Here is a 57,671-nt window from a genome sequence, read left to right as displayed (position 1 = left end):
GGCAGAATTACGGCACCGGGCTGATCGGATCCTGATACGGGGAGCCATGACAAGGTGATACCAAAGACCAGGATCAGCATGATGCCCAGCCAGAAACTTGGCATGGCCTGCCCCAGAACGGAGAAGAACGAGGCGATGTAATCGGGAATGCGACTACGCCAGTAAGCGGCGATGATACCGGCGGGCAGCGAAATGATGACGGCGAAGAACAGTGCCATACCCGCCAGTCGGGCGGTAGCTGGCAGACGTTCCAGTACGACGTCCAATGCGGACAGGTTATTATAGCGAATCGACGTACCGAAGTCGCCGGTCAGGAGGCCCGCCATGTAATGATAGTATTGGACGTAAAGGGGCAGGTCGAGACCCATTGTATGACGCATGTTCTCAATCTGCTCAGGGGTGGCGTCCTCACCCAGCATGAGCGAGACCGGGTCACCGGACACGCGCAGCAGGAAGAAGACCAGCAGGGTGACGCCGAAGAGAACTGGTACCATCTGCAGAAGTCGCCGGATGATATAGTTGATCATGGGGCAGGTCTCCTCCTCTTTAATCTGCGCGTGTTGGTCGTTCTGTTTCAGATCTCGTATTCAGTTCATTTGGGCTTGGCCGCAAACATCCACAGCTGCTCGTCCGGTGACGGCTTCCAATCGATGTTCTTGTTGATACCGATCAGATTTTCCACCTGGAACAGCTGGATGATCGTGTTCGACTTCACGTTAAGGTCGAAGGCCTCTTTGAGAATCTTGTTGCGCTCTTCCGGGTTAACGGTAATCGTCGACTTCTGGACAAGCTCATCGAATTTCGGGTCACACCAGCCGGTGATAAGGCTGTATTCCTGGCCGCAGCGCGACCGCTGGATGGCGTGGTAGCCGTCCTGAAGGGAGTTTGCATGACCGATCAGGGCAATACCTTCCACATCATGTGCGTTCCAGACCCGGTCTTGGAAGGAACTCCATTCTGTCGTCTCGATTTCCGTCTCAATACCGACTGCGTTCAGCATGACAGCAACGATCTCTAGGGTTTCAACGTCGAGCGGATAGCGGCCTGCCGGTCCCTGCAGCTTGATAAGCGCTGGATGGTCAGGCCCGTAGCCCGCTTCCTTCAGCAGTTCAACAGCACGCTCCGGGTTGTACTCGAAGGTATTGTAGTACTTCATCGGGACAGCGCTGAGGCCCGGTGTCACGGCTGCACGGACCGGTGTTCCGAGGCCCCCCATGACCGTGTCGACGAGGGTTCGGTTGTCAATGGCTAGGTCAATGGCTTCGCGCACCCTCGGATCGTGCATCGGGGAGCCTTCCTTCGCATTGAGGAAGAGATGCATGACGCGGAAGGTCGGCCAGGGAACAGCATTGGCAACACCTGAAGCATCGACGCGCTCGCGGTCCTGACTCGGAATGTTGGTTGCGATATCGACGCCGCCGCTGATCAGTTCGCCGACACGGGTTGACGATTCGGGGATGGTGCGGTGGATCAGGTGATCCCATACCGGGCGACCGCGCCAATGCTTGTCGAAGGCTTCCATGATGATGCGATCATCACGGCGCCATTCGGTAACTTTGAACGGGCCGGTACCGATCGGCGCCTTGGAAAAACCATCCCAGCCGACGCGCTCGACATAAGCCTTCGGCACGATACCGGAACCAATTCGGCTTAAACGGTTTAGCAGAATCGGGTCCGGACCGTTGGTGCGGACGATGACCGTATGCGGGTCCACCGCTTCAACGCCGGTGATCGTGTCGTAAAAGGAGTGCTGCAGGACACTCTCATCGAGAGCAGGGCGCTCGATCGAGAATTTGACGTCCTCGGCCGTGAACGGCGTACCGTCATGGAACACCACGCCTTCGCGAAGATGGAACTTTATCGCGTCTTCTCCAACCTGCTCCCAACTGGTAGCGAGCGACGGCTGCAATTCGCCGGATTGATCGCGCATCACCAGATAGTCGAAGATGTTGATGAAGACAGCTTCGACGGCCGAGGTTGAGTGGGCATGAATATCAAAGCCCGGCACGTCGATTCCCTGCGCAATGACCAGGTCACGGGCCTGGGATATTGTGCTGGTTGCCATCAGCATTGCAAGTGCAATGCCGGGTAGCAGTGATTTTGTCTTACGTGGTAGCATGGTATTACCTCCCCTTTGATATACCTGCCTGTCGCTCAATCGCGATCTCAGACGTTGGTTTGCGCCCACTCGCGCAGGATTTGCGCGACATGTTTCGTGCACAGATGCTGGTCTTCCACCGCAATGTTTTCATTCGGCGCGTGCGCGCGGCTGTCCGCATGGCCAACGCCAAGAGCAGCAATCGGCATGTCCGAATACTTGGTGAAGATGAAGCGCGGACCGGTGCCGGGAGAGCTCGGCAGGACGACCAGTTCGCGGCCGTAGACCTTCCTGGCAGCCGATACGATGGTATTGACGAAAGGATCGTCCGGCGAGGTGTATGCTGGCCATGCACCTGCCTTCTCGCTCGCGACTTCGATGTCGGAAAAACCGCGATTAACCAGATGCTGCTCGATCATTTCCTTGACCTTGTCATGGTCCTGGTTCTTGACCAGACGGCATTCAAGGCGCGCCATTGCGGTGGCTGGATTGACGGTTTTATGACCGGGGCCGGTATAGCCGCCTTCGATGCCCTGAAGGTTTAGCGACGGCGTGTAGAATAGCGCCTTGTTGACGGAAAAATCGTCATTTCCGGGAATCAGGCGTTCGAGGCCGAGCTTGCGGGCCTGTTTCTCGCCATTTGCTGGCGTGTTGTGGCAAATTTCGGCTTCGGCTTCGGTCAACTCGCCCAGTTCTTCCATCATGCCGTCAATGGTGATGTTGCCGTTGACGTCGCGCATGGTGGAAAGGGCAGAAACCAGACGCCAGATCGCGTTCGGGTAGATGTTGGCCTTGCCGGAATGGGAGTCCGACGTTGCCGTGCGGGCGCGCATCTCGAAGGAAAACATGCCCTTGTTGCCGAGTGTGGTCGTTGGGGCACCGGTATCATCGCGGCGCGCATTCTCCCAGATGCAGGCATCTGCGCGCAGAAGCTCGTGGTGACGCTCAACTGCGACCGGAAGGCTTTCCGAACCGGATTCTTCTTCACCTTCGAAGATAAACTTGACGGTTACCGGCAGGGTGCCGCGTTCCTTGAGGATTGCTTCAACCGCATGAATGCGGGACAAGAGGCAACCTTTGTTATCGTCAGTGCCACGGGCGAAGAGAATTCCATCGCGGATTTCGGGTTCGAAGGGATCGGATGCCCAAGCGTCCAGCGGCTCAACCGGCTGAACGTCATAATGGTTGTAGAAAAGAATGGTCTTGTCGCTATCGCCCTTGATTTCGCCATAAACAATCGGGAAGCCGGGACTGTCGAGCAACTGGGTCTTGGCGCCGAGGCTCTGCAGACGTTTTACCAACCAGTCTGCTGCGTCCTGCATCGGTTTCATATCGCCGCGGGCAGAAACCGTTGGCATGCGGAGGAGCTCAATGAGTTCACGGATATTATTTTCTCGCACGTCTTCTCGGTCAAGATAATCGTTCATCTTCATCTTCTCCCTCAAACGAAGCTTCAGCCGTTCGGCCACCGTCAACACCCGGTAATGATAGATTGTTGACAATTCACATATAGCAATCTGAAGATAAGGGCATGTGGTATGTATGATGTCAATTTTTTTGCAATAACGTAGATTAATGACGTTTTCGCATTTGTGACGCAGTCCGAAAGATGACGGTTATCCTCTGTCCACCAGACGGTAGGAAAATCCATAAAAGGACATAATAAATAAAACCGCCCCTTAGAAATGACGGATTTTTGGCGACAAGGCATTGTTAGGAGATTTGCTCGCGCGATGTGGCATAGCCCCTCGCGACCGGCTCAATCGTCGGTTCGGGCCGACGTCATGTGAAATATGCGCTCCCTGAATGCGAATTCCACACTTTGCTTCAATTCGAGTGCTGCAGGAGAAAGCATCCGCTCCTTATGCAGAAGCATCGAAAGCTTCGATGTCAGGCGGGGGGCGACCAGCGGACGGGATTCGATGCGCGGGCTCAAATGGGAGCTGATCGAGAGGTCGCTCTGGATCGCGATGGCCTGGCCATTTTCCACCAGGTCGAATACAGAGCCGATGGTGTTGACCGTCACCATGTGGCGCAGCCGGAAGCCCTGCCGGGAGGCTGCAGCATCGAAGAGGCTGCGTAAGATCGACGTGGAGGGTAGGGAGACCATGGGTTCATCCTGCATGTCCGAGAGGCTGACTTCCGTCATCGCAGCGAAGCGGTGACTCCGCGGAAACACGACGCGGTAGCTGATGCCGCACAGTTCCTCAATCTGGATATCTTCGCTGGCTTCCATGAACGAGCCGAGTGCGAAATCGACGGTACCATGGCGGACCTGTTGGATGACCGCGCTGCGCAAGGCTTCGCGGATTTCCAGCCTCACATGTGGATAGTGAGTGCGAAACGGCGCGATGATGCCTGACAACATGCGATTTGCGATGGCGAGCGGGCAGGCCATGATGACGCGTCCGGTATGTTCTGCGCGCATTGACACGAGGTCAGCGACCGATATGTCGATCTCTGCCAGAACCCGGTCGATTGTGGGCAGGAAGGTCAGACCTTCTTGAGTCAGGAGCACATGGCGGGTGGAGCGGTGAAAAAGGCGAACGCCGAGACTTTCCTCGACGCTGCGAACCAGCCGCGAGATACCGGGCTGTGACATACGCAATTCAACCGCGGCGGCGAGAAAACTGGAATAGCGGGCAACAGCCTGAATGGCCCGTAATTGTTTTAGAGACAGGTTGTTGATGTTTTCGTTCACGCAATCCTCTGGCTTCTTGGCAGCCCAACATAAGTATGCGCGAAGGGAAGTCAAAGCCTGACAAAGAACCTGATAGAAGGATGGGCAGATGGGTGGAACGGCTCGCTGTCGCAGAGTAGCTGTAACCGCTCCAAACTTTTGTTTTAAGACTTTAGCCCAATGCGGCGCAGACGCTGTCGCCACAGGATACGGTATTGGCCTTGCCCTTCAGGTCAGCCGTGCGGGTTTCGGGACTGCCCAGAACCTTTTCGATGGCTGCGACAATGGCATCGGCGGCATCCTTGTGGCCCAGATGTTCCATCATCATGGCCCCGGCCCAAATCTGGCCGATCGGATTGGCGACGCCTTTGCCGGCAATGTCGGGAGCGGAGCCATGGACCGGCTCAAACAGGGACGGGAAATCACGCTCTGGATTGATGTTGCCGGAGGGCGCTATGCCGATCGTGCCGGTGCAAGCGGGCCCCAGATCCGACAGGATGTCACCGAACAGATTGGAGGCGACGACCACGTCGAACCAGTCGGGATGGAGCACAAATTGCGCCGTCAAAATATCGATATGATATTTGTCTGTGCGGATCTCCGGATAGTTTTTCGACATTTCCACGACGCGCTCATCCCAATAGGGCATGGTAACGGAAATGCCGTTCGACTTGGTTGCCGATGTCAGGTGCTTTTTCTCGCGGCGCGAGGCAAGCTCGAAGGCGAAGCGCAGGATGCGGTCAACGCCGCGGCGGCTCATCACGGTTTCCTGCAGCACGATTTCGTTCTCCGTGCCTTCATACATGCGTCCGCCGATAGACGAATATTCCCCTTCGGTGTTTTCACGCACGATCCAGAAATCGATGTCGCCCGGATTGCGGCCAGCGAGCGGAGACGGAACACCCGGCATCAGACGCACCGGACGCAGGTTTACATATTGATCGAACTCGCGGCGGAATTTCAGGAGCGAGCCCCAGAGCGAGACGTGATCCGGAACGGTGTCCGGCCACCCGACAGCACCGAAATAGATGGCGTCGGAACCTGAAAGACGATCCTTCCAGTCATCCGGCATCATCTGGCCGTGCTTGGCGTAATAATCGCAGGACGCAAAGTCGTGGGTTTCGAATTCCATGCCGATATCAAAGATATCGCAGACTTTGCGCAGTACCTTCACGCCTTCAGGCATTACTTCTTTGCCAATGCCGTCGCCGGCGATGACCGCGATGTGATGTGGATTTCTCTTGCTCACGCCGTTTCCTGCTCCTTCGATTGACCGAGATTTGCCAGCTTTGCAGCAAGTGCAATGGCACTTTCGAATGCACCTGTATCTGCGATGCCGCGACCGACAATATCATGAGCTGTGCCATGAGCCGGTGTGGTGAAAACCACGTCAAGACCTGCCGTGATCGTAACGCCTTTGTTGAAACCTTTCAGTTTGGTCGCGATCTGGCCTTGGTCGTGATACATGGCGAGAACACTATCATACTGGCCGGAAAATGCTTTCAAGTAGACGGTATCGGACGGGAAAGGGCCTTCGCAATTGATGCCTTCCGCGGCCATTTTCTGAACTGCCGGAGCGATGATGTCGATTTCCTCGGTTCCAAACAGGCCCCCTTCACCACCATGCGGATTAAGAGCTGCGACTGCGATACGCGGATTCTCGATGCCCGCTTTGCGCATGGTTGCATCGGTCAGGCGCAAAGATTTGCAGATGTTTTCTTCCGTGATCATGTCCAGCGCATTGCGTAGTGAGGTATGCGAGGTCACGCGGCTCATCCACTGGCCGTCCAGAACGTTCATTTCACGGAACATGCCATTATGTCCGAGGAGGTTTGCGAAAAGCTGGTGTTCGTCAGGGAAGCGCCAGCCACCGTCAAACATGGCTTTCTTATGGAGGGGCGCGAAAGCCACACCCTGAACCCAATTTTCCTTGGCAATATCAACCGCCGCCGACAAGGTTTCGCCGACACGTTTGCCGACCGTCGGGTCAGGTTTTCCAATCTCGAATTCGTTCGGATCAAGATTGTCCAAATCAATTATAGGAATGGATTGGGCGGTGAAATCAGCCTGTGACGGGTGGGTAATGGTGGTGATCGGTACGGTGACGCCAGCTTGCTGCATACCCATTTCCAGAACCCGACGATCCCCGACGAGAATGAAATGAGCATGTTCGCGCATACGGCCATTAGCCAAAATGCGCGCGGTCTGTTCTGGACCAATACCTGTCGGGTCACCCGGCACCAAAGCGAGCACCGGTTTTTTAGTGTTTTCAATTGATGTGGTCATGTTTTCGCTTCCGCAGTGACAACGAACCGGGCGACTTTATGAGAAAAGCGCACTTCTTCCAGTGTGGTGGATTTGAAACCGAATTTCGGATTCGCCACACTATTCTGGATAGGCAGATAATAGTTAAACTTGAAAACTGTCAACAATTTGATATGCTTTTTTTTGTAAATTGTTGACAGGAAAAATAATGAAACAAATTTCAGCACAAGTGGCGGGCGATATGGTGCATGACGGAGCACCGGTTGCACTTTTGGACGTGCGTGAGGCAGGGCAGTTCGGTGAGGGACATGCATTGTTTGCTGTGCCTGCACCTTATTCTCAACTTGAACTTATCATTGGTGATCTTGTTCCACGTCTGGCTGAGCGTATCGTTTTGATGGATGACGATGATGGGGTCGCAGAGCGCGCGGCAAAGCGGCTATCTGATTTGGGTTATACAAATATTCACCGCGTTGAAGGTGGAGTTGGCGCATGGGGTCGTGCGGGATTATGCCTATACAAAGGCGTCAATGTCCCGATGAAGACTTTGGGTGAGTTGGCAGAGCATGTCTGGCATCCACAATTCCTGTCGCCTGAAGGCTTGAAACAATGGAAAGAAGAGGAAAGGGAATTTGGCTTCTTCGATTCCCGTCCTCCGGCTGAATATGCCAAGATGCGAGTGCCGGGTGCTGTTTGCTTGCCCAATGGCGAACTCGCCCACCGGATTACAGCAGTCGATCCGGCTGAACAATTACCGATAGTGATCACTTGCGCAGGACGAACACGTGGTATTATCGGCGCTATCGGCCTGAAGCTCAGTGGTTATGCGGGGCCAATTCTCGCATTGGAAAATGGCACCCAGGGCTGGGCGCTCTCCGGCGAGATGCTGGAGCGTGACAATGCGGTATCTCCCTTCCCTGAATTGACTGCTCATGATCTGCACCAGTCGCGTGAACGGGCGGATAAACTCATGGCGCGCTTTGCTATTCCCGAAATCGATGGCGAGATGGCGGCTGCTATGCTGCGCGACAGCGGGACAAGCACTTATTTTTTTGACACGCGTTCGGCATCTGAGGTGGAAAATGATCCTGTGCCGGGCGCGGCTCATGTGCCTGGTGTCCAACTGGTTCAGTCTGTTGATCAGTGGGTCGGGACGCGGCATGCGCGCCTGATTTTGTGCTGTGATACCGGGTTACGTTCCACTATTACCGCCTTCTGGCTCCGGCAAGTTGGTTTCGATGTACATGTGTTGCGCGTGAATGAAGCATCCAAATCGATACTTGAAGGCATAGCTTTACGCATAAGGCCACCTCTGACCCATCTAGCTGAAATTTCTGCTGACGAGGCTTTAAGACAACAAAAAGCAGGTGCCCTGTTGCTCGATATCCGTGGATCCATGGAGTATCGTAAAGGACATGTGAAAGGGGCTCACTGGGCAATCCGGCCCCGTCTTGCCAGCGCCCTTGCCGGGCATCAAAATAGTGCAATCATTCTTATTGGCGACAGATCAGCTGCCGCATTGGTTGCGCAAGATCTTCGCGATCTTGGCGTTGCTGATCTCTGTCGCGTCGAAGGTGGGCAGGCCGCCCTTGTCGCCGCAGGCGCAACGATGACGGCAAGTCAGGATTCTCCAGAAGATGCCGCATGCATTGATCACCTTTTCTTCGTTCACGACCGCCACGATGGCAATATGGAAGCCTCGCGACGCTACCTTGCTTGGGAAACCGGGCTGATAGAACAGCTTTCCGTACGGGAACGTGCTGAATTCAAGCTCGGTCGTGGTGACGACCTAATCCACAACAGCAAATCGCTGAAAAATTAATGTAGATTGTTGACAGTTGGCGATAGAGCTGCTTTTGATAATCGAGAGGCGGTGCAAAACGAATCCTGCGTCTAGCAGATCACAGGAGGTCAGGCACATGCCATTCGTCGCGTCAAAAGCTTTATTCACTTGGAGAATAAGATGAACATTGAAAACAGGGGCGCCCAAGGGGCAAGTGAAGCAGCTGGCTTGACGGAGGAAATTGCAGCTTTCGTCCATGACACGAAGTTTGACGATGTGTCGACGGTCGCTATTGAAAATGGCAAGAAGTCCATTCTTGACGGTCTTGGCTTGGCTCTTTCCGGTTCTGTCGCCAAATCAGGAGAATTGGTCCGCCAGCATATCGCCGATCTCGGCAATATTCCGGGCGGTGCGACGGTCATTGGATCCAATCTTAAGGTGCCTGCGCGTTTTGCGGCCTTCTCCAATGGTGTGGGTATTCATGCCGATGACTATGATGACACACAACTCGCAGTTGCCAAGGATCGAGTTTATGGTCTTTTGACCCACCCGACTGCACCGGCATTGCCGGCTGCGCTCGCCATGGGCGAAACAGCGAATGCATCCGGTGCCGATGTTATGCTCGCCTATCACCTCGGCGTTGAAGTCGAGTGCAAGATTGCCGAGGCGATCAATCCCCGTCATTATCAGGAAGGCTTTCACGCTACGGCGACTTGCGGCACCTTTGCGGCAGCTTCCGCTGCCGGACGCCTGCTCGGTCTCGATATTGCAACCATGAAACGGGCGCTCTCCATAGCGGGTAGCCAATCGGCTGGGTTGCGCGAAAATTTCGGCACCATGACCAAGCCATTCCATGCCGGTCGTTCTTCGGAAAGTGGCGTGGTTGCTGCACAGTTTGCAAGCTATGGCTGGACAGCTGCCGGCAATCTCCTTGAAGCTCCACGTGGCTTCTTCAAAGCTGCGGGCGGTGGGTATGACGAAGCAGCGATCAAGGGCAAGCTTGGCGCGCCGTGGACTTTTGAGTTCCCTGGCGTTTCCATCAAGCCGCATCCGTCGGGTTCCCTTACCCATCCGGGCATGACTGAAATGCTGCGCCTGATCCGTGAAAACAATATTCAGGCCAAGGATGTCGTCCGTGTTCGTGTAGGCACCAATTCCAACATGCCGAATGCCCTGATCCACCATGATCCGCGCAATGAACTTCAGGCTAAATTCTCAATGGAATTCTGCATGGCAATTCTTCTTCTGGAAGGCCGGGCGGGCTTGAGTGAATTTACCGATGAGACGGTTGAGCGTGCCGATGTCAAGGAAATGATCAAGAAGGTCGATTTCGTTGTCGATGATCGTGCGGAAGCTGCCGGTTATCATCTGATGACGACCTATATCGATATTCATCTGGCCGATGGTCGTACCATTAGCGGCATGGCCGATTTTGGTAAGGGGAGCCCGGCCAATCCAATGAGCTATGACGAAGTTGCACAGAAATTCCATGAATGCGCTGAGTTCGCCAAGTGGGATAAAGTGAAGGCAAATGAAGTTGTTTCAATGGTTTCCGAATTGGAAAAGCTACCGGAAATCAATGGTCTGATGTCCCTGCTGCGCCGCTGAGAGTTGCGTATTTATGTGAAGGAGTAATGAATGAGCGGACATCATACAACCCCGCCTGGAACCCCGGAAGTCACGAAGCGCCTTTCGGAGTGGATCGTAAATCTCAATGGCAATGACATCCCTGCTGAAGTGCGGCGTGAGGGCCTGCGCACCTTCGTTAACTGGGTTGGCTGCGCAATTGGTGGCGCACGCCATGAGACGGTAGATGCTGCCCTGCACGCGGTTATACCATTTAGCGGCGAGAAGACATCAACCGTTTTGGGGCGCCCTGAACGTCTTGATGCGCTTCATGCCGCTTTGCTCAACGGCATCACCTCACATGTGCTTGATTATGATGATACGCATTTAAAGACGATCATCCATCCTGCTGGCCCGGTGGTGTCCGCACTTCTTGCCTTGTCGGAAATCCGACCGATGAGCGGCGAGGATTTCCTGACTGCGCTGATTATAGGCGTGGAAGTGGAATGTCGTATTGGCAATAGTGTTTACCCGCATCATTATGATCGTGGTTGGCACATTACCGGCACGACGGGCGTGTTCGGGGCGGCGGCTGCCGTCGGAAAGGCTATTGGCCTTGATGTGCAGAAAATGCGTTGGGCCATCGGATTGGCGGCATCCCAATCGGCTGGCCTGCGTGAAATGTTCGGCACCATGACCAAGAGCTTTCATCCGGGGCGGGCGGCACAAAATGGCCTGACCGCCGCCTTACTGGCGGAAGCTGGTTTTGATAGTTCAGAACGTGCGCTGGAGGCACCGCGCGGCTTTGCCTGTGTGATGTCTGATAAGCAGGACTGGGATGAAATTCTCGAAGGTCTCGGCCAGCGCTGGGAAGCTGCACTGAATAGTTATAAGCCTTATGCGTGTGGCATCGTCATCCATCCGTCCATTGATGGCTGTCAGCAAATTCGTGCAGAGATTGGTGATCGCGTAAAAGATATTTCCAGGGTGCGCTTAACCACACATCCGCTTGTTTTGGAATTGACTGGCAAGCGAACGCCAAAGACGGGCCTGGAAGGCAAATTCAGTGTGTTCCATGCCGCAGCCGTAGCCCTTATATACGGGGATGGCGCACCAACCGCATTTACTGACGAGATCGTGAATGCGCCAGAGGTAATCGATCTGCGTGACCGTATCGACGCAACCTCAAATCCTGAATGTCATGAAGCATCGGTAACCATCGACGTTACATTTAAGGATGGCTCGGTCTTGCAAAAGCACGTGCACCGCGCCATTGGAAGCCACGACGTTCCCCTCACCGACGAGCAGATCAATCACAAGTTTCGCATTCAGTCGGCACTGGTTGTTGGCGAAGCGCTTACGAATGAGGTTCTGGCTCTGTGCTGGGACACCCCGAAACTGGAAGACGTAGCCGAGATCGCGCGGCGCTCCTACAGTGCAGGACGGAGCTGATATGGTGCGTGCCCTTAAAGTCGGCATTCTTAATGGTGACGATATTGGTCTGGAAATCGTTCCAGCATCTGTGCGTATCGCCTGTGCCGCGGCTGAGATCACGAAGCAGGCGATTGAATGGACTGAACTCCCACTCGGTCGGCTGGCGCTTGATAGCCACGGGACGACAATGCCGAAAGGAACCCTTGAGGCCCTCTCAACACTCGATGGCTGGATTCTTGGGCCGATCGGCCATCGCGAATATCCGAAAGTGCCAGAGGCGATCAACCCTCACCCGATCCTTCGCAAGCATTTTGACTTGTTTGCAAATGTTCGCCCGACACGCTCCTACCCGGATATCGGCTGTTTACATGACAATGTGGATTTGATCATCGTTCGCGAGAACAATGAAGGGTTCCAGCCGGATCGTAACGTCTATATGGGTTCAGGCGAATTTCGCCCCAACCCAGACATGACGATTTCGGTACGGGTCATCTCGATGGAAGGCTCCCGTAAGGTTGCACGCGCTGCCTTTGAGCTTGCGCGTGTGCGCCGCAAGCGTTTGACACTGGCGCATAAGAATACGGTCTTCAAGCTCGGCTGTGGCATGTTCGTTGATGCGTGTTATGAGATTGCACAGGACTACCCCGATGTCATTGTTGATGAGATGATGGTCGATGCAATGGGTATGCGTTTGGTGCGCAATCCCCAAGATGTGGACGTGGTCGTCACGACCAATATGTTCGGCGATATTTTGAGCGACGTCGCTGCGGGCATTGTCGGAGGGCTTGGCATGGCACCTGGCTTGTGCATCGGTCGGGGGTCAATTGCCATGGCCCAGGCAACTCATGGGTCAGCACCAGACATTGCGGGAAAAGGCATCGCAAATCCCTATGCGATGATCGAATCCACACGCATGTTGTTTGATTGGCTGGGCCATAAGCACGAAGCCGCAGCAGCGGTTGAAATGTCTAGCCTGATGCGCCTTGGTCTTGATACAGCCTTAGCTAACCCTGCAACACGCACTCCTGATATCCGTGGTAGCGGCACGCCTGCGGATATGGAACATGCGATTATTGAAGCAATGGGGCAGGCAGCCTGACCGGCTTCACAAGGGATTGTTGTCAGGGGCGGTGACGTTGAGAGGACGTTGCCGCCTTTGTTCGTCTGATAAGCGGTCGCAACCGAATAGTGGGTGGTTCCTGCTTGCTGAAGATAAGCTCTAACTCATGCTTGGGTTCGATTGGCGGACTGCGTTGCCGGTGTATTTCGATGTAGCAGCATGGATTGGCGACTTTGACAATCCAGCAATTTGTGGTGTTCAGGTAATGGCGGCACTTACGTTTCTATGCTGGGAGTGATCTTTTGCGTGCAGATAGCGACTCAAAACCCACATCGCTTGACCTTTTTCTGGCATTTTCTCGCATCAGCTTAACGAGTTTTGGCGGGGGACTCAGTGGCCTTTTCCTGTATGAGTTTGTTGAAAAGCGTCGATTGATGTCGCAGGGAGAGTTTTTTGACGGTCTCGCTCTCGCGCAGGCATTGCCCGGTGTCAATGTCAAGAACCTTGCTATCTGGATTGGCTATAGAGCGCTCGGAACCAAGGGGGCAATGATCGGTTTCGTCGGGACGATTCTTCCACCTGCGATATTTATCATATTGCTCGCAAGCTTGTTTGATGAGTTGATGGTATATCCCTTAACACAGCAAATGTTGACCGGTGCGGGGGCCGCTGCCATCGGCATATCGCTTTCGATGGGAATTGTAGCCGCCAATAATGTGCCCCGCAGACCCATACCTGTCGCATTAATGCTGCTGACATTTATTGCAATAGGGTTGCTCCATTTTTCGTTACTTTGGACGGTACTTGCGGTTGGAGCGGCCGGTTTTGCCCATGCTTACGAGAGTGAATCAAGAAATAGATTATCTTCAGATCCCATTATTCAGCTTATTGTTGTTTTTGTTCCCTTGTCCATAGTGACTATCGGTGGTGGGCAAACCGCACTTGCTGATATTCAGCGGCAAGTCGTTAATGTCCATCATTGGTTTACGCCAGAAGCTTTTGTAGAAGTCTTTACGATCTCCCGTATGACGCCTGGTCCCGGCTCCTTGATCGCCACTCTTATAGGTTGGAAGGTTGCGGGGATGATGGGTGCGATTGTCGCTACTCTGTCCCTTTTTGGGCCAACCTCTTTCCTGATTTACACTGTCGCCCATATTTGCGCCCGCCATCAAAACTCACGCTGGCAGAAAGCACTCTCGATAGGGCTTCGACCTGTTGCGGCGGGAATGATCCTGGCAGCGACTTATCTTTTGATACAGACAATGGCGGGGGGGATTGCGGCATTGGTGCTTTGCTTCTTATCAGCGGGTATCTTGACAACCTTGCGGCTCAATCCAATTTGGATGTTGTTGGTGGGCGCTTTGAGCTTTACGGCACTCCATAATATCTGAGCCGGTCTGCTTGAAGAGTGAACCGCAGCCTGAGCCGCCAGGGTGACAAACAGAGTACCGAACAGCGACCGATCCGCGAAACGTCCACCCGCCCAGTTGCCGACCGCCAACCCAAGGCCGAAGAGAACCATCAACCACGCAACACCGGCATCGGAGAACCCCGCTTCCTCGATCATCATCCGGGCGATGTAGGTGATGGAGGTGAAAAAGGCGGCAGGGCCGAAGATGGTGATGCCCATGGCGAGCAGAACCTGTCGGTCGATGAAGGCGCACAGTTCGGCCTTCAGGGCGATGGCCTTGCCGCCTCTATGCGAGGGACCAGCAGCGCAACGCTAAGAACGGTGAATTGAACAAAACTGTCCGGGGATAGGAAACTTAATTCCAACGCCGGATAACCCCAGCAAAAGCAATGAGGGGATGAGGCGTTATTAGACAGGGCGAGCGGCGCGATGGCAGGCCCTGTCCCAGGGAAGCCGGCCTTGCCCCAACTCGGCGATTCCGGCCCCGCGGTTGGAGGTGATCGTCCACATCTGCAAGACAACGCGACGCAGAGAGAAGTCGGCAGTAAACCCGCCGATTGCCCTCTATAGTGCGATATTGCCGTCGATCACCGAATCCCGTCGGGTGAGAGAGCAAGCCGCCGTTTTTACGCTACAGCGCGATATTCTTGCAGCAACATCATCTCGGCATCGATTTCCCTGGTCTCGTTGCTGGAAACTGCCATTCGTCATGTTTATACGGCACCTGCGTATCCAGCGCAGTTCTGATTGCTCTACTTCACGTTGTAGCGCAGCCAGACGCTGCCATCCGGCAGCTTCTTCGTGTCGATCAGTTCGAAACCGACTGGGTCATTGTCGTTGTATTTCGGATTGCCGTCGAAGAGGGAAGCGGAGTCGGTCGAGCCGTCCGCTACGGGCGTCATGACGATGCTGACCTCGTCCACGAGCCCCTGTTTCAGAAGTGACCAGTTCACGCCACCACCGCCGTTCAGCAGCAACTCGTTCTTGCCGTAGATTTGCTGGATTTTTGAAACTGCCGCCGCGAAGTCCAGTTCCTCTTTACCGGCGATGATGTAGGAGACATTCATCCGGCGCAGGAAGTCCTTATACGCGTTGCTAACGTTGTCCGGGATGATTTCCACTACATGCGCGCGCGTATCGAAATAGGTGATGAAGTTGCGGCTCCACGCCAGTTTTCCGGCGCGATCGATGGCGAAATAATGGATTCTCTCGTCGTGCTCCGCGAGGAAATCGCCCGGCGGCACATCCTTCGCATCCGGATCGAGATCCGGCTCCTTGTAATGCGTAAAATTCACCTCGCTTGTCGTGCTGCCGCTCAGCCAGCCGCAATGGTCGCGGTAGAACGGGTCCGGTCCGAGGAACAGATTATAGTATTCGACCTGAGACGCCTCGCTTTCCTCGGTCCGCAGGTGCGGTCCGTTGATCTTGCCGTTGAGCGACGTGTGCATGTGAATGATGATCTTTGGCCTTGCCATCCTGTTGCTCCCGTATCTGGTGGATTTTGGATCATCGACCCATTACATCGGCGATCGGCGTGTCGCCATCGTAGAAGTTCACGGTCTGCCGGACGCTGGCATCCGCCTTGATGACATGGGCGATCACTTCGGCGACGTTTTCGCGGGAAGTGACGCGCCTGTCGTCTGTCCAGTCGCTGCCGGCGTCTTCGGTCCGCGTGAGTTTCCCGGTCGCAGGCTCGGTGGTGAGCAATGCAGGGCCAAGGATGGTGTAATCGAGCGTGCTTTCGCGCAGTTTCGCATCCGCGTCGTGCTTGGCCCTGGCATAGGGATAGAACGCATCGCCTGAGTCGAGCCGGTGTATATCTTCACTGGCAGTTGCATAGGAGACCATGATGAAGCGCCTGACCCCCGCCTGATCCGCCGCCGCCATGGCGCGGGTCGCAGCCTCATAATCGACGGCATGTGTACGGGCCGGATTGCCACCACCGGCACCAGCCGAAAAGACGATGGCATTGGCGCCGGTAAATACCGATGCAAGCTGCTCGATATTGGCCGATTCAATGTCGAGCACGACCGGATTGCCGCCGACCGCTCGCACAGCATCGCTCTGGCCGACATTGCGGATTACCGAGTCGACCGTGTAGCCCGCCGATTTGAGCTTTCCGGCCGCGAGCAATGCAATCTTGCCGTGTCCGCCGACGATAACCACGCGATTGGTGTCAGTCATGATCCTGCTCCTGTGTTGTGGTGACTGCGCTATAGCGCCGCCAGATAGCTGCCGGGCTCAGAGCTCCTGCGCCGTCGGCCGGAATAGGATTTCGTTGATACCGACGTCCTCCGGTTCGTTGATGGCGAAGGCGACCAGCCGGGCAAATGTTTCGGCGGGCACGCCGACCTGACCCACGTAATCCTGGTTCGCCTTCTGCACATCTGCCTCGCTGATGTGATCGAGTAGCTCGGTCTTGACCGCGCCCGGCGAGATGATGGTGACGCGGATATTGTGAGACGCCATTTCCTGCCGCAGCCCATCCGAAATGATCCTTACCCCGGTCTTTGTTGCAGAATAGACGGTGGAGCCGCCGAAAATCTTATGTCCCGCGACCGAGGAAAGATTGATGATGTGGCCTGATTTTTGCGCCTGCATGTATGGGAGCGCTGCGGCGATGCCGTAAAGTACGCCCTTGAGATTGACGTCGATCATCCGGTCCCATTCATCGACCTTGAGCCGGTCGAGCGGCGACAGCGGCATGAGCCCTGCATTGTTGATGAGAACGTCGATCCGGCCATATGTCTTGACCGCCGCCTCCACGAGCGCCTTGAGGTCGTCGCGTCTGGTCACGTCCGTAGTGAGCGCGATTGCCTTGCCGCCCGCCGCGGTGATTTCTGCCGCCAGCGCCTCGATCCGGCCGGAGCGGCGCGCGCCGAGAACCACGCTGGCTCCTTCGGCGGCGAGATGACGCGCGGCGGCGGCACCCATGCCGCTGGAAGCGCCGGTGATAACAATGACCTTGTCTTTGATCATGGTGATGTCCTTTCGGTTGGCGACGTCCAATCAGGCGCCGTATTGTTCGTCCGTGACGTGCTCCAGCCAGTCGACGACCTTGCCGTTCTCGACCTCCTGAAGCGCGATATGGGTCATGGCGGTCTCGGGCGACGCGCCGTGCCAGTGCTTTTCACCCGGCTCGAACCAGACGACATCGCCGGGACGGATGTCTTCTACCGGGCCACCCTCACGCTGCACTCGCCCGATGCCAGAAGTAACGATCAGCGTCTGGCCGAGCGGATGGGTATGCCATGCGGTGCGCGCGCCCGGCTCAAAGGTGACGTGTGCGCCCTGCACCCGGTCGGGATCGGCGGCGTTGAACAGCGCGTCGATGCGCACGCGTCCGGTGAACCATTCGGCGGGACCGGAGCGGGAAGGTGTTTGCCCGGCACGATAGATCTGCATGGTTATCTCCTTTGGTTTCAAAGTGTCTCGATGCGCAGCATGTGTTTGCCGCGCACCAGCAAGGGCGCAGGCCCTTCGTCCAGCCGACCCAGCCGGATCAGCCCGCGCGACCAGCGATAGGGACCATAAAACATCGCCAGATTGCCCCATGGGGCGAAATAGCAAAGATCGCCGGCGGCCTCGTTTTCGAACCGCCCGCTGCCTTCTTCGGTCAGCTTGCGCGGCAGATAGGCGATCTTCTCGTTGGTCGAATAATCGTCGATGGTCAGGTCGAGCGGCAGCATCGTCATCAAATCCCGCGTGGAAGGATTGTCCTCCAGCGTAGCCGTGAAATCCTGATCCGCGAAGGCCAATTTCAAACGCATGGCGGCTCCTTCCGCATGGACAATGGGGGCAAAGAGGCTGGCGCAACCTGCCGCCAGCAATGTGCGACGTGAAATCCGGGAGGTAAGTGTCATATCAAACTCCATCCGGCTTCAACATGCGCTGCCCGTCACCAATGAGCACGACGGCGAAGGCGGCCAGCACCACGCTGCCAATGAAAGTTGCCTGGATCGAAACGCCATCCAGCAACAGCCCGCCCAGCACCGCGCCGAGCAGGATCGAGGCCTGGATCGCCGCCACCATCAGGCTGCCGCCAGCTTCCGGCGCGTCATCCGCGTTCTGCGCCATCCAGCTCATCCAGATCACCGAGAACATAGTGTTCATTGCCCCCCAGACCACCATGAAGAAACCCGTTGCAATGGGGGAGAAGCCGAACAGCAAAAGGCCAGTAGTGGCACCGCCCATCACCAGCGCGGGCAGCTTCAGGAGAGGCGCGACATTGCCTTTGACATAACGTCCCGCCGCCCAGGTGCCGATGAAGCCCGCACTGCCAAGGAGCAGCAGGAGAAAGGAAAGCATGGTGACGTCTACGCGGGTCACCTGTTCGAGGAACGGACGCAGATAGGTGAACATGGTGAAGGCCGCGCCCCATGACAGCATCACCGCAACCAGCCCGCGCAGGAAATAGGGGCGGCGCACCAGCTCGATCATGGCGCGAACATCCTGCCTTCGGTGCACGGGCAGTGACGGCAGCGCGATCACATGCCAGGCGAGGTTGACGGCGACGATTGGCGTCAGCGCCCAAAACACTTCGCGCCAGCCGAATATGTTGCCCAGATAGGCGCCGACAGGGGCTGCGAAGGCGGCCGCGATGGCCTGCCCGCCATACATCACGGCCAGCGCGCGCGGCACATCCTGCGCCGGCACAAGTCGCATGATGACGGCTGTGGCCAACGCCCAGAAACCGCCGATGCAGATACCGAGCAACGCGCGACCGATCATAAGGACCGTAAAATTCGGCGCCGCCGCGACGAGGACCAGTGACAGCAGCATGAAGGTGGTCATCGCCACAAGCACCCATTTGCGGTTGAGCCTGCCGGCGACCGTAGTGACAGCCAAGCTGGCCGCGACCGCGCAAAGCCCGCTGATCGAGATCGCCTGTCCGGTCTGCCCCTCCGTTGCGCCAAGCCCTTCGGCCATCGGGGTCAGGAGGCTGACTGGCATGAACTCCGAGGCAATCAGCATCGCCACGCACAGCGCCATCGACAGGACGGCGCCCCATGCCGCGTCGGGCCGGTTTTTTGCATCGGTGGTGGTTAAGCTCATCGGGTCCGCCATGGTCATGAAATATTGTCTGGCGAAACATAGGCGTGTCTGCGGCGGTTGATTAGCGGTTAAAATCAGCATGGACTTATCGATCCAGTCGATTAATCTCGCGAAGGTACGCATCCGGGGAAAGCCTCTATGGCCAAGATCGATTTCAATCATCTGACGTGGTTTCAGATGGTCGCTGAAGAACGTAGTTTCACCAGAGCGGCCGCAAAGCTGGGCGTCGCCCAGTCGACGCTCAGCCATACCATCAAGCAATTGGAAACGCGGATGGGCATAAGGCTTCTGACACGCACGACACGGAATGTCGCCCCGACTGCCGCCGGCGAACGCCTGCTTCAGACCATTACCCCGCGCATGGCTGAGATTGAGGACGAGATCGCATCATTGATGGCGTTTCGCGAAAAACCTTCAGGCTCCATACGGTTGACGCTTTCCGATCATGCGTTTCACAGCGTCGTGTGGCCAAAGCTGAAGCCGATGCTTCGCCAATATCCCGACGTCAACGTTGAATTGCTGCTCGACAGCACCTTCCGGAACATCGTCGAGGAGGGCTTCGACGCCGGTGTGAGATTGGGAGAAAGCATTGAAAAGGACATGATCGCGGTCCGCATCAGCCCCGACTGGCGGCTCGTCGCCGTCGCCGCACCAGCCTATCTCGCCATGAACGGAACGCCCATGCATCCGCAGGATCTGGTGCGGCATGCCTGTATCAACATGCGCCAGGAAACGGCCGGAGGCCTCTACGCCTGGGAGTTCGAGAAGGACGGGCAGGCGCTTCGCGTCAGAGTTTCGGGGCAACTGACATTCAACAATTCCTACGTGATGATTGATGCGGCGGTAAGCGGTTACGGAATCGCCTACGTTCCCGAAAACATCGTCGAAGACCAGATCGCGCAAGGCTCGCTCACGCAGGTGCTTGACGACTGGTCGCCTTTTTTCGACGGCTACTTCCTCTACTATCCCAGCCGGCGCCAGACCTTGCCGGCCTTCCAGTTTGTGGTCGACGCACTCCGGCACCGAGATCAACCCATGAGGCGTTGATTTGCTAACAGTTCTACTTTGGAGGGGTATAGAGGGCTATGGAGTAGACATAGTTCTCATCGCTATCCCGCATGGCTGACCGGAGGAGATTTGAACCGATAGTCCATGTTCCGAATACGCTGTGGACAGACTGCACTAAACGGGTTGGTTTGCCTCACTCTTCATAGATACCGGCATCAAGTAGCCTCTTAGAAGAGTAATCTGCTCCGTTTCTCCGCGTCCAAAACCCCGCGGTCAGCCCTCCATCGACCGGCACAGTTGCACCGGTGATATAGGAGGCGGCTTCGGAAAGTAATAGAAGAGCGGCAGAGGCGATCTCCGAAGCCTGCGCCACTCGCCCGAGCGGCGTGCGATCCTCGATCACATTCGACAAGAAAGCAGGCGGCATGTTTCGTTGCAGCATCGGAGTGTCGATCGCATTTGGAGCGATGCAGTTGATGCGGATGCCATGACGGCCCCATTCAAGCGCTAAATTCTTGGTTAGTCCATTTAGCCCGTGCTTGGAGGCAACGTAGTGTGTTCGGCTCGGATGACCACCCAAGCCATCAGTGGATCCAACGAAGACGATCGCACCGCAACGGCGCGCGATCATCTGACGACCGACGCATTGGGCAGTCAAAAAAGCGCCGCTCAGGTTCACTGACAGGACGTTATTCCACTCCTCAATATCCAAATCCTCCGCCGGTGCTGAACCGGAGATTGCCGCACAGATTAGAAGGCCATCTATAGGCCCGAGTTCGGTTTCAAAATAAGTAACTGCCTCTTCAATTGCGGCCTTGTCTTTGACATTCGCTACCCGACCTGCCACCCGAGGGCTAATCTCGCGCAACTCAGCCAATGCTGCCACGACCGACGCTTCGGATGTGCCGGTGATGCCGACCTTGGCACCTTCCTCCAGCAGTATCCTTGCCGCGGCCTTTCCAACGCCAGACGTACCTCCCTGTACGAAGAACGTCTTCCCTTTGAAACCCAGGTTGATCATGGCATCCCCTAAAATCAGCGAATAGATCTAGCCTTCACGCGCCTGGAAAGGGTCATACGATTGGCGTTGGAATCTTTGGAACTCTGCTCCACTGGTCGAGATCATGCCCGATCATGATCTCCCACCCTTCAGCTTTCCATTCAGCAAGCTTCGCCAAGGACCGCTTTGCAGCCTCAATGTCGAAACTCAGTCTCGAAACCATCTGACGCTCCAGATTTTCCGCTATGTAGCTTGCGTCGGCAGCTAGTAAGATCCTGCGGTCGTCGATCGTCACAAGCAGGCACTGATGGCCTGGTGTGTGACCAGGCGTAGGTTTTAGAAGGAGTACCCCATCACCGAAGACATCGTGTTCACCGTCAATCAGCTTTCGCTTGAGATTGGACTTGTAATCGTCAGGATTGAACGCATTTCTAACGATCAGATCGGGATCCGTTGCCGCGTTCATTTCTGCACGTTGGACGATCATTGTGGCATTAGGGAAATCGCAGTTGCCTCCGGCATGGTCGAAGTGCAGGTGCGAATTGATAATAATCGATATGTCTTCGGGCTTTAGGCCCAAGGTGGCGATACGATTGACGACATGTTCTTCCATGGAGAATTTGATCGTCGAGTATTTGGATAGGTTGCCGAGCCGCTCGGACGTCGGATCGGCCAGGTCAGAGTGCAATCCGGTGTCGAACAGCACGTTGCCGTTCGGATGAACGATTAGGAAGGCAGGTATCGGCATCTCCACCATGCCCACGCCATCGTCAATGACGGCCTTCTTCTTGATCGTCACACTTCCAGTCGAAAAACCATAAAGTTTCGGTTTCAATGCGCTCTCCATTGAAAGAATGTTATTCAGATCCGCGCGAACGCTGGCTTCTGGTCCTCGTCAGATTTCTTTGAGACGATTTCGCAGCGTCAGGCGGTCGATCTTTCCTGTGCTGGTGATGGGTAGTTCGGACACAAACTCGATTCTTGTCGGGACCTTGAAGCTAGCAATCCTACCTTTGCAGAGTTCATAGATACTTTGTCGGACAGTTTCGACGTCGGCGACTTCATGTACCACCACGAATGCTGCCACGACCTCGGCCAATCTATCGTCGCACATTGCGACCGCAGCCACCTGAACGACCTCAGGCACCTCAAGAAGAAGGGCTTCGACTTCTGTGGGGTCCACATTCTCGCCGCCAACCCGGATCATGTCCTTGAACCTGCCGACGAAATGCAGCATTCCATCCGTTCGAAGATATCCAGAATCACCGGTATGGAACCAACCATCTTGGTCGATGGCTTTCTGCGTCTCCTCCGGGTTTTTGTAATAGCCAAGCATGAGACTGGGTGACTTGACGATGATCTCCCCGATCTCTCCCGTGGGCACTTCCTTGCCTTCCTGATCAATGATCCTCAGCCGAGAGCCAGGTAGCGGATAGCCTGAAGCGTCGCAGGTCTCTTGAATGGTCATGTCTTTTGGATGCCGACACGTTACAGCGCTGAAGGTCTCGGACATTCCATAGGAGGAAACAGTTCGGCAGAAAACGGTCTGGAATCGCTCCGTGATACGGCGCCCGAATTCGGAACCGAAAGTGTGTGTTCCAATACGCAGGCTGGAGAGGTCGTAATGATCGGGATTGCGCTCGTAAGCGGTCAGCAGCTCGCTGAGATGAACCTCAAAGCCGTGAAGCATTGTAACGCGCTCTTGGCTGATCAGCTTGAGGACTTCTTCGGCGTCAAACCGGTTTGTCAGGACCTGACGTGCACCGCACAGAACGTTGTGCATGACGATCCAGACGAGCGAATAGTTATGAAAGAGCGGTAAGTAATTGATCTGAACATCATTCATCGTCATGCCCAGAACCGTCGCCCTTTCCAGAGCGGAGCGGATACCGGAATGCGATTGCATGACGCCTTTTGGCCGTCCGGTCGTGCCTGAGGTGAACAGGATGATCGCTAAATTGTCCGGGTCGACCTCTGTCGCGCGCTGTTCTAGCTCTCCCGCAGGCGTAGCCTCGCCGACCGACATGACTTCGTCCCAGGTCGCTGCGCCTTCGAGCGAATGGTCGGACAGGAAGATCACGCGGCGAAGAGTAGGGCATTCGGAGCAAGAAATGCGCTCCCCATCGAAAAAGCTATCGGACCCGAGAGCCTCCTTGACCATCGCCTCGAAGTCGATTGGCCCTGAAACCGTCTCCGCGATGAGTACAGTTGGATCGGACGCCTGCATAGCTGCGACAAAATCGCGTGTCCGCCATCGAGTGTTCATCGGGACGACCACGGCCCCGATCCGGATGATAGCGAAATAGGAGAATATGAATTCAGGACGATTTGTCAGCCAAATTGCAACGTGCTCGCCCGGCTTTACACCGATAGCGATCAGGCCTCGAGCGACACGATCTACCTCGTCCGCTACCTCTTTGAAGCTCCATCGTCTGCCTTCAAAAAACAGCGTTTCACGATCGCCCCAGCGATCGGCGGCGATGGTAGGGAGGTCACCGATGGACTCCTTCGGAAACCAATCACGGCTGTCGTGCATTGTGGCCTTGTCCTTCCAATTCTGTAGCATTTTGTCCGCCGTCCCCAACTGATCTGTCATTCGGTGCCGTAGCCGGCAATGCCTTTGATCTCGAGGAATGCCTCCAAGCCGAACTCACCCTGTTCGCGACCGTTGCCAGACTGTTTGTAGCCGCCAAACGGCAGGCTGACGTCCCAGTCCGGATAGTTGATATAGACCGATCCAGCCCGCAGGCGACGGGCCGCATCGCGGGCTTTTGTGAGGTCGGCACTTTGGACATAGGCAGCGAGACCGTAGACTGTATCGTTTGCCTGATTGATCGCGTCGTTGATGTCGTCGTACGGAATGATCGACAAGACCGGCCCGAAAATCTCTTCGACGGCGATAGTCATCTCGGACGTGACGTCGGCAAAGATTGTGGGTTGGACGTAAAAGCCGCGGTTTAGGCCGTCCGGTCGGCCAATGCCGCCGACGACGACAGATGCACCTTCCTTGATGCCAGTCTCGATCAGGCTCTGGATTTTTTCATACTGCGTTCGGTTGATCACCGGGCCGAGCTTCGTGGTCTCGTCTTTAGGATCGCCGACGCGGAATTTCTTGGCAGCCTCGCGGGCGATTTCCTTGACTTCGTCTTGGCGGGATCTCGGTACAAACATGCGCGTCGGCGCATTGCAGCTTTGGCCGCTATTATTGAAACAGGCGTAAATACCCTTGGTCACCGCTTTCGGGAATTCAGCATCCTCGAAAAGAATGTTGGGTGACTTGCCGCCAAGTTCCTGATGCACACGCTTGATGGTATCTGCGGCCGCCTTTGCGACGAGCACGCCTGCACGGGTCGAGCCTGTGATAGAGATCATGTCCACATCTGGGTGGGCGGCAAGAGCATGGCCAACACCTGGCCCATCGCCATTGATCAGATTGAATACCCCAGGGGGCACCCCCGCCTCTTCGAAGATCTCCGCGAGAATAAGCGCGTTAAGGGGCGCTACCTCGCTCGGCTTGAGGATCATCGAGCACCCGGCGGCTAATGCGGGAGCTACCTTGCACGCGATCTGGTTCAAAGGCCAGTTCCACGGCGTGATGAGCGCCACGACGCCGATCGGCTCGAAAACGATGGAATGCGGACCGCGGTGCTTTTCGAACTCAAAACTCCGCAATGCCTTAAGCGTCTGACTGAAGTGCGCGAGGCCGGCACCCACTTGGTTCGTGTAGGCGAATTCAAGGGGGGCCCCGACTTCTTTCGAGATCGCGTTTGCCAGATCGCGACCGCGCTTCTTGTAGGCCGTGATTACACGGCTGATGAGATCGGCACGCTCTTCTACAGTGGTATGGCTGAAGCTCTTGAAGGCCTCGCGAGCCGCAAGGACTGCCCGATCGACGTCCTGAGCGTCGCCGATCGCCACTTTCGTGAATGCTTCCTCAGTTGACGGATCGACGACGTCAATCGTGGCTGAAGAGTGCGGGTCAACCCACGCTCCGTTGATAAAGAATTTCAAATTGTTCGTCATGTCTTCCTCCAAGGACGCAAAAGAGCCGTGCGACATTGACCGGCAGCAGCTCTTAAAGATTAGTGGGCGGGGGATGGAACCAGCACCACTCTGCCTACGACGGAGCCGTGCTCCAGGCTTTCCAGTATGGATTTAGCTTCGTCCAATGGTCTTGCAGTAATGGGCATCTCTGGTGCCCCGTGTGTCCGCACGAGTGCAACCAACTCATGCAGTTCTTCGAGGCTGCCGACGAAACTGCCTTCTATGGCAATCGACTTCAATGCGAGCAGCGGTGTAGGCAGCTCAAGCGTTCCACCGAGAAGACCGACGACGACAAGTTTCGCGCCGACAGCAAGAATGTCTATACCTTGACGGACCGTCGTTCCGCTTCCAACTAGATCGAGTACGCCACGGACGGGTTGTCCGACCGCCTTGCGGATTTGCTTGGCGAAATCCGCGTCGCGAGGATCGATCACAGCCGCAGCACCAGCCGCGAGCGCCGCCTCACGTTTGGCAGGGTCGATTTCCAGGACGACAGGCGGCTTGGCGGAGATCATCTTAAGAATGTTCACGGCCATCAAACCAAGTCCGCCAGCGCCTATGATCACCAGGGGGCATTCATTGGGAACGCTGCCAAATTTCTTGATTGCGCTGAATGTGGTCAGGCCGGAACATGCCAGCGGGGCAGCCGTAGTGATATCGAGATCGCCGATATCCACCAGATAGCGACTGTGAGGTACACGGACATAGTCAGCGTAACCTCCGTCACGGTAGATCCCAATGTACTGTGGGCGAAAGCAAAGATGCTCCAAACCAACAGTGCAGTTCGCACATTGCCCACAACCAACCCATGGGAACACGAGCACTTTCCGCCCCGCTGGGGCATCTTCGGCTTCGGGGCCGGCAGCTACGATCGTCCCCGAAACTTCGTGACCTGGTGTAACGGGATATTGAACGCCGTGAAACGGTAGTTTTTGTCCCCCGCCTAGATCGAAACCACCGTCCTGAAGGTGCCAGTCAGTATGGCACACACCACAACCCGCCACCTTTACTAATACTTCTTTATTCTCGACGGACGGAATTTCGATCGCATCACATCGCAAGCTGTGGCCCGCTGCGTGTAGACGGTAAGCATGCATGATTAGGTCTCCTGATTATCGCCAGTTGGGATGGCTCCGCTTCTTAAAGGAGCCCGTCTGATTAGTTGCTGAGTTACTCCGCAATGATCATGCCAACGGTGCAGCAGTTCGAAAAAGACTCTCTCGATAGTGGCGATCTCGTCCTCAATCATTGGTTCGTCAAACTGTTGAACTCTGCAGTGTTCTCGCCATGGACACATGGCTGTCCGAACGAAGTCGTTCGGGACACACAGCACGAGATTTTGAATTTCGCAAGTGCAGGATATCAACTCACCTTTTACAACAACCGCTGCGATAGATAGTGCGTGAGAGAGCAATGTTCGCGGTGGCCAGCCGACACTTTCGTGTTCCTGGACGACCTCGAAGGGTTTGCGGCCATCAAATCTGGCGTGTCCTAAGAGGCTGGCATCGCTTTTGCGAAGTGGAAAGCAATCGCAACGAGGGTTTTCACGATGAGCCGACAGGCAGCACACTCCGCTCTACCGCCTCCGGGCCTTCCGTACCAAGCTTTACCTGTATTGAATGCCACGGCGTCTTTTTCGATGCTTGCCGGAGTTCGCGTGCTTGATCTCACCACGTCGGTTGCCGGCCCATACGCGACGATGCTGCTATCGGATTTTGGTGCCGAAGTCATCAAAGTTGAGCGACCTGATGGTGACGATGCACGGCACTGGGGACCTCCCTTTCTGGATGGGCAAGCGCTTTGGTTCACCGCAGTAAACCGAAACAAAAAGAGTGTAGTGCTAGACCTTCTCAGCAAGGAAGGATTCAGCGACTTGCAACGTCTCATTGCAAGCGCGGATGTGGTGGTTACGAACCAGCCGTTGAGCGTGCAGAAGAAGCTAAAGCTTGATTATGAGAGCCTTCGTGAACAGAAACCGGATATTATCTTCGTTTCCGTAACCGGCTTCGGCTTGTCTGGAGAGCGTGCGGAACTCACCTGCTATGATCTGATTGCGGAGGGATACTCCGGGATCATGGATATCACCGGCGAAGAAGGGGGCTCTCCCCAGAAGGTTGGGGCTCCTGCTGCTGATATGCTGGCCGGCCAAGATGCGGCTATGGCCACGATGGCGGCGTTGTTCGACAAGCAGAAATCCGGACAGGGACGAAAGATCGACATCAGCCTCGTTGAGAGCATGACGAGGTTCCTGTCGTGTCGCATCTCCTCCTACCTCGGCTCGGGCGAAGTTCCCAAGAGATCCGGTGGGACGGACAGCGTGATCGCAATTTACCAAGCGTTCGAAACAGCGGACCGGCCCCTTACGCTGGGGATTGGATCGGATCGTATCTGGAAGCGCTTTTGGGAAGCCGTAGGCGATCCGGAATTTGCTCATCAGAAGGGTTTTGAGAGTAACGCCGCGCGCCGCATCGTCCGGTCGAAGATCGTGAAGCACATTCAGAATCTCCTATTGAAGCGTACGCGTGCTGAATGGCTAAAGATATTTGCCTCAGCGCGTGTGCCAGCCGGTCCGATTAACGCAGTTGACGAGGTTGTTGCCGATCAGGCGCTACAGGACCGTGGAATGTTCTACGGCCTCATCGATGGTCAGGGCCGTGTCGTTCCGCAGATCGGTCTAGGGATTCAAATCGACGACAAGTTCAGCATTCCGGCATCTGCTCCTCCACGATTGGGCGAGCACACTCAAGAGGTTTTGAGCGCGCTGGCGCCAGCCGTCAAACGCTAAGCCTTAAAGTACGAAACGAGGAAATCATGACCTACAAAGAGATCATCTACGTCGAAGACGGTCCGGTTGGCACTATCACAATGAACCGGCCGGAAGACGGCAACATGTTCACGGAAACGATGTGCCACGAAATTCGTGACTGCATTGAGGGCATCCGACGTGAAACACGCACCCGCGTCGTGGTCTTGACCGGTGCCGGAGACAGGTTTTTCTGCATTGGCGGTCGCAAGGATGGGATGGAGAAGACAAAGCTCTATGCCGGCGTACTTCCGACGTTGGAAATGTACGATGCCATTGATCGTCTGCAAAAGCCGGTGATCGCGAGCATCAATGGCATGGCTGTTGGTGGCGGCAACGTGCTTCAGGTCGTTTGCGACGTCACCATTGCCAAGGAGAGCGCAATCTTCCGGCAGGTCGGCCCGATGGTCGGCTCCTTCGACGGTGGCTACGGAACTTGGTATCTCGAGGACCTGGTCGGAAAGAAGCGCGCTAAGGAAATCTGGTACACCAATTCAAAGATGACCGCAGCTTACGCCAAGGAAATCGGATTGATAAACCGGGTTGTGCCCGACCATCAACTCGCAGAGAAGACGCGTGAGTTCGCATTGGAAATTGCCGACCGCGGCGCATTCGCGCTCGCCTCGATCAAGGGGGCTTTCAACGCGCGCCACGGCGGAGTGAGCGGACTTTCTCGCGTCACACATGATCTTTTGCTTAGTCAATACATCGGCACCGATGAAGCGAAAGAACTGGGTGAGAGCTTCGCCGAGCGGCGCAAGCCTGATCCAACCCGCTTCGGCAACTAAGGCGGCTTATATGCGACCGTTTTTGACACTTCATGATCCTCGAAATAGTCAGAGCTACTATGACTGCGGGCTCTGGCGAAACGATACCTTCTACTCGCTGCTGGCTGAGCACGCCCAGTACTCGTCAGACGCCGCGGCGTTGCGTGACGGCCGGCAAAGCCTCGATTGGCGATCGCTCAAGGCTCGCGTGGATGCTCTGGCCGATGACTTCGTAAATCGGGAGTTGGCTGCTGGCGACCGTATTTCCATTTGGATGTCGAACCGCTTGGAAGCGGTTATCGCATTCCTTGCATGTTCGCGTGAGGGTATAGCTTGCAATCCGTCACTTCACCGAAGCTATACCTGCAAAGAGATCATTGATCTTCTAACCGAATTGCAAGCCAAGGCACTGATTACGGAGGATGGATGGGGTGCCGACCGGGCAGATCACGACTTTGAGGGAATGGTCAAACGGCTCCCCTTCCTAAAAAAGATCTATACGCCTGATAACTTCCCCCGCCATATCACTTATCCTATGCGCGATCCGCATGGCAACCCCGACAGTGTCGCGTATCTCGCCTTCACGTCGGGAACTACCGGCCGACCCAAGTGCGTTATGCATTCAAGTAATACACTTCTCGCCAACGCACGTGATCTTGCACGCGATTGGGGGCTGGACCGAAGTTCCGTTATCCTTTCATTGAGTCCTCTGTCTCACCACATCGCATGGGTGGCGATCAGCCAATGGCTAGTGTGCGGCGGCACGATGGTGACGGATGATCCACCACAAGGAGTTTCGCGCCTCGATTGGATCGTGGACAATAAGGCGACCTACGTTCTAGGCGTCCCCACCCATGCAATGGACATCCTCGCTGACCAGACGAAACGCGGGCTACCGAGGATTGGGTCCGTCAAGACATTCTATATGGCTGGCGCTCCAATTCCCGAGGTCGTTGCCAAGGCATTTGTCGATCAAGGTATTGCACCCCAGAATATCTACGGCATGACCGAATGTTCGTCACATCAGTACACCCATCCGAGCGATCCCAAGGAGGTCTGGATTTCAACATGCGGTCGAGGCGGCCCTGGCTATGAAATCAAGATATGGGACCAAGAAAACTCTGATCGGGAGGTTGCGCAGGGGATGACTGGCGAGATTGGAGGCCGCGGTGCCGCGATGATGCTCGGTTACTTTGCAAACCAGGAAGCGACTGAGAAGACCTTCAACCGGTACGGCTATTTGATGTCCGGAGATCTTGGTTCCATCGACCGGTACGGCAACCTTCGGATCGAAGGACGGGTCAAGGATATCATCATCCGCGGCGGCCACAACATCTATCCTTCGCATATCGAGGCGGCTGCGCTGACACACTCTTCAGTAACCAAGGCGGCGGCATTTCCTGTGTCCGACGAACGGTTGGGCGAGCGCGTCTGCTTGGCAGTCATCGGTGGCGTCGAAGGTCCGGAGTTGTTGAACCACCTTGCTGCCGAGGGGCTTTCCAAGTTCGACATGCCCGAATGGTTCATTTCGGTGGGCTCTCTGCCACTCACGCCCAGCGGAAAAATCTTGAAGCGGGAACTGGTGGAGATGGTCAAACGCGGCGATCTGCAGCCGCAGCCGGTGAGATATCAGGCAACCAAGGTGTAACGGCAACTAACGTGGACTCTGGCGGGAGCGAAAGTTTCCTTCGGTATGACCCACTATTGGATGAGTATTATGAATATTCTCGAAAGAGTGTGCAGTCAGCGACAGTGGAATGACGATGAGCGGCTGATCATAGATCAGGTACAGAGGATGGTCGATGAAGTTATCGCTCCTCGAGCCGCGCATGTGGATGAAGCCGGCCAGTTTCCTTGGGAGAATATCCAGGCGATTAATGAACTTGGCCTCAATAGCATCTTCGTCCCGGAGCAGTTCGGCGGCGCTGAAATGTCCTTCAAACTTTACCTTGAGATCGTCACGATCATTTCCGAGGCTTGCGCGTCGACGGGTATCATATACGCGACTAATTTCCACGGGATCAAGCCGCTAATCGAGTTCGGCAACGACGAACAACGTGCCCGACTGCTGCCCCGTATCGTTGAGGGTGCGTTAGGAGCGCTCGCCATTACCGAGCCGAACGCGGGTTCCGACGCGACGGGAATGAAGACGCGCTTCACTCAGGATGGCGATGACATCGTCATCAATGGCTCCAAAGTTTTCATCACCAACGGTGACGTCGCTGATCTAATCCTGCTTTTCGGAAAATGGTCGGGTATCGACGATCCCAAGGCTGCGATCTCGGTCCTAATTCTGGAAAAGGGAACAGAAGGCTTCAAGGTTGTGTCAAAGGAACGAAAGATGGGACACAACGGGTCGTCGACCTGCGCGCTCGCTTTCGACAATGTCCGGGTGCCCTACGCCAATCTTATTGGCAGACCCGGAGATGGTCTTTCCATCCTGCTTGCGTCGCTGAACCGCTCGCGGCCATCAGTGGCAGCACATGCGCGCGGGATCGCGCGTGCCGCCTTCAAGGATATGGTCGCCTACGGCAACGAGCGCGCTCAAGGCGGTAAAAAGATCCTCGATTTCCAGGGAAACCAGTTCACGCTAGCAGATTTGGCGTCGGAACTGGTCATGGTTGAGAACTGGATCGACTATGTCGCGGACCTCATCGCGTCGGGTGTTCCTGATTTCGGCATGGAAGCCTCTGTCGCAAAACTTCGTGCGACAGACCTAGCGATGAAGATGGCCACGGAATGCGTGCAGCTCCACGGGGGCTACGGCTACTGCCGCGACTATCGCGCCGAACGACTAATGCGCGACGCTAAGATCACACAAATTTGGGAGGGCACGAACCAGGTTCATCGCCAGCTCATCGGCAGGAGTTTCAAGAGCAAATGACCATCACAATTAAAAAAATCGGTGTCTGCGGCGCTGGAGGTACAATGGGAGCCGGGATAGCTATCGTGGCGGCACGTGGCGGAGCAGAAACAGTTTGCTTCGACACCAATCCGGAGGGACTGGCCAAAGCTCGTGCCGCAGCGGAAGGGTTCTTTCGTAAGGCGGTCGAACGGGGCAAGCTGTCTTCAGCAGATGCAGATGCGGCACTCGCTCGAATGAAGGATTCGACGGATCTAGCTGATCTTGCCGACTGCGATGTTGTTATCGAAGCCATCTTTGAAAACCTTGAGGTCAAACAGGGGCTTTTCGCCAAGCTTAACGGCATATGCAAGGACGGCACGATCTTTGCCTCCAATACGTCGACCCTCTCCATCACTGAAATTGCGAGCGGTTGTGGGCGGGAAGACAAGGTGGTCGGGATGCATTTCTGCTTGCCAGCCCAGTTGATGAAGCTGATCGAAATGTCACGTGGGATCAACACCTCCGACGAGACCTTCAATGCAGCGTGGGAATGGACCCGATCGGTTGGACAAGCGCCCGTCGAAACTCAAGACAAGCCGGGGTTCATCCTCAATGCCCTTCTGGTGCCGTTCAACAACGATGTTATCCGCGCGATCGAGGCGGGCTTGGCTTCTGCGGAGGACATCGACCTCGCGATCAAATCGGCCCTCGGGTACAAGATGGGACCGTGCACGCTACTCGACCTTATCGGTTTGGATACGCAGGTTCGTTTGGGTGAGGCTTTCTACCCTATTACTCTCGACAAGCGGGCGTCGGTGCCGCCGTTGCTTCGACGGCTTGTGGCAGCCGGGCGCCTTGGCAATAAAACGGGCCGGGGCTTGCTTGGGGCTGAAAGCAGACCAAAGGCAGAGACGGCTCCCTCGTACACGATCGCAAGGGCTGGCAAAAGCCGATCGTTCTCCGAGGCGGATGCGTTTGTGTCTGACGCATCTCCAGATGGTAAGGTGGATGTGCAGCTTGGCGGTTTATACCGACCCGCTCCTGAAAAGAAGGCGGTTCTGGTAGAGCTCGATACGGAATGCCTCGGATTTCACACCGGAGAGGGACTCGCACCTGAAACCTCGAACGTCGTGGGCTTCGCGCGCTACCGCAACGGCAATGATGCGCCTTCAAAACTGGTGGAAATAGTCTACAGGCAGAACACCGATCCAGTTGCCCTCGAAGCTGCGCGTTCGATCTTCGAGGTCGCCGGTTTTGATGTTGTGATCTGCGCAGATCAGCCGGGTAGGATCGTCGATAGGCTTGTTCGCCCCAAATATAATGATGCCCTGCGTTTTCTTGATGAAGGCTTAGCTTCAGCGGAGGATATGGATCGGACCTGCTGCCAAGGACTCGGATACCCTGACGGCCCGCTCGAACGCGTCGTGAGAGGCGGTCTTGCTAGGCACTTCCATATATCGAAGGCCATCTACGAAATGACGGGTGCGCCAGGATTTGCTCCTGCGCGCGCGGCGGTGGTCGCTAGGCAGAGTGAACGTGAAAAGGTTTCGGACGAGTTCGGTTGGTAGCTAACACCGGCAAAGTTCGGTATCGGAGGAACTGTGGATGAGGGCGGTTTTTGTCCACGAGTTTGGCTCGTGGGATACGACGAGAGTGGAGGAGGTTGCGGATCCGTCGCCGGGAGCGGGTGAGGTAATTGTAGAACTAGCGGCTTCGGAAGTTAACTTTCCCGATGTTCTCTACATCGAAGGGCGGTACCAGAGAAAGCCTTCTTTGCCTTTCTCACCAGGTCTGGCAGGGGCTGGCGTCGTGGTGGAAATCGGTGAAGGGGTGACTGAGGCGACGCTCGGACAACGTGTCCTTGTGCTGCCTGAATATGGAACCTACGCGGAAAGAGTGAGTGTTCCGGCAAGGTTTTGCTTTGAGATACCGGACGAGATGTCCTTTGAGACAGCATCAGCCTTCGGTCTCGTCTACCAGACTGCCTATTTCGCATTGATGGCCCGTGCTGGCTTCAAACCTGGAAAGACAGTGCTAGTACTTGGTGCCACTGGCGGCGTCGGCATGGCGACTGTGCAGCTCGCGAAGGCTCTTGGGGCAGGCCGAGTGATTGCGACGGCTCGAGGTGCATTGGGAACGTCGTTCGTGAAAGATCTAGGTGCTGATGTCGCCATCGATCTTACATCCACAAACCTACGCGAAGCAGTGAAGGATTTGACGGACGGTCGTGGCGTCGACATCGTTATTGATCCGGTGGGAGGAGAACTTACTCTTGCTGCCATCCGGTCGCTCTCGTGGTGTGGTATTTTGATCTCGCTCGGCTTTGCGTCGGGAGACATTCCGCAAATCCCGTCCAATTATCTGTTGGTGAAAAACGTCGCGGTGGGCGGTCTGCAATGGACGGATTATCGCAGCAAGGACATTGAATCCGTAAAGGCGGCCCAAGAGCACATCTTCGCGTTGTGGCGCGACGGACAGATCTCGCCGGTCATATCGTCGACGCATGAACTGGACGAGTTTGACGAAGCGCTTGCACTCGTCAGGCGGGGAGGTTCGCGAGGAAGAATGATACTGATCACTCGAAATGGCACTGAAGAAAACGGAACAGGCATATGACGGCACTCGACAAATCGGCAGTTATCGGGATCGTAGGCGCAGGAACAATGGGCGTCGGAATCGCCCAGGTCGCGGCTGCAGCAAGGCACCCCGTTCGTCTTTGGGATGCCGCGCATGTCGCTGCCGATAACGGGAAACAGCGGCTTGAATCGGATCTTCAAAAGCTTGTAGATCGCGGGAAAATGGAGGCTGCCGAGAGGGATGCGCTGCTCGGCCGTGTCACCGTGGTGAAGAGTTTGACAGATCTGGCGCCATCCGCTTTGGTCATCGAGGCGATCGTAGAGAAGCTTGAAATCAAACGGGAACTCTTTGCGGAGCTTGAAGGGATCGTCGCTTCAGAATGCATCCTCGCGACAAATACGTCTTCGATCTCCGTCACTTCGATCGCCCGGAATCTAGAGATGCCTGGTCGAATGGTCGGGATGCATTTTTTCAATCCGGCCCCCATCATGAAACTTGTCGAAGTCGTCTCCGGGGTTGCCACCGACGGCGAAGTCGCGCGCACTGTCAAGTCGACTGCTGAGCAGTGGGGGAAGGTCGCAATTCATACGAAATCAACGCCGGGCTTCATCGTGAACCGCGTGGCCAGACCTTACTACGCAGAAGCGCTGCGCCTTCTTGAGGAACAGGTTGCCGACGCTGCGACGCTCGATGCCCTGCTTACCGAGGGTGGTGGTTTCAGAATGGGCCCCTTCGCTCTGATGGACTTGATTGGACACGATGTGAACTATCAGGTCACGTTATCGGTATTCGAGGCCTTCTATCACGACCCTAGGTTCAGGCCCTCGATCGTCCAGCTCGAATTGGTCAATGCTGGCCGATTTGGCAGAAAAAGTGGGAGGGGGTTCTTCCGCTACGACGGGTCTGACGACAATCCTCAACCAGTCGCTGCCGAGGCGCCGGTCGGGACAACAACTATTCAACAGTTCTCCCTTGGCGCCATGAGCACTTTCAAAGGCGTCACGATCGCTCCAACCGATGGGAGGACAGCGGCGGAAGTGGCAGCATCCATGGGCGCGCCGGCAATCATCTATGACCTCTTTAAAGCCGAGGGCGCTTCCCGTCTCGGCTTTACAGCGTCTTCTGATACACCGGAAGAGGTCATCGAGAGTTTTGTGGCAACTATGGCAGAGCGCGATGTAAAAACCACGCGACTACCAGACTGGCCAGGTCTGGTAGTAATGCGCACGGTGGTAATGCTGGCGAACGAAGGGTTCGAAGCGGTGATGCAAGCTGTTTCCGACGAGGCGGGCGTTGATGCAGCAATGCGTTTTGGTGTGAACTATCCCAAGGGTCCTATTACCTGGGCCCGTGAGATCGGCTTGCAGCGGGTTGCCGACATCATCGACAATCTGCTCAGGCTGACGGGTGATCCGCGATACCGTGTGTCGCTCGGTCTGCGGCGCGCCGCGCAGCAATCCAAGGCGGCATAGTCAAATCAAACCCGTAAAATTTATGAAGCCCGCCTCGTGCGGGCCTCTGAGACCGCCGACTATGCTATTGCACGTTGTCCAGAACCATTTACGTAAGCGGTTTCCGACATCACTCTTTGGCGGCGTCTGTCGGTTGATGAAGGAATGTTAAGTTCGTCACGATATTTTGCGACTGTTCGCCTTGCGATCTCGATACCTTCTCTCTTCAAGCGGTTCATGATCGCGTCGTCCGACTGGATCGTGGCGGATGTCTCGCCATCAATAAGCTCTTTAACCCGTTGTCTGATCTTCTCGGAAGAGAAGAACGCCGTACCATCGGACGTCGCGATTGAATTTACGAAGAATGATTTGAGTTCAAACGTGCCTCGGCTGGTGTTGACGTACTTGTTAACGGTCGCGCGGCTAACAGTGGACTCGTGAATATTGAGAGCCGTCGCCACGTCTTTGAGGTTCAATGGGTGGAGATGGCCGGGGCCATACCGAAGAAAATCTCGCTGTCTTGTTAATACCTCTGTTGCCACACGGAGAATGGTCTGTGCTCGCTGTTCCAGATTACGTACCAGCCAGTTTGCATTATTCCAGCAGTCGGTGACAAATTTCTTGGTTTCCTTGCCCTTTGCCTGAACGGAGACCTCTGCGAAATAATCACGATCCAACAGCACCTTAGGTAGCGATCTAGGATTAAGTTCGACCGTAAAATCACCATTGGATTTCTCTTTAACGATCACATCTGGAATCGCCGACAATATTGGTTCATTATCAAACTGTGCACCGGGGCGTGGATTTAACTTGCGAACATCTGCTGCAAGCTTGAGTATTACGTCTGGTTCCACGCGGCAGACGCGCGCCAGTTCCGGAATGCGATACGCTGCCAGCAACGGGAGATGATCGAGAAAAATGGCAAAGAGTGGCGTCAGCTTGTTGGCTTCACGAAGCTGTATCTTTAGACACTCTGATAAGTTACGTGCGCCGACTCCGGCGGGCTCGAAAGTCTGAATGGTTTCCAACACCCGAACAATATCATCCTCGGATACTTCGAGAAGCCAACTCATTTCGGTGATGTCGCGACGAAAGTAGCCGTCTTCCTCTATGGAATCGATGATCTCGATACCAATCCGTATGTCCCTCGGCTCACGAATCTCAATCATGAACTGAGACCGCAGGCTTTCTCGAAGTGAAGTCCGAATTGCACAGAAAGCCTCCAAGTTAGGAGCTCTGGCCGAGGAGGAAGTTTGTCTGGAATCGAGCCGGGCGTGGTAGGTTGGGCCACCCTCTTTGCCGGTCGCCTCTCGATTATTGATACGCCGTCCTTCTCCTGTTTCGGTTCCCGATACAGCGCTCGTAACGGTCGCGCTGTCTGGGGAGATACGGATCAACGGGTTGCGCTCGCTTTGCTCCTTGACGTAGTCACTGAGTTCCTGACTGTTGAACTGCAGCACCTGCACGGACTGAATAAGTTGTGGTGTGACTGCCAATGTCTGAAGTGGCATCTGCTGGACGCTAGCGATAATATTCATATTTACTCCTCCTTCTCGATCCGCCTCAACAATTGCCGGTGTCCTCCAACACCTGTAACTAAGCCGGCCCAATAAGGAGCATGCAAGGATTATGCCAGTTTCTAGTTTGTGATCAGATGCTGCCAAAAAAAGTCGCATTAGTGTTTGTCTGATGGAAATTGGTTTGACTCGCTGTATTTGAAAGATACAAAGTATATATAAAAGTGAATTCCCCAAATACATAAAGCGGTGCAGGGAGTGGAGGATATAGTGAGCGGACCGATTCAGCCGGCCTTTAGTGGCCTGGTCGTAGTGGATGCAACCGGCAAGGTCGCCGCTGCAACGGGGATTGGGACGGATTCCCGGATTAAAGCTTTAGTTATGGACATTGAATGGAGGCGCGATGCGGTCACTCGACGTTTGATGCCAATCTTATTTCGGGACAAGACATATGCGGCCCTGGTGGCTCCCGTCGATGACGCGATCATTATACTGATCACCGAAAAGGTCAGCGAGACGGTCATCAACTTCATCGCAAACGTGGATTTCGCCTTTGACATTATTGATCATCTGTTAACAGATCCCTACGATGCGATGGCGGTTGTCGACATTAACGAAAAGCTGGCCTTCATGTCCCCTGCACATGAGAAATTCTTCGGCTTGGAACCAGGGCAGGCTTGGGGAAAGAATGTTCGCGATGTCATAGAGAATTCGGGTCTTCCTCATGTAATAAAGACAGGTATTGCGGAAGTTGGCCATATCCATCGTATGAACGGCAAAGAGCGTGTCGTCACCCGTCAGCCGATCCGCCACAAGGGCGAAATTGTTGGCGCGATCGGGCGTGTCATGTTTAAAGGGCCGCAACAGGTGGAAGCGCTGGCCCGGAGGATCAACGCGCTCGAGAGTGAAATCGCGTTCTACAAGACGACCGTGAAAGAGGAAAATCGCGGTGAGAGGTTCCTGGACGCGATTATCGGCGACAGTTTTGTCATCAAGTCAGTACGTGAACAAATCCGCAAAGTTGCTCCACTTGATATTCCTGTTCTCATCCGCGGCGAGAGTGGTACCGGCAAGGAACTAGTCGCACAGGCGCTTCATATGATGAGTCCGCGCCAGGATGGCCGTCTCGTGACGGTGAATGCTGCTGCTCTACCCGCATCCCTGGTGGAAAGTGAACTCTTTGGCTATGAGGCCGGATCTTTTACTGGCGCTGATCGCAAGGGCAGGGCAGGCAAGTTCGAGTTGGCAGACAGGGGAACGATTTTTCTCGATGAAATCGGCGACATGCCACTTGAAGTCCAGTCAAAGCTCCTCAGAGTGCTTCAGGATCGAATTGTCGAGCGAGTTGGGAGTGATAAACCTAAGCATGTCGACTTCAGGCTTTGCAGTGCCACCAATCGAGACCTTGAGGAATTTGTAACTGAGGGCCGTTTCCGCCTCGACCTCTTCTACCGTATCAGCCCCGTCTGCATCAGTCTACCGTCGCTAGAAGAGCGGATTGAAGATATTCCGTTGCTGCTTAGGCATTTTCTTCTGGATCTTGCTAGGCAATATCACCGCGCCGTTCCGGAAATCAGCCTTGAAGTGCAAGAGTACCTGATGAGCCGACAATGGCCCGGCAATGTAAGGCAGCTTCGACATGAAGTCGAACGAGCTTTCGTATTCTGCGAGAACAACCAGCTTACCGTAGCCGATTTTGGCAAGGTCGAGGCCACCGGCGTTCCTACGGCTGCGGTACCACGCCATCATCCTCAGCCGGCTGGTGATGAAACCACCGGTGCGCTCCGGCAGGCCGTTGACCGTGTTGAAGCTGAGATGATCGCGAGTGCGATGGCTAGGTTCAACGGCAACAAGAAGAAAGTTGCAGAGCATCTAGGCGTATCGCGGTCCTATCTTTACAAGAAATTGGGTCTTTGAAAGCTATTTCGTTTGATGTCGCCCCGCTAGTGGGCGACGCCTTGTCCTCCATCCACGTAAATCGTTTCGCCAGTAAGAAAGACGATCTTTTCGACGAAGATGGAGCTCACGAAGCGAGCCACTTCCTCGACTGTACCTGGGCGGCGTACAGGGATGCGCTGCCCCAGGAAGGCGCGCACTTTTTCCCGGCCGAGGTAGTCTCGGTTCAATTCGGTTTCGATATAGCCGGGAGCTACGTTGACAACTGCGATACCGTCTCCGCCCCATTCGGCCGCCATGCAGCGAGTCATTGCTCCCACAGCCGCTTTTGACGCTGCGTAAGCGATATTGTCACGGACGCCCAGCTTTCCAAAAAGCGAACCCATATTGACGACTGTTCCACCGGTTGCCCTAAGCAATGGATATGCTTCGCGCGATGCGATCATCACCGATGTGACGTTCATTCTTAGCATTGCTTCGAAGTCAGCAGTTTTCGTTTCCGCGACAGATTGTAGTGAGTGAAATCCGGCATTGTTGACGATTCCGTGCAAAGGACCTTCATTTTGAATTTCCCGGAATAGGCGCTTGATTGCCTCTTCATCAGTCATATCGCAGACTTTCGCCGCGCCTACCTTGGCTCGACCCGAGCGTGAAACGCAAATGACGTCGAAGCCACGCCGGTCCAATTCAATCGAAATGGCTTCGCCAATGCCTTGACTTGCCCCGGTGACCAAAATTCTTTCGCGTTTCATTTTACAGGTCCATGAACTGAGGTTTACGTTTTTCCAAGAATGCGGTCATACCCTCGCGGGAATCCTCAAGCTGATAGGCGAGGGTGGAAGCGTCACTTTCGATGCGAAGAGCTTCTTCGAGGGGGGATTGTGCCGTGCGTTTAATCGCCTCCCGAGCGATCTGGAGGACCGGAATACTGTAGCGGGTTACCGATGCCGCAAACGATAAACCTGTTTCGATCAGATCGCCGGTCACGACTGAATTGACCAAGCCAATCCGTTCTGCCTCATCGGCTTGGACGTTGCGTCCCGTCATGATGATCTCAAGTGCACGGCCTTCCCCCACAAGCTTGGGCAAACGCGCGATACCACCGTAACCTGGCACGAGGCCCAACTTGATTTCTGGAAGACCGAAAATTGAGTTTGGAGCAGCGAGGCGGAACGTGCAGGCAAGAGCAAGTTCGCAACCGCCGCCAAATGCATACCCGTTGACGAGAGCGATGGACGGGACACGCAGCCTGCTTAACTTTGCGAATACCGCTTGGCCGAGCTCGGCACCCTGCTTCTGCGCCATCAGCGTTCGGTCCAGCAACTCGGTGATGTCGGCCCCAGCGCAGAACGCCTTTTCGCCTTGCCCCGTCACCAGAAGCGCGCGGACGTCTTTTTGCGAGGCGACGTCGTCCAAGGCCACATCGATTTGCCGGATGATGTCGAAGGACAACGCATTCAAGGCCTCGGGTCGATTTAACGTTAGGAGGGCGCAGTCACCCAGCCGCTTAAGTTCAATTGTCATTATTGGCTCCCTAGTTTGGCGGCCGCATCGAGGCTCACGCCGCACGTCGCTTGTACATGAAGGTGGCGAACATGCTCTGGACTGCTTCGCCGTGCTGATTGACGAATTCTCGCTTGAAGGACACGATGCCACGGTCGCTCTTCGAAGTTTCCTTCGTTTTCAGCACGGTCGAGCGCATGTGCACAGTGTCACCGTGCTTCACGGGCTTGTGCATTCGCCATTCGTCAATGCCGATCACGGCAAGGAGTGTTCCATCATTGACGCCACTGGCATATTGGAGGCCTCCCATCACTGCATAGACGAGTGGCGCATGAGCGATAGGCTCTCCAAATGGCGTTGTTTTGCAATATTCGTGATCGGCGTGCACGCCGTTGAAATCTCCTGAGAGGCAAGCAAAATTGACAATATCTGTTGACGTGATCGTCCGCTTTGGCGTCACCAGCACCTCTCCAACGGTGAAATCTTCGAAGAACCGTCCTCGTGGCTCGTGTGTCATGTATCTCTCCTGAGTATTCATCTGATTTCGGACGTAAGGATTGCTGTGCAATGAGAGGACAGGATGCCCCCTTCACCATGGACGATGGCGACTTCGGCACCCGGAACTTGCCTCTTGTCGGCTTGCCCCCTCAACTGTCGGACGGCCTCAACCACGCCCATGAGCCCCCCAACCGCACCAGCATGGGCATGGCTTAGCATTCCGCCATGAGTATTGACTGGAAGTTGTCCGCCGATTTCCGCACCGCCTGCCGCGAAGTGGGCGCCTGCAGCTCCTCGCTCGGCCAGGCCCAACTCCTCCATTTCTATGATCGGAACGATCGTGAAGCAGTCATAGAGGAAGGCTACGTCAACATCCGATGGACCCAAGCCAGCCATCGTATATGCTGCTTGGCCGGACTGGGTCGCTCCGAACTCCGTGAGGCTGGGAGCGGAGATGAGATGCTCATGAGTGTGCGCCTCGCCGATACCAGCAAGGTGAACCGGCTTCTGTTTCAAATCCGCGGCTCGTTCAGGCGTAGTTACAATGAAGGCGCCGCCCGCGTCTGAAATCAGGCAGCAATCGAAGATGTTGAGAGGATCGGAGATCGGTTTTGAATTGAGAACGTCTTCAATCGTCAGGGCTGTCTTCATGTGAGCATTGGGGTGTTTAAGCGCGTTATTCCGCGTACTGACGGCGACGGCTGCCATCTGCTCGCGCGTCGTACCGTATTTTTTCATGTATGCATTTGCCACCATGGCATACAGCGAAGGAATGCCCACGCCGTAGGGAGCTTCAAAGTAGGGGTGCCCCACGGCGGTCATAGCCGCCACCGTTTCATCGCGTGACATCCCGGTCGCGCGATTTTCGCCCGCACACACAAGAACATAGTTCGCTGCGCCGCTGCTGACGGCTTGAGCTGCATGGTGGAGCATGACGGTTGGAGATGCTCCACCTACTACCAGCGAACCCGCATATCCTGGCTTGATCCCGAGGTATTCAGCGAGAACCGAGCCGAGCATGAAGTATGGTTCAGTGAAAGAGTAGGCGGTGAGTAGCCCATCGATCTGGGAATGCTTTAGGCCGGACTCTTCGATTGCCCGTTTCGCCGCTTGGGCATTCAGGCCCAAACCTGTCATGTGCGGCACCTTTCCGATGTCGCTTTCGCCTATGCCGACGATTGCGGCCCGGTTGCGAAGGGTCATAAGTGGTGACTCCCTTGTTTATAACCAATTGAGTGGCTCAGACACGCAGACGAGCTTATGCTCGCGGCCTCGCGCGAAACCACACTAGTCCTCGCAAGAGCAATGCCATCGTCATGGCTTAGCGAATGGCTTGGAGTTGGTCCGTCAGCCGATGTGGTGGCATGGAACTTGCGAACTGACAGAGAGGATTGCCCGACGCCTGTAAAAGGTCGGCGAAAGGCGGATCGGTTGTGATTGTTACTATGATGCAGTTCAAAAGTGCTGCCGCGTGTGTAGGAAGGAATAGAAATGGAAGAGATGGAAGAAATCAGATCGACGGTTCGCCGCTTCATGCACACGGAGGTCCTTCCGTACATCGACGAGTATGAAGCCAAAAAACAGCTCCCGCGTGAATTGATCAGGAAAGCCGGCGCGACCGGCCTCTATGGTTCTGTCTTCCCGGAATCTGTCGGCGGTACGAACTTGGGTTACCTCGCTGCTGTGATCATTCTGGAAGAGATTTCCCGCCTCGACGTCCGGTTTGCTGTTTGTAGCAATCAACAGTCCGGCACTTGCCCGACATCCATCTATCTCGCCGGGACGGACGAGCAGGTCGAAAAGTATGTTCCCCGACTGATTGCCGGCGAGATCATCGGGATGATGTCGCTGACTGAAGATGGTAGTGGCTCGGACGCCGCGGGCGCGATGAAGACACGCGCTGTCCGTGATGGAGACGTATATCGCCTGAACGGCTCCAAAATGTGGGCAACTCTAGGAGACGAATGCGATGCTGGCATCCTGCTGGCCAAAACGGATCCTTCGGCGGGAGCCAAAGGCGTCACTGCATTCATCGTCGAGCCGAAGAAGTACCCGGGGTTCACTGCGAAGCGGATCGAAACGGCTAACTTGTCGAAGGCATTCACGTCTTCAGCGCTGTTCCTTGACGACTTCGTCGTACCGGTTGAAAACCGTCTCGGCCAAGAAGGCGATGGTTTCAAGATCATCATGCGTGCTCTGCAATCTGGTCGTGTTGTCATCGCAGCCAAGTCGCTCGGGATTGCGCTGGGGGCGTACGACGACGCTGTGAAATATGCGAACGAACGCATCGTTCGTGGTAGCCCTATCGGCCGGTTCCAAATGATCCAATCGCAGATTGCCGATATGGCTGTGCAAATCGAAGCAAGCCGTGCGTTGCTCTATAAAGTGGCGCAGATGATGGACGATGGTCTGGCCACAAACCGCATTGCTTCGATCGCGAAGTATCATGCCGCTTCCACCGCAAAGTTCTGCACGGATCTATCGCAACAGATCCACGGTGGCTATGGCATCTCGGCAGAGTTCCGTATCGCGCGGTACAAGTCCTATGCGGATCTTATGTATACTGGCGAGGGCACTGCAAACGTGCAAAAAATCCTCATTGCCGAAGACGCCCTGGGGTACAAGGACGCCGACCGCCACCATGGCAAGACGGGCTTTCGCCCAATCGGCAAGGACGTGGCCTAGTCTCGGTCCGCTTTCCCTCTCACAAATCACATTCTGACCAGGATTAGACATGGCGGATCATTTAGACATCGAGGTTTCCGAAGGCATCGCAACTATCATGATGAACCGTCCGGAGAAGCTTAATTCTTTCACATACGACATGCTCGGCCAATGGATCGAAGCGATTGCCGAGACCGGGCGTCGCGACGATGTCAGGGTAGCGATCCTTACGGGAGCGGGCCGTGCCTTTTCCACGGGTGGCGACATCAACGGGTTCAATGCAGTCGCCGCCAGTACTCCCTCGGAGATCAAAGCGGAGGTCACGCATATGCAAGGCCTCACGAGAGTCCTTGCTGAGTTCGAAAAACCGCTTATTGCCGCGATCAATGGTTTTGCCACGGGTGGCGGGCTGGATATCGCTTTAGCGTGCGACATCCGCTTTGCTGCAGAAAGTGCAAGGATGGCTGAGACCTACGTTCGGATGGGCTTGGTGCCCGGTGGCGGCGGCGCCTACCTGTTGCCGCGCATCGTAGGCACTGCCCGAGCTTTGGAGATGCTTCTCTCCGCCGAACAGATTTCTGCGGCTGAGGCCGAGCGGATTGGTCTTGTGAACCACGTCTATCCTGATGGCGAACTGATGGTGCGTACGCGTGAGTTCGCACGAAAGATCGCGTCGGGCGCTCCTATCTCCGTGCAGATGATCAAAAAGTTGGTTCGTTACGGTGCTGACAAGGATCTTTCCACTGCACTTGAACTGGCTGCGGGTGGCTTGGCGGTCGTTCGAAAAACCGAGGATCACCAAGAGGCCGTGGCAGCCTTCAAAGAAAAGCGTATCCCGGTTTTCAAAGGCAAATGAGGGCCTCGCGTCGATAGCGTTGCAGCCAATTGGAGAAGAACCATGTTCAATTTCCACGTCATGTACCCTCCCTTGGAGGAAGGGCACTTTGACTATGACTACTATGTCGAAAGACACATACCTCTTGTGCTGGGTTTAATGGGTTCTCGCTGTCACTCGGTGACCTTGGACAAGGGTGTCTCAGGAATGCGCTCAGGATCCGCGCCGGCATTCGTTGCACACGCGATTGTCACCTGTGCAACGATGGAAGATCTGACCGAAGGGCTTTTCCCACATCTTCCGACGATAAGCGCCGACATTCCCAAATTCACGAATATCAAACCACTGATCTGGATCAGCGAACGCGTCGGGTCGAAGACAGGTGTGTGAAAATCAGCGGATGGCGCTCTGAAAGAGTCTCCGCGAACTGACGATGGCATGCAAAATGCGGAGCTACAGTTAGGCAACGCAATTAGGGGAGGCCCAACGATGCAAACTCGAATTACAGAACTTTTCGGCATCAAATATCCGATTGTCCAGGGCGGCATGCATCATGTCGGGTTTGCCGAACTCGCTTCAGCGGTCTCGAACGCTGGAGGTTTAGGTATCATCACGGCACTCACGCAGCCGACGCCTGAGGCGTTGCGGGCTGAAATTGAACGTTGCCGCGGGATGACCGACAAGCCGTTCGCCGTCAACCTGGCGTTTCTCCCTTCCACAAGGCCACCGGATTATCCTGGCTACGTGAAGGCGATCATCGAAGGCGGCGTCAAAATCGTGGAGACCGCTGGAAACAATCCAAAGGAATGGATGGCTACTTTCAAGGAAGCTGGGATCGTTGTTATCCATAAATGCACGTCGATCAGACATGCGCTTACGGCCGAACGGCTGGGATGCGACGCCATCAGTATGGATGGTTTCGAATGCGCCGGGCATCCGGGCGAGGACGACGTCACGAACCTGATTTTGCTTCCACTCTGCGCACAAAAGCTAAAGGTGCCATTTATCGCGTCAGGCGGGATGGTGGATGGAGCATCCTTAGTCGCTGCTCTTTCACTGGGCGCAGACGGCATGAACATGGGTACGCGTTTCATGGCGACCAAAGAAGCGCCCATCCATCAGAACGTGAAGGATGCAATAGTGGCGGCCACCGAGCGTGACACCAGGCTTATTCTTCGTCCGTTGCGCAATACCGAGCGCGTGTTGGTGAACGAGGCTGTCGAACGAGTTATCGAGACTGAGAAGCGCCTCGGTTCAGAGATCACATTCTCCGATGTCGCCAAGGAAGTCGCCGGTGTCTACCCGAAGATCATGAAGAACGGCGAGGTGGAGTCCGGGGTGTGGTCTTGCGGCCAGGTCGTGGGACTGATCGACGACATCCCCACTGTAAAGGAACTCATCGACCGGATCGTGGTGCAGGCGCGCTCGATCATCAAGGAGCGCCTTCCAAGAATGCTCTAACCAATTATCGCCAACATCGTTCAATAACTGTCTGAAAAATATGAGGTATAGATATGGCCGCTCCTCACGTCGCGGATGATCAGGAACCCGAAGTTGTTCTCGAGCGTCGTGACTGCGTCGCGATCGTAACGATCAATCGCCCACGCAAGCGTAATCCTTTAACGCATACGCTCGCGGACGCCTTCTTGGCCGCGCTCGATGAAGCCGAACGAGACCGTGACATCCGGGCGGTGGTACTCACCGGCGCTGGAACCGTTTTCTGCTCTGGTGCCGAACTAGGGACGCTCGTAAAGCCAGAAGGTCACGAAGATCTTGAAGACCAGTTTATTGCGGTGCGTAGCCACTGCAGGATGGTTCAGCGGATCAAGGAACTCGACCTTCCAGTGATCGCGGCCGTTAATGGTCCTGCAATCGGCGGCGGTGTCGCTCTGGCCTTGTGCTGCGATCTGGCTCTGGCGGTTCCCGAAACGAAATATCACTTCGCGTTCGGTCGCATCGGTCTAGGTGCTTGGGACATGGCGTGCACCTATCACCTGCCGAAGCTCGTGGGAACGATGCGCGCTAATGAATGGCTGCTTACGAGCGCTGTGGTAGAAGCGGAAGAAGGCAAACAGGCTGGCCTTTTCCTCGATCTGGTACCCGCAGATCAATTGCTGGACCGTGCCGTAGAACTCGGGCGGAAGATCGCGGAGGGCGCGCCGCGGCGTGCCATCGCCGGAACCAAGCTTTCTCTTGTCCGTGCTGCGGACGCGGACTTGGGCTCTGTCCTTGCGTATGAGGCTTATACTCAAAACTACCTGTTTCAACGCACGGAACATAAGGAAATGCTCTCAAACTTGATGAGCAATCTTCGCAAGAAGTGAATCGCACGAAGCGGCTGGTCCGGCCCGGCTGCTTCCACGTTTGCAGAAATAGTCCGGGGGTTAGTCTGATGAATACAAGTGATCTCGAGAACGGCGACAGCCGCGAATACTGGGCTGGTGCAAGGGAAGGTAAGCTGCGTTTCCAGCAATGCGACCAGTGCGCCGCGACCCAGTTCCCGCCCCGGTATCATTGTGCGACATGTTGGTCGGACACGCTATCGTGGGTCGACGTCAGTGGCCGTGGACACGTTGAGAGTTTCACGACTGTTAGAAGAGCGCCGTTGAACTCCTTCAGGGAAAAGGTGCCTTATGTCATTGGGGCAATTGTTACCGCTGAAGGTCCACGCATGATAACCAACATCGTTGGAAGTGACGCACTGGACGTTCAAATCGGGGATGAGGTCGAGGTCGATTTTACCTCTGACGATGCAGGAAACATCCTTCCTCAGTTCCGACGCATCTCTACGGCGGCTTAGCCGCCTGCCAGCAAACGGCGGACCTTAGATGTTGACATTAGAAAAGACTGGAGCTCGCCAAACTTACAGCGGGCTGGTGCGGCCCTGGGAGTGCGACGAAAACGAGCATCTTAATCTTACGTTTTACATTCGCGCATTTCAGTATGCTTCCGAAGCGCTCGCCGCCGATGTTCTGAGAGCCAATCCAGGTGCGGCGTCGGCTAGCCTGCGTCATATGCGTTTCCACCGCGAGCTAAGAGTCAGCCAGACCTTCGCGATCGACTCCGCGGTGATTAGGGGCGGAGAGCATAATGGCCGAATTCTGCACTTGCTACGGAGCAATGGTCACATCTGTGCCAGCGCGCTTGACCTGCCTGGGTTCTCCACGGAGAAAGTACCAGTTCTTGGGGTAGCCGAAGTCCTACCCTCATTCACCCGTGGGCTCTCCAGTGCCCCAAGTAGCATGTCGTCGAGTCAGTGTGACCCACGGACTATGATGCCCCTCAATCTTGGCGTAGTTCGTCCTCATGAACTAGACCACGTAGGTCAGCTTCAGATGCACGAAATCTTCTCCTACTGCACTCTAGCGTCGCTGCACATCCTTGGCGACATCGTCGGCTTGTCGCCGGAATGGAAGAAAGTGTCCGGCTGCACGCATATGGGGGTCGAGGTCAAAATCACCCGGCATCGGGAGTGTAAAGCTGGAGATGTGCTTTCTTCTCGATCCTGGTTGGCGTCAGTGGGAGAAAAGTCACTTGTGCTGCGGCACTGCGTTTACGACCATCTTGGAAGCCCGGTCGCATCCGTCGAACAGGTTTTAGTGATCGTTGATTTTAAAGAGCGCCGTGTCGTTCCAGTGCCACTATTCGTTCGCGCTTACCTCTCGACCTAATCACTCAGAGGATACGGCCCAATACTTCACAAATAAACATCAGACCAGCATCGGTCGCTGCCGCGGTGTCATCACGACCGGCATATTTCAGGAGGTCGAAAGAAAATGCAGTTAAAAGACAAGGTAACGCTCATCGTCGGGGGTGCAACGGGTATCGGCGAAGGCATTGTAAAGCGCTTCGCAAGCGAAGGCTCCAAGGTCGTGGTTGCAGACGTGAACACCGACCAAGGTAACAAGGTCGTCGCCGAGATATGTGCGAATGATGTCGAGGCCTCTTTCTTCAAAGCTGACGTTAGTGCCATGCCGGATCTCGAAAATATGGTTCAACATGCCGTTGATACCTATGGCGGCATTGATATCTTTTGGCATAATGCCGGCATTTCAAACATCAAGAACATTGAGGAAATCACCGAACAGGACTTCGATCGTGTCATGGCGATTAATCTCAAGGCGGCGGTCTTCGGCGCCAAGTTTGTCGTTCCTCACATGAAAAAGAGCGGTGGCGGAAGCATGATTTTCACGGCATCGGTTTCAGGTATGCGGCCGTCCCCTCTCGGTTCCATTGCCTATTCAGTTTCCAAGGCCGGTATCATCATGCTGGTCAGGAATCTCGCTACCTATCTTGGAAAGTATAATATCCGCGTCAACGCCATTGCACCCTGGGGTGTCTGGACAGAAATGACGGAAGCTTCGCTGCGCAAGGGTGATTTCGAGGAAAACAAGAAGAATTTCGTCGGTAAGATGCCTCTCGGACAGTTCGTGTCCGTCGATGAGATCGCCAATGCGGGTCTGTTTCTTGCTTCAGCTCAAGCCGGGAACATTACAGGCGTCTGCCTGCCCGTCGATGGTGGACTGGCGACGATTTAGGGAGCGTGAGCCTTCCATGTCGATGAAGCCATGTCTCGAATGAAGACACTTGCGCATTGCTGAAAGCAAGTCTGTACGAAGAATGAACACACGCCACGGCTTCAGCCAGGCCGGTGGCGAGTGGCAATCGTGGCGACGAACAGACTACCAACCCCACCAAAGGCGATGAGTATGCCCATAGGCCAGGGCGTGCCATCTTTCAGCCATCCGAGCATCGTCGAACCCAGCATGCCCGATCCATAGTGGATCAAGCCAATTAATGCAGACGCGGCCCCGGCCTGCGTAGGAAATCCCGACAGTGCTCCAGCGAGTGAATTGGCTATGACGAAGCCGGTCATCGAAACATAGATGAACAAAGGCAGCGCCACACCCCAAATTCCACCGAAGCCAAAGCAGGTGTTGATAGCAAGAGCGACGCCGGCGATGGCGCCGACGCAGGTTCCAAAACGTAGCAACATGTCGCTATCGTAGCGGCTCAGAAGCTGGCCATTCAAAAAATTCGCCGCCATCAGGCCAATAATATTGACTGCGAAGAGGTAGGCGAAATCACGTGGGTCCACATGATAGAATTCAATATAGACAAAGGGTGAGCCGGCGACAAACGCGAACGAGCCTGCAAAGAAGAAACCTCCTGACAACGCAAAACCGATCAGCCTTGCGTCCTTCAGTAGCAGTCCATAGCCGGCGAACGCATATCGTAGGGGTTCTCTGCTGCGCCGCTCCGGCGGAAGTGTGTCGGGGATCATGGTTGTGGCGAACAGCATCATCAGGCCAAATCCGGCCACCGCCCAGAAAATAGCACGCCATCCAGCAAGAGCCATAATTTGCGCGCCGACGAGCGGTCCGAGGAGGGAAGCAAATCCCATCAGCAACAAAAGGGTTGAGAAAATCTGTGCAGACCGATTCCGCGCATAGAGATCGCGAACAATGGCGCGGGCCAGTACTTGACTGGCACTAGCACCGATCGCTTGGACGAATCGCCATCCCACGATGCTCCAGATCGATGGCGATAGTGCGCATCCGATTGTTCCTGCGATAAACAGAAGAATGCCGATCACGATGGGTCCGCGCCGGCCATACCGGTCGCCGATCGGTCCCCATACCAACTGCCCAAGACTGAATCCTATAAGAAAGGTCGAAATGGTCAATTCGGCACTTCCGCCACGGGATGCCAGCGATCGGGCGATTTCAGGCAAAGCCGGCAGATAGCTGTCTGTTGGTAGTGCAGAAAAGCTCATTAGTGCTGCCAGGATTGCCAGAAGCAATGATGACGGCTTGTCATCTGTGGGCGGCTGTGTTGCGCAGCTCCTGCCACCCTGAGCGGGCTTGTTATCGAATGCAGTCCGCGACATTATTTCCTCGTTGGTCCGTAGCTTAGCGCATCAAAGCGCGCGCCTGCGCCATATTGGTCGTCGCGCCCAGTTGCGGTCAGACTCGTTCCAACGCCATCGCAATTCCCTGCCCGACGCCAATGCACATCGTGGCGAGCGCATATCTGCCCTTGCGCAACGACATTTCCAGCGCTGCTGTGCCAGCGATGCGGGCGCCGGACATGCCAAGCGGATGACCGAGCGCAATGGCACCACCATTGATATTCACGCGATGGTCGTCATCGGCTATTCCGAGCTTGCGCAACGTTGCAAGTCCCTGGGATGCAAAGGCCTCGTTAAGCTCAATAACGTCGAACATGTCCTGCGACATACCCAGTTGCGCCATGAGTTTCTGGGATGCGGGCGCTGGACCTATACCCATCACGCGCGGCGGCACACCGGCTGTAGCACCACCGAGAAAGCGTGCGATCGGCGTCAGGCCGTATTTCGCAGCCGCGGCCTCCGAGGCGATGATAAGTGCAGCCGCGCCATCATTGACGCCCGACGCGTTGCCTGCCGTCACAGTACCGCCTTCGATCCTGTTGACGGGCTTCAGCTTGGCGAGCGCATCAGGTGTCGTACCGCGGGGGTGTTCGTCCCGATCCACAAGAAGTGGATCGCCCTTGCGCTGCGGCACACTGACGCCGACGATCTCCCGAGCTAGACGGCCATTTTCCTGCGCAGCAGCTGCTTTCGTTTGCGAACGCATGGCGAAAGCGTCCTGATCTTCGCGGGAAATACCAAAGTCGAGCGCCACATTGTCACCGGTTTCCGGCATCGAGTCGACGCCGTGCAATCCCTTCATGGCAGGGTTGATGAAGCGCCAGCCAATCGTCGTGTCGTGAATTTCCGCTGCGCGGGAAAAGGCACTTTCTGCCTTCGACATCACGAAAGGCGCCCGGCTCATGCTTTCCACGCCACCAGCTATCATCAGTTCGGCTTCGCCGGTGCGGATGGCGCGGGCGGCAGTGATCACGGCGTCCATGCCCGAACCGCAGAGTCGGTTTATGGTCGTGCCGGTTACCGAGACAGGCAATCCGGCGAGCAGAAGCGACATGCGCGCAACGTTGCGATTGTCCTCTCCGGCCTGATTGGCGCAGCCATAGACGACATCGCCAACAACTTCCCAATCAACCAAGGGATTACGTCCCATAAGCGTTTTCAATGGAATCGCGCCGAGATCGTCGGCCCTTATGGATGCAAGTGCGCCCGCGTAACGGCCGATAGGCGTACGGATATAATCGCAGATATAGGCGTCAATCATGTCTTCTCCTTGGGCAGCATGCATTTGTTCGACCGTCGCAACTTCCTCGAGTAAGGGGAGGAATCGGCGCAGCCTGCGCATTGACAGATATTGATCGCAAACCACATGCCAGCCTGATGGGAGGGATATCCTTGCTTTGCAAACCTTGAATAGACAGTAAGATTCATCCGGCTTCGATCCGACATGGAACGTGGCGCTTTATGTCTACGCGCCTACCAGCCATCAACTCCCGCTTTTATGGCAAAAGCTAAACTACTTTAAGCAGCACAGCCTCAGGTCATTCACCTGTATGCAGAATGGCCATGTAGCCGATAACTGCATGAGACGAAGCCGGTTATCTGTTCAGGATAAGTTATCTGCTACACGATACGACCGACGGACACGAAGACTGTGCGCAATGGCAGGTTCTCGGAAAGATTCGTCAATCTTACGGCAATTGATCAAAAAGCCTGGGATTTTGCGTCCAGCTGATGGCCGCTGGCATAGATATTGCTGTCTCTGAATGGACGGCAAGCCGAATGGCACTGTCGGAGGAGGAGAGAGGAGATTGAGAAAGTGGAGACCGTCGAACAAATCCTAAAATGGATAACATGGGTGTTATCCATTCTTACCGGGCTTGCCGCTATTGCGATGCTGCTTCACGTCAATGCCGACGTAATCATGAAGTATCTCGCGAACAGCCCGATGCCCGGCACGTCCGAGATTACGGCCCGCTACTACATGTTGGCGCTTGTGTTTCTTCCGCTGGCGCTAATCGAGCTGAAGAACGCGGCTGTGACGGTCGAGTTGTTCTTCGACATGTTCAGCCCCGCCGTGCAGCGCATCTGCCTTGTCATCGGGTACCTGGCGCAGGGGATATTCTTCGGCTGCCTGGCCTACCAGTCTGCGCTGTCTGCCTGGGCATCTTACTTGAAGAACGAATATGTCGAGGGTGTGCATCTTATCATTGTCTGGCCGGCCGCCTTCATTCTGCCCGTTGGCTTTGGGCTGGCAACGGTCGTCAGCGTGCTGCGCCTGGTGCAGGTGATTGTCCGCGATGACTGGCAGGTGCTGACCGGCACCCATTCCGAAAACTCCGCCGTTACCCACGCCGCTGATTAATTGGAGACATCATGGACAATCTTACTGTCGGAATTCTGGGCGTCGTTGCGGTGCTTTCTCTCATCGCGATCCGCGTCCAGGTTGGTGTCGTTCTTGGTCTGGTGGCCTTCGTCGGCATCTCAGTCATCGCGACCACCAGCGCGGCATGGGGCATCCTGGCCTCGATCCCGCAGAATTTCGTAGCGCAATGGAGCTTGAGCGCCATCCCGATGTTCCTGCTCATGGGATATATCGCATCGCAATGCGGTTTGACCTCGGGCCTGTTCGCCAGCGCGCGGATCCTGCTCGGCCGGGTGCCTGGCGGGCTTGCTTCATCCACCGTCGTCGCTTCGGCGCTGTTTGCCAGCACCAGCGGCTCCAGCGTGGCGACTGCCGCAGCCTTCGCGCGGATTGCCGTGCCCGAGATGCTGAAAGCGAATTACAAACCCTCGCTTGCGACGGGCTGTGTCGCAGCGGCAGGCACTCTCGGATCGCTCATCCCGCCCAGCATCCTGATGATCCTTTACGGGATTTTTACCAACACTTCGATCGGGGCCATATTTCTGGCCGGCATTCTGCCCGGAATTCTGTCCGCAGCAGCCTATATCCTGATGATCACGGTCAGGGCGTGGCGCGACCCCTCGCTTGCCCCGTCGATCCAGGAAAAGACCAGCCGGAGCCAAATTCGGGCCGCCCTGCTGGACATCTGGCCGCTGCCGCTGTTGATCGCCGCCGTTCTGGGCAGCATCTTCACGGGGATCGCAACGCCGACCGAAGCGGCCGCGCTCGGAGCACTGGTCGCGCTGGCCATCGCCGCCTCGCGTCGGTCGCTTTCGTGGCTGGCAATCCGCAAGGCCCTTGTCGATACCGCCGAGGGCACCTGCACCGTGCTGATCATCGCGGTCGGGGCCGTCATGTTCTCGACCTTCATGGGGCTGAGCGGCTTGCCGAACGCCTTTGCCGCCCTGTTGCTGGAATATGTGGATTCGGTGATCGGCGTGATCCTTGTCGTCGCGGTGCTTTACATCATCTTGGGCATGTTCGTGGAAAGCGCCTCGATCATGCTCCTGACCATCCCGGTGCTGCAGCCGATCCTGAACAGCCTTGGGGTCGATATGATCTGGTTCGGGATTATCGTGATTAAACTGCTTGAGATCGGGATGATCACTCCCCCCGTCGGGATGAACGTGTTCGTCATCCGCAGCGCCCTGGGGCGGACGGTCAAACTCGCAAGCGTTTTCAAGGGGGCGACGTGGTTCATCGTCACGGATCTGGTGACACTAGGTCTGATCATCGCATTCCCCGCAATCGCGCTCTACCTGCCGACCCTAATGATGAAATGACTTTCTGGAGGAGGAAAACTATGAAACTTAAGTATATCAAGAGCGGGCTTGTGGGCTCGGCGCTGCTGCTGGCTGCGTCTCCTGCGCTCGCGGAATTCGTGGCCGCGACCTATAATCCGCCGGATAGCCCGACCGGCATCTTCATGCAGGATTTCGCCGACAGCGTGAAAGCAGCAACCGATGGCGAGATTGTATTCAATGTCTTTGCCGGCGGCTCGTTGCTTCCCGCTGACGGATCACTATCCGGCATCTCGGCGAATGTAGCGCAGATCGGTCAGGTGACGGCGAACTACGTTCCGTCGGATCTGCCGCTGACCTTTATGTTGTCGGATGTTTCATTCACTGCAGACGATCAACTGGCCTTGGGCATGGCCTATGTCCAGACCAAGCTCTTACATCCCAAACTGGTGGCCGAGGCTGATCGCAACAACACGGTCTATGCCACAGGTTATGTGATCGGCATTTACAACTACATTTGCCGTGGCAACGTGGCTAAACTGGAAGATCTTAAGGGCAAGAAGATCCGCACTGCGACGGGCGGTCAGGTATCGTTCAGCAGTTCCATCGGTGCGGTGCCGGTTCAAGTGCCGTCGACCGAGATCTATACCGGCCTACAGCGTGGCTCACTGGACTGCACCGCCGGCAGTCCTGAGTTCATGACCACCTTCTTTAAGCTAACAGAGGTGGCAAATTCTGTTTACAAGCTGCCATTGGGGGGCAATGCCAACGATGGCTATTACATGAACAAGGACTTCTGGAAGGGGCTGACCGAAGAACAGCGCGACGAGATCATCAGCATTCTGCCGGCTGCTACCGCACGTAACGCAATCAACCTGCTCAACGACGTTGAGGGTGCATGGGCCGCAACGGCTGAGGCAGGCATTCCTGTCAACGAACCCGAGCCGGAAGCGCTTGCTCGTCTCAGTGAGTACAAGGCGAACTTCGCTGCCAAGCTGGCTGCTACGACGATGGAGCGCCGTGGTGTCGAGGATCCGAGCGATGTAATCGCTTACTTCATTGAAGCTCAGGACAAATGGAAGGGCCTATTGGCAGGCATTGACCCCAAGGACGAAGTGGCACTAACCGCGCTGATCAAGTCGGAAATCTTTGATAAGCTTGACCCGGCTACCTACGGGATGAACTGAATCAAAACCTGGGCAAGGCCAAAGCGTCTTGCCCAGGCAATCTTGTGACGAAGGATGACGACAGAATGTCACTGGACGGAAAAGTAGTGTTTGTCACCGGCGCGGCACGGGGCATCGGCTTTGCCACTGCAGCCGAGGCGCTGGCCAGAAATGCAAGCGTCGTCCTGGCGGATAACGATCAAGCGGCGCTAGATGATGCTGCGGCCGGTCTGACTGGTAACAAGCTGGTTCTGACCTGCGATGTAACTTCACAAGAACAGGTTCAGGCCGCCATTGAACAGACGCTTACGCATTTCGGTGCAATCGATGTTCTGGTGAATAATGCGGGGACCGTGACACTGATCGACGCGCTTGAGCTCAAGCTGGATCAATGGCGACGCGAAATCGACATCAGTCTAACCGGCAGTTTCCTTATGGCGCAGGCCGCCGCCACGCTTTGGATGAAGGAACACGGTGGCAGCATCGTGAACCTGGGGTCCGGAGCCTCTCTCTCCGGGCTTCCGCACTGCGTGTCCTATGTCGCGGCAAAACACGGTGTGATCGGCATGACCAAGGCCCTTGCCGTAGATTGGGCAAGATTCGGCATTCGGGTAAACTGCGTCTGCCCCGGGTTCACTTGGACCGATCTTGGCCGCAAAAGCATGCGCCTTCAGCCAGAGATAATGAAGGAGCGGATCGCTCGCATACCGTTGCAACGCGGGGCCGAGCCGGAGGAGGTGGCCCAAGCTATTCTCTATTTTGCTTCGCCCACAGCAGGTTTTGTGACCGGGCAAACCCTTGCAGTTGACGGTGGTCAACAGGCTTTGTCCTCCGGTTATCCCCCGCCAAAGTAAGGGACCTTATCAATAGACACACTTATGCTGTGAGTATAGTTGCGCTTTTGATTTAATTTGTGCTTTAGGGCCGGGGATTGGCTTCGGTATGGTAAAGGCTCTGGTAAATGCTGGCGCCAGAATAGTTATTGCCAGCAGAAGTTCTGACCGACTTGGTAGAGTAGTCGCCGAAATTCAATTAGTCCGCGGTTCGGCAGTCTCGTGTGCGACGGATGGAGCCACGGTAAGCCTGTTTCGATCAACTTGGGAAGGCAATTGCAATGAAGAAAGAATACCCTCATCTTGAGACAGAGCGGAACGGCGCAGTGCTCATAATCCGCCTAGCAAACGAGGCGGCAAGGAATTCGCTTACGCGAGAGATTCGATTTTCCTTACGGGACGTTGTTCGCGAGGTTCAAGACGATTATTCGATCCGCGCGATCTACTTAACTGCTAAAGGTCAGACATTCTGCGCTGGCGGCGATCTTCGAATGCTTTCCAATGGGAGCGAGCCGTGGCCAGCTCATCGTCGTTTCAGACATGCAAGCACGTTGTTTCCGCCATTAATGACACTTGACCGTCCTGTCGTCTGTGGCGTCCGTGGAATGGCGGTCGGCGGGGGATTTGGTCTGGCGTTGATGGCTGACAGCATCGTTGCGACTCAGGATGCCAAATTCATGGCGGGCTTCTTCCGTCTTGGCGTCGTGCCCGACTGCCTAACGCTCTTCACGCTTCCTCGTCTTGTCGGACTCGCGAAGGCCCGAAACTTCTTCTACTCGAATGCGACCTGGACAGCTCAGGACGCTTTGGAGAACGGAGTGGTGAGCAAAATCGTAGACGACGATCAGTTGGACATCGAGGGCCTCGCGCTAGCACAGCGTTACGCGGAGGGGCCAGCTCAAGTGATGGGGCTCGCCAAAACCATTCTGCTCAAATCGTTCGAAAGCAGCCTAGACGAGATGATGGGTTATGAAAATCTCGCTCAGGTTCTCGCGCAATCAGGTCCGGAATTCAACGAGGGTCTCAATGCGCTTAAAGAGAAACGTCGTGCTGAGTTCATGCGGGCGTCTAACGTAGCTAACAACCACGATGGTATGTCCTCCTTCGAAGGATGATGGCTTTACGATGCAGATGAACGATTATCTAATCAAAAAGAGCTTTATCGAGAATAGCAAGATTAATGAGCACAAACAAATACTCTGCACAAGACGCTTGTGTTAACGCCTTGCCCGAACGCGAAAGCATGGAATTCGATGTTGTCATCGTAGGCGCAGGCCCTGCTGGGCTTGCTGCGGCGATCAGGTTCAAACAGATCGATCCGGAGCTTTCCGTCGTCGTGCTTGAAAAGGGCGGCGAAGT

General features: G+C 55.6%; 53 protein-coding genes (1 of these 53 running past the window's edge). 29 read left to right on the top strand and 24 right to left on the bottom strand.

Annotation, left to right across the window (positions count from 1 at the left end; translation table 11 throughout):
• From DKP76_RS17115 to DKP76_RS17090, 6 genes are all read right to left on the bottom strand, one after another.
• On the bottom strand, window positions 1-527 hold the 5' portion of the coding sequence (locus DKP76_RS17115; protein WP_109707892.1) for an ABC transporter permease. The gene continues 394 nt to the left of window position 1, outside the view; 527 of the gene's 921 nt are visible here — the first part of the coding sequence; the start codon lies at window positions 525-527; the stop codon falls past the left edge of the window.
• A 65-nt stretch (window positions 528-592) separates the two neighbouring features.
• Entirely contained in the window at window positions 593-2,119 is a 1,527-nt protein-coding gene (locus DKP76_RS17110; protein WP_109707891.1) for an ABC transporter substrate-binding protein, read from the bottom strand.
• A 47-nt stretch (window positions 2,120-2,166) separates the two neighbouring features.
• Window positions 2,167-3,525 carry a M20/M25/M40 family metallo-hydrolase gene (locus tag DKP76_RS17105; protein ID WP_158279459.1) on the bottom strand — a complete coding sequence of 453 codons (1,359 nt, stop codon included), beginning with the start codon at window positions 3,523-3,525 and terminating at the stop codon, window positions 2,167-2,169.
• A 332-nt stretch (window positions 3,526-3,857) separates the two neighbouring features.
• Complete coding sequence (locus DKP76_RS17100; protein ID WP_146198942.1) at window positions 3,858-4,799, bottom strand: LysR family transcriptional regulator; 942 nt, start codon at window positions 4,797-4,799, stop codon at window positions 3,858-3,860.
• A 151-nt stretch (window positions 4,800-4,950) separates the two neighbouring features.
• Window positions 4,951-6,027, bottom strand: coding sequence for a tartrate dehydrogenase (locus DKP76_RS17095; RefSeq protein ID WP_109707888.1), 1,077 nt, complete (start codon window positions 6,025-6,027; stop codon window positions 4,951-4,953).
• Window positions 6,024-7,064, bottom strand: coding sequence for a PdxA family dehydrogenase (locus tag DKP76_RS17090; protein ID WP_109707887.1), 1,041 nt, complete (start codon window positions 7,062-7,064; stop codon window positions 6,024-6,026). Before DKP76_RS17090 ends, DKP76_RS17095 begins: the two co-directional genes overlap by 4 nt.
• 187 nt (window positions 7,065-7,251) lie before the next feature.
• Between DKP76_RS17090 and DKP76_RS17085 the strand changes: the two genes are divergently transcribed.
• The 6 genes from DKP76_RS17085 (at window position 7,252) to DKP76_RS19265 (ending at window position 14,627) form a co-directional block, all read left to right on the top strand.
• The gene (locus tag DKP76_RS17085; RefSeq protein WP_109707886.1) at window positions 7,252-8,865 is read left to right on the top strand and encodes a rhodanese-like domain-containing protein; all 1,614 of its coding nucleotides are present in this window, start codon (window positions 7,252-7,254) and stop codon (window positions 8,863-8,865) included.
• A gap of 141 nt (window positions 8,866-9,006) precedes the next feature.
• A complete protein-coding gene (locus tag DKP76_RS17080; protein WP_109707885.1) occupies window positions 9,007-10,434 on the top strand; it encodes an MmgE/PrpD family protein in 1,428 nt (475 codons plus the stop codon).
• A 30-nt stretch (window positions 10,435-10,464) separates the two neighbouring features.
• On the top strand, window positions 10,465-11,844 hold the full coding sequence (locus tag DKP76_RS17075; RefSeq protein WP_109707884.1) for an MmgE/PrpD family protein: 1,380 nt from the start codon (window positions 10,465-10,467) through the stop codon (window positions 11,842-11,844).
• 1 nt (window position 11,845) lies between these two features.
• The gene (locus DKP76_RS17070) at window positions 11,846-12,925 is read left to right on the top strand and encodes an isocitrate/isopropylmalate dehydrogenase family protein (protein ID WP_109707883.1); all 1,080 of its coding nucleotides are present in this window, start codon (window positions 11,846-11,848) and stop codon (window positions 12,923-12,925) included.
• A gap of 263 nt (window positions 12,926-13,188) precedes the next feature.
• Window positions 13,189-14,277 (top strand): chromate transporter, encoded by a 1,089-nt coding sequence (locus DKP76_RS19495; RefSeq protein ID WP_199224844.1) that lies wholly within the window; start codon window positions 13,189-13,191, stop codon window positions 14,275-14,277.
• 17 nt (window positions 14,278-14,294) lie between these two features.
• Window positions 14,295-14,627, top strand: coding sequence for a hypothetical protein (locus tag DKP76_RS19265; protein WP_158279458.1), 333 nt, complete (start codon window positions 14,295-14,297; stop codon window positions 14,625-14,627).
• Between the two features lie 422 nt (window positions 14,628-15,049).
• Here the strand turns inward: DKP76_RS19265 and DKP76_RS17055 are convergent, their stop codons facing one another.
• The 6 genes from DKP76_RS17055 to DKP76_RS17030 all read right to left on the bottom strand — a co-directional run bounded on the left by DKP76_RS17055 (window position 15,050) and on the right by DKP76_RS17030 (window position 19,352).
• Window positions 15,050-15,772 (bottom strand): dihydrofolate reductase family protein, encoded by a 723-nt coding sequence (locus DKP76_RS17055; protein WP_109707882.1) that lies wholly within the window; start codon window positions 15,770-15,772, stop codon window positions 15,050-15,052.
• A 31-nt stretch (window positions 15,773-15,803) separates the two neighbouring features.
• The gene (locus tag DKP76_RS17050) at window positions 15,804-16,481 is read right to left on the bottom strand and encodes an NAD(P)H-binding protein (protein ID WP_109707881.1); all 678 of its coding nucleotides are present in this window, start codon (window positions 16,479-16,481) and stop codon (window positions 15,804-15,806) included.
• A gap of 57 nt (window positions 16,482-16,538) precedes the next feature.
• Window positions 16,539-17,276: an SDR family oxidoreductase gene (locus DKP76_RS17045; RefSeq protein WP_109707915.1), complete on the bottom strand. Its 738-nt coding sequence runs from the start codon at window positions 17,274-17,276 to the stop codon at window positions 16,539-16,541.
• Between the two features lie 30 nt (window positions 17,277-17,306).
• Window positions 17,307-17,702: a (R)-mandelonitrile lyase gene (locus DKP76_RS17040; protein WP_109707880.1), complete on the bottom strand. Its 396-nt coding sequence runs from the start codon at window positions 17,700-17,702 to the stop codon at window positions 17,307-17,309.
• A 17-nt stretch (window positions 17,703-17,719) separates the two neighbouring features.
• The gene (locus tag DKP76_RS17035; RefSeq protein WP_109707914.1) at window positions 17,720-18,067 is read right to left on the bottom strand and encodes a cyclophilin-like fold protein; all 348 of its coding nucleotides are present in this window, start codon (window positions 18,065-18,067) and stop codon (window positions 17,720-17,722) included.
• A 94-nt stretch (window positions 18,068-18,161) separates the two neighbouring features.
• On the bottom strand, window positions 18,162-19,352 hold the full coding sequence (locus DKP76_RS17030) for an MFS transporter (protein WP_109707913.1): 1,191 nt from the start codon (window positions 19,350-19,352) through the stop codon (window positions 18,162-18,164).
• 138 nt (window positions 19,353-19,490) lie between these two features.
• Here DKP76_RS17030 and DKP76_RS17025 point away from each other — a divergent pair, with 138 nt between their 5' ends.
• Window positions 19,491-20,399 carry a LysR family transcriptional regulator gene (locus DKP76_RS17025; RefSeq protein WP_109707879.1) on the top strand — a complete coding sequence of 303 codons (909 nt, stop codon included), beginning with the start codon at window positions 19,491-19,493 and terminating at the stop codon, window positions 20,397-20,399.
• A gap of 154 nt (window positions 20,400-20,553) precedes the next feature.
• Here DKP76_RS17025 and DKP76_RS17020 read toward each other — a convergent pair whose 3' ends face one another.
• From DKP76_RS17020 to DKP76_RS17000, 5 genes are read right to left on the bottom strand one after another with little or no spacing between them, the layout of a single operon-like run.
• A complete protein-coding gene (locus DKP76_RS17020) occupies window positions 20,554-21,381 on the bottom strand; it encodes an SDR family NAD(P)-dependent oxidoreductase (protein WP_109707878.1) in 828 nt (275 codons plus the stop codon).
• Window positions 21,382-21,433: 52 nt separating this feature from the next.
• Window positions 21,434-22,195 (bottom strand): N-acyl homoserine lactonase family protein, encoded by a 762-nt coding sequence (locus DKP76_RS17015; protein ID WP_158279457.1) that lies wholly within the window; start codon window positions 22,193-22,195, stop codon window positions 21,434-21,436.
• Window positions 22,196-22,255: 60 nt separating this feature from the next.
• Window positions 22,256-23,896: a class I adenylate-forming enzyme family protein gene (locus tag DKP76_RS17010; RefSeq protein ID WP_158279456.1), complete on the bottom strand. Its 1,641-nt coding sequence runs from the start codon at window positions 23,894-23,896 to the stop codon at window positions 22,256-22,258.
• A gap of 56 nt (window positions 23,897-23,952) precedes the next feature.
• A complete protein-coding gene (locus tag DKP76_RS17005) occupies window positions 23,953-25,383 on the bottom strand; it encodes an aldehyde dehydrogenase family protein (protein WP_109707875.1) in 1,431 nt (476 codons plus the stop codon).
• A 59-nt stretch (window positions 25,384-25,442) separates the two neighbouring features.
• The gene (locus DKP76_RS17000) at window positions 25,443-26,501 is read right to left on the bottom strand and encodes an alcohol dehydrogenase (protein ID WP_109707874.1); all 1,059 of its coding nucleotides are present in this window, start codon (window positions 26,499-26,501) and stop codon (window positions 25,443-25,445) included.
• 452 nt (window positions 26,502-26,953) lie between these two features.
• On the opposite strand from DKP76_RS17000, the gene DKP76_RS16995 reads away from it, so the two are divergent.
• From DKP76_RS16995 to DKP76_RS16965, 7 genes are all read left to right on the top strand, one after another.
• Entirely contained in the window at window positions 26,954-28,189 is a 1,236-nt protein-coding gene (locus DKP76_RS16995; RefSeq protein WP_109707873.1) for a CaiB/BaiF CoA transferase family protein, read from the top strand.
• A gap of 26 nt (window positions 28,190-28,215) precedes the next feature.
• A complete protein-coding gene (locus DKP76_RS16990) occupies window positions 28,216-28,995 on the top strand; it encodes an enoyl-CoA hydratase-related protein (RefSeq protein ID WP_109707872.1) in 780 nt (259 codons plus the stop codon).
• A 10-nt stretch (window positions 28,996-29,005) separates the two neighbouring features.
• Window positions 29,006-30,622 carry a class I adenylate-forming enzyme family protein gene (locus DKP76_RS16985; protein WP_109707871.1) on the top strand — a complete coding sequence of 539 codons (1,617 nt, stop codon included), beginning with the start codon at window positions 29,006-29,008 and terminating at the stop codon, window positions 30,620-30,622.
• Window positions 30,623-30,691: 69 nt separating this feature from the next.
• Window positions 30,692-31,858: an acyl-CoA dehydrogenase family protein gene (locus DKP76_RS16980; protein ID WP_109707870.1), complete on the top strand. Its 1,167-nt coding sequence runs from the start codon at window positions 30,692-30,694 to the stop codon at window positions 31,856-31,858.
• Entirely contained in the window at window positions 31,855-33,387 is a 1,533-nt protein-coding gene (locus tag DKP76_RS19685) for a 3-hydroxyacyl-CoA dehydrogenase family protein (protein ID WP_109707869.1), read from the top strand. The genes DKP76_RS16980 and DKP76_RS19685 overlap by 4 nt, the downstream gene beginning before the upstream one ends.
• 37 nt (window positions 33,388-33,424) lie before the next feature.
• On the top strand, window positions 33,425-34,435 hold the full coding sequence (locus DKP76_RS16970) for an NADPH:quinone oxidoreductase family protein (protein ID WP_109707868.1): 1,011 nt from the start codon (window positions 33,425-33,427) through the stop codon (window positions 34,433-34,435).
• Window positions 34,432-35,868: a 3-hydroxyacyl-CoA dehydrogenase gene (locus DKP76_RS16965; protein WP_109707867.1), complete on the top strand. Its 1,437-nt coding sequence runs from the start codon at window positions 34,432-34,434 to the stop codon at window positions 35,866-35,868. Before DKP76_RS16970 ends, DKP76_RS16965 begins: the two co-directional genes overlap by 4 nt.
• Before the next feature lie 59 nt (window positions 35,869-35,927).
• Here the strand turns inward: DKP76_RS16965 and rpoN are convergent, their stop codons facing one another.
• The gene (gene rpoN / locus DKP76_RS16960; RefSeq protein ID WP_158279455.1) at window positions 35,928-37,385 is read right to left on the bottom strand and encodes an RNA polymerase factor sigma-54; all 1,458 of its coding nucleotides are present in this window, start codon (window positions 37,383-37,385) and stop codon (window positions 35,928-35,930) included.
• Between the two features lie 249 nt (window positions 37,386-37,634).
• Between rpoN and DKP76_RS16955 the strand changes: the two genes are divergently transcribed.
• A complete protein-coding gene (locus DKP76_RS16955) occupies window positions 37,635-39,281 on the top strand; it encodes a sigma-54 interaction domain-containing protein (protein WP_245410263.1) in 1,647 nt (548 codons plus the stop codon).
• Window positions 39,282-39,307: 26 nt separating this feature from the next.
• Here DKP76_RS16955 and DKP76_RS16950 read toward each other — a convergent pair whose 3' ends face one another.
• Genes DKP76_RS16950 through DKP76_RS16935 form a run of 4 tightly spaced genes read right to left on the bottom strand, consistent with a single transcriptional unit; the run spans window position 39,308 to window position 42,464 of the window.
• On the bottom strand, window positions 39,308-40,012 hold the full coding sequence (locus DKP76_RS16950; protein ID WP_109707865.1) for an SDR family NAD(P)-dependent oxidoreductase: 705 nt from the start codon (window positions 40,010-40,012) through the stop codon (window positions 39,308-39,310).
• 1 nt (window position 40,013) lies between these two features.
• Window positions 40,014-40,784, bottom strand: a complete 771-nt coding sequence (locus DKP76_RS16945) for an enoyl-CoA hydratase/isomerase family protein (RefSeq protein WP_109707864.1) — start codon at window positions 40,782-40,784, stop codon at window positions 40,014-40,016.
• 34 nt (window positions 40,785-40,818) lie between these two features.
• Window positions 40,819-41,280, bottom strand: coding sequence for a MaoC/PaaZ C-terminal domain-containing protein (locus DKP76_RS16940; RefSeq protein ID WP_109707863.1), 462 nt, complete (start codon window positions 41,278-41,280; stop codon window positions 40,819-40,821).
• A gap of 17 nt (window positions 41,281-41,297) precedes the next feature.
• The gene (locus tag DKP76_RS16935; RefSeq protein WP_109707862.1) at window positions 41,298-42,464 is read right to left on the bottom strand and encodes a thiolase C-terminal domain-containing protein; all 1,167 of its coding nucleotides are present in this window, start codon (window positions 42,462-42,464) and stop codon (window positions 41,298-41,300) included.
• A 288-nt stretch (window positions 42,465-42,752) separates the two neighbouring features.
• On the opposite strand from DKP76_RS16935, the gene DKP76_RS16930 reads away from it, so the two are divergent.
• The 8 genes from DKP76_RS16930 (at window position 42,753) to DKP76_RS16895 (ending at window position 49,298) form a co-directional block, all read left to right on the top strand.
• Window positions 42,753-43,946 (top strand): acyl-CoA dehydrogenase family protein, encoded by a 1,194-nt coding sequence (locus DKP76_RS16930; protein ID WP_109707861.1) that lies wholly within the window; start codon window positions 42,753-42,755, stop codon window positions 43,944-43,946.
• A 49-nt stretch (window positions 43,947-43,995) separates the two neighbouring features.
• Window positions 43,996-44,781, top strand: a complete 786-nt coding sequence (locus tag DKP76_RS16925) for an enoyl-CoA hydratase/isomerase family protein (RefSeq protein ID WP_109707860.1) — start codon at window positions 43,996-43,998, stop codon at window positions 44,779-44,781.
• 42 nt (window positions 44,782-44,823) lie between these two features.
• Complete coding sequence (locus DKP76_RS16920; protein WP_109707859.1) at window positions 44,824-45,150, top strand: EthD family reductase; 327 nt, start codon at window positions 44,824-44,826, stop codon at window positions 45,148-45,150.
• 99 nt (window positions 45,151-45,249) lie between these two features.
• On the top strand, window positions 45,250-46,221 hold the full coding sequence (locus DKP76_RS16915) for an NAD(P)H-dependent flavin oxidoreductase (protein WP_109707858.1): 972 nt from the start codon (window positions 45,250-45,252) through the stop codon (window positions 46,219-46,221).
• A 53-nt stretch (window positions 46,222-46,274) separates the two neighbouring features.
• Window positions 46,275-47,084, top strand: a complete 810-nt coding sequence (locus tag DKP76_RS16910; RefSeq protein ID WP_109707857.1) for an enoyl-CoA hydratase/isomerase family protein — start codon at window positions 46,275-46,277, stop codon at window positions 47,082-47,084.
• A gap of 68 nt (window positions 47,085-47,152) precedes the next feature.
• Window positions 47,153-47,560, top strand: coding sequence for a Zn-ribbon domain-containing OB-fold protein (locus DKP76_RS16905; protein WP_109707856.1), 408 nt, complete (start codon window positions 47,153-47,155; stop codon window positions 47,558-47,560).
• A gap of 28 nt (window positions 47,561-47,588) precedes the next feature.
• Entirely contained in the window at window positions 47,589-48,431 is an 843-nt protein-coding gene (locus tag DKP76_RS16900) for a thioesterase family protein (RefSeq protein WP_109707855.1), read from the top strand.
• A gap of 105 nt (window positions 48,432-48,536) precedes the next feature.
• Window positions 48,537-49,298: an SDR family NAD(P)-dependent oxidoreductase gene (locus DKP76_RS16895; RefSeq protein WP_109707854.1), complete on the top strand. Its 762-nt coding sequence runs from the start codon at window positions 48,537-48,539 to the stop codon at window positions 49,296-49,298.
• A gap of 101 nt (window positions 49,299-49,399) precedes the next feature.
• On the opposite strand, the gene DKP76_RS16890 is transcribed toward DKP76_RS16895, so the two are convergent.
• Both DKP76_RS16890 and pcaF read right to left on the bottom strand, forming a co-directional pair.
• Complete coding sequence (locus DKP76_RS16890; protein WP_109707853.1) at window positions 49,400-50,650, bottom strand: Bcr/CflA family multidrug efflux MFS transporter; 1,251 nt, start codon at window positions 50,648-50,650, stop codon at window positions 49,400-49,402.
• Window positions 50,651-50,726: 76 nt separating this feature from the next.
• On the bottom strand, window positions 50,727-51,932 hold the full coding sequence (gene pcaF, locus DKP76_RS16885) for a 3-oxoadipyl-CoA thiolase (RefSeq protein WP_109707852.1): 1,206 nt from the start codon (window positions 51,930-51,932) through the stop codon (window positions 50,727-50,729).
• Window positions 51,933-52,487: 555 nt separating this feature from the next.
• Here pcaF and DKP76_RS16880 point away from each other — a divergent pair.
• The 6 genes from DKP76_RS16880 to DKP76_RS16855 form a co-directional block, all read left to right on the top strand.
• A complete protein-coding gene (locus DKP76_RS16880) occupies window positions 52,488-53,033 on the top strand; it encodes a TRAP transporter small permease (protein WP_109707851.1) in 546 nt (181 codons plus the stop codon).
• Window positions 53,034-53,044: 11 nt separating this feature from the next.
• Window positions 53,045-54,355: a TRAP transporter large permease gene (locus DKP76_RS16875; RefSeq protein WP_109707850.1), complete on the top strand. Its 1,311-nt coding sequence runs from the start codon at window positions 53,045-53,047 to the stop codon at window positions 54,353-54,355.
• 20 nt (window positions 54,356-54,375) lie between these two features.
• On the top strand, window positions 54,376-55,500 hold the full coding sequence (locus DKP76_RS16870; RefSeq protein WP_158279454.1) for a C4-dicarboxylate TRAP transporter substrate-binding protein: 1,125 nt from the start codon (window positions 54,376-54,378) through the stop codon (window positions 55,498-55,500).
• A 65-nt stretch (window positions 55,501-55,565) separates the two neighbouring features.
• Window positions 55,566-56,333, top strand: coding sequence for an SDR family NAD(P)-dependent oxidoreductase (locus tag DKP76_RS16865; protein WP_109707848.1), 768 nt, complete (start codon window positions 55,566-55,568; stop codon window positions 56,331-56,333).
• 260 nt (window positions 56,334-56,593) lie between these two features.
• Entirely contained in the window at window positions 56,594-57,427 is an 834-nt protein-coding gene (locus DKP76_RS16860; RefSeq protein WP_109707847.1) for an enoyl-CoA hydratase/isomerase family protein, read from the top strand.
• A 65-nt stretch (window positions 57,428-57,492) separates the two neighbouring features.
• On the top strand, window positions 57,493-57,671 hold a 179-nt coding region (locus DKP76_RS16855), incomplete at its 3' end, for an FAD-binding protein (RefSeq protein WP_146198941.1).

Origin of the sequence: Falsochrobactrum shanghaiense (genome assembly GCF_003149535.1) — a bacterium.
Lineage (GTDB): Bacteria > Pseudomonadota > Alphaproteobacteria > Rhizobiales > Rhizobiaceae > Brucella > Brucella shanghaiense.
Note: the sequence above shows the minus strand (reverse complement) of the source record. Positions and strands in the feature narration are given on the sequence as shown.

Bases quoted from the DNA above. Each gene is read 5' to 3' on its own strand.
- DKP76_RS17070 (WP_109707883.1), top strand. From the start codon at position 11,846: ATGGTGCGTGCCCTTAAAGTCGGCATTCTTAATGGTGACGATATTGGT.
- DKP76_RS17085 (WP_109707886.1), top strand. From the start codon at position 7,252: ATGAAACAAATTTCAGCACAAGTGGCGGGCGATATGGTGCATGACGGA.
- DKP76_RS16980 (WP_109707870.1), top strand. From the start codon at position 30,692: ATGAATATTCTCGAAAGAGTGTGCAGTCAGCGACAGTGGAATGACGAT.
- DKP76_RS16895 (WP_109707854.1), top strand. From the start codon at position 48,537: ATGCAGTTAAAAGACAAGGTAACGCTCATCGTCGGGGGTGCAACGGGT.
- DKP76_RS17090 (WP_109707887.1), bottom strand. From the start codon at position 7,064: ATGACCACATCAATTGAAAACACTAAAAAACCGGTGCTCGCTTTGGTG.
- pcaF (WP_109707852.1), bottom strand. From the start codon at position 51,932: ATGATTGACGCCTATATCTGCGATTATATCCGTACGCCTATCGGCCGT.
- rpoN (WP_158279455.1), bottom strand. From the start codon at position 37,385: ATGAATATTATCGCTAGCGTCCAGCAGATGCCACTTCAGACATTGGCA.
- DKP76_RS16945 (WP_109707864.1), bottom strand. From the start codon at position 40,784: ATGACAATTGAACTTAAGCGGCTGGGTGACTGCGCCCTCCTAACGTTA.
- DKP76_RS17035 (WP_109707914.1), bottom strand. From the start codon at position 18,067: ATGCGTTTGAAATTGGCCTTCGCGGATCAGGATTTCACGGCTACGCTG.
- DKP76_RS16985 (WP_109707871.1), top strand. From the start codon at position 29,006: ATGCGACCGTTTTTGACACTTCATGATCCTCGAAATAGTCAGAGCTAC.
- DKP76_RS16915 (WP_109707858.1), top strand. From the start codon at position 45,250: ATGCAAACTCGAATTACAGAACTTTTCGGCATCAAATATCCGATTGTC.
- DKP76_RS17055 (WP_109707882.1), bottom strand. From the start codon at position 15,772: ATGGCAAGGCCAAAGATCATCATTCACATGCACACGTCGCTCAACGGC.
- DKP76_RS16905 (WP_109707856.1), top strand. From the start codon at position 47,153: ATGAATACAAGTGATCTCGAGAACGGCGACAGCCGCGAATACTGGGCT.
- DKP76_RS16940 (WP_109707863.1), bottom strand. From the start codon at position 41,280: ATGACACACGAGCCACGAGGACGGTTCTTCGAAGATTTCACCGTTGGA.
- DKP76_RS17050 (WP_109707881.1), bottom strand. From the start codon at position 16,481: ATGACTGACACCAATCGCGTGGTTATCGTCGGCGGACACGGCAAGATT.
- DKP76_RS16860 (WP_109707847.1), top strand. From the start codon at position 56,594: ATGAAGAAAGAATACCCTCATCTTGAGACAGAGCGGAACGGCGCAGTG.
- DKP76_RS17110 (WP_109707891.1), bottom strand. From the start codon at position 2,119: ATGCTACCACGTAAGACAAAATCACTGCTACCCGGCATTGCACTTGCA.
- DKP76_RS16935 (WP_109707862.1), bottom strand. From the start codon at position 42,464: ATGACCCTTCGCAACCGGGCCGCAATCGTCGGCATAGGCGAAAGCGAC.
- DKP76_RS17075 (WP_109707884.1), top strand. From the start codon at position 10,465: ATGAGCGGACATCATACAACCCCGCCTGGAACCCCGGAAGTCACGAAG.
- DKP76_RS16920 (WP_109707859.1), top strand. From the start codon at position 44,824: ATGTTCAATTTCCACGTCATGTACCCTCCCTTGGAGGAAGGGCACTTT.
- DKP76_RS16925 (WP_109707860.1), top strand. From the start codon at position 43,996: ATGGCGGATCATTTAGACATCGAGGTTTCCGAAGGCATCGCAACTATC.
- DKP76_RS16870 (WP_158279454.1), top strand. From the start codon at position 54,376: ATGAAACTTAAGTATATCAAGAGCGGGCTTGTGGGCTCGGCGCTGCTG.
- DKP76_RS17025 (WP_109707879.1), top strand. From the start codon at position 19,491: ATGGCCAAGATCGATTTCAATCATCTGACGTGGTTTCAGATGGTCGCT.
- DKP76_RS17030 (WP_109707913.1), bottom strand. From the start codon at position 19,352: ATGAGCTTAACCACCACCGATGCAAAAAACCGGCCCGACGCGGCATGG.
- DKP76_RS16965 (WP_109707867.1), top strand. From the start codon at position 34,432: ATGACGGCACTCGACAAATCGGCAGTTATCGGGATCGTAGGCGCAGGA.
- DKP76_RS16875 (WP_109707850.1), top strand. From the start codon at position 53,045: ATGGACAATCTTACTGTCGGAATTCTGGGCGTCGTTGCGGTGCTTTCT.
- DKP76_RS16890 (WP_109707853.1), bottom strand. From the start codon at position 50,650: ATGTCGCGGACTGCATTCGATAACAAGCCCGCTCAGGGTGGCAGGAGC.
- DKP76_RS19685 (WP_109707869.1), top strand. From the start codon at position 31,855: ATGACCATCACAATTAAAAAAATCGGTGTCTGCGGCGCTGGAGGTACA.
- DKP76_RS16995 (WP_109707873.1), top strand. From the start codon at position 26,954: ATGAGCCGACAGGCAGCACACTCCGCTCTACCGCCTCCGGGCCTTCCG.
- DKP76_RS17080 (WP_109707885.1), top strand. From the start codon at position 9,007: ATGAACATTGAAAACAGGGGCGCCCAAGGGGCAAGTGAAGCAGCTGGC.
- DKP76_RS16990 (WP_109707872.1), top strand. From the start codon at position 28,216: ATGACCTACAAAGAGATCATCTACGTCGAAGACGGTCCGGTTGGCACT.
- DKP76_RS16970 (WP_109707868.1), top strand. From the start codon at position 33,425: ATGAGGGCGGTTTTTGTCCACGAGTTTGGCTCGTGGGATACGACGAGA.
- DKP76_RS17005 (WP_109707875.1), bottom strand. From the start codon at position 25,383: ATGACGAACAATTTGAAATTCTTTATCAACGGAGCGTGGGTTGACCCG.
- DKP76_RS16900 (WP_109707855.1), top strand. From the start codon at position 47,589: ATGTTGACATTAGAAAAGACTGGAGCTCGCCAAACTTACAGCGGGCTG.
- DKP76_RS17105 (WP_158279459.1), bottom strand. From the start codon at position 3,525: ATGAACGATTATCTTGACCGAGAAGACGTGCGAGAAAATAATATCCGT.
- DKP76_RS16865 (WP_109707848.1), top strand. From the start codon at position 55,566: ATGTCACTGGACGGAAAAGTAGTGTTTGTCACCGGCGCGGCACGGGGC.
- DKP76_RS17000 (WP_109707874.1), bottom strand. From the start codon at position 26,501: ATGCATGCTTACCGTCTACACGCAGCGGGCCACAGCTTGCGATGTGAT.
- DKP76_RS16950 (WP_109707865.1), bottom strand. From the start codon at position 40,012: ATGAAACGCGAAAGAATTTTGGTCACCGGGGCAAGTCAAGGCATTGGC.
- DKP76_RS16910 (WP_109707857.1), top strand. From the start codon at position 46,275: ATGGCCGCTCCTCACGTCGCGGATGATCAGGAACCCGAAGTTGTTCTC.
- DKP76_RS16930 (WP_109707861.1), top strand. From the start codon at position 42,753: ATGGAAGAGATGGAAGAAATCAGATCGACGGTTCGCCGCTTCATGCAC.
- DKP76_RS17010 (WP_158279456.1), bottom strand. From the start codon at position 23,896: ATGCACGACAGCCGTGATTGGTTTCCGAAGGAGTCCATCGGTGACCTC.
- DKP76_RS17040 (WP_109707880.1), bottom strand. From the start codon at position 17,702: ATGCAGATCTATCGTGCCGGGCAAACACCTTCCCGCTCCGGTCCCGCC.
- DKP76_RS17020 (WP_109707878.1), bottom strand. From the start codon at position 21,381: ATGATCAACCTGGGTTTCAAAGGGAAGACGTTCTTCGTACAGGGAGGT.
- DKP76_RS17045 (WP_109707915.1), bottom strand. From the start codon at position 17,276: ATGATCAAAGACAAGGTCATTGTTATCACCGGCGCTTCCAGCGGCATG.